The sequence below is a fragment of the Hymenobacter latericoloratus genome (genome assembly GCF_014199535.1).
Lineage (GTDB): Bacteria > Bacteroidota > Bacteroidia > Cytophagales > Hymenobacteraceae > Hymenobacter > Hymenobacter latericoloratus.
Map to the genome: position 1 here is coordinate 172,521 of NZ_JACHNV010000003.1, position 57,671 is coordinate 230,191.

The following is a 57,671-nucleotide window of genomic DNA, read 5'->3' on the forward strand; positions in this document are numbered from 1 at the left end:
TTCATGCTGAAAAAGGGAGAAAGCCGCACGCTCACCTTCCGCCTCACGCCCGAGGACCTGAAATTCTATAACGCCGACCTCAAGTTTGTGGCCGAGCCCGGCGACTTCCAGGTGTTTGTGGGTGGCAACTCCCGCGACGTGCAGACGGCCGCCTTCAAGCTGGCTGCTCAGTAAGAGCCAGAACTACCTGCGCCTTGTTGTGGGACGAGCGCGCGGGGGCTTCCGGAAGCTAACCCGCTGATAGGGGAGTGGGTTAGCACGCCGGAAGCCATTTTCAACAGCAGCGCGAAGTTTCCTCGAAGGAAGCTTCGCGCTGCTGTTTTCAAGGCACTGTCATTCCGAGCGGAGCGAGGAATCTGGGTTGCTCTCAGGAAGCTGACTCATATTCCTCACTCCGCTCAGGGTGCTATTGGCTGAGTGAACCGTGTGGCGTAAACAGCCCCCAACAGAACGTCATTCCGAGCCCCGCGAGGAATGACCGGTTTTCTTTGCTATCCACATGGCCTGGAATCAGGTTGATGCTTACGATGGACCGACTAACTGTCATTTAGTCAATAGCGCACGGAAAGCTGGCAACCCCGACGTAGCAGATTGCCCGCAGGAGCTGCAACTTGCTGCTGCGTATCTTCCCCGAGCTTTCTTGCCCGGCAAGACATGCCGAACTCTCTTTTCCTTCCCACCATGCTGATTGACCGCATTAGCCGGCCGGCTTCCCTCGGGGAGCAGCCTCAGGCTCAGGTACTACCCCCCGCCTTGCCTTCAACCCTCCGCCGCTTCCGCCGTGGCGCGCTGCTGCTTTGTGGCCTGCTGCTACTGGGAGGCGCGGCGGAGGCCGAGGATATTCAGTCGCCGAACAAGCAGTTTACGCTCAGCGTGAACGTGCAGGAGGGCGGCGTGCCTACCTATAGTCTCACCTACAAAGGCCGGCCCGTGCTGAAAACCAGCCGCCTGGGCCTCGACCTGAAAAACACCACCGCCCTAACTAGCGGCTTCACCCAAACCAGCGCCGAGCGCCGGACCTTCGACGAAACCTGGCAGCCGGTGTGGGGCGAAAGCAAGAACATCCGCAACCACTACAACGAGCTGGCCGTGACCCTCACCCAGGCGCAAACCAACCGCGTAATGCGGGTGCGTTTCCGGGTGTTTGATGATGGTCTGGGCTTCCGCTACGAGTTTCCCCAGCAGAAAGGCCTCGACTACTTCACTATTAAAGAGGAGCGCACGCAGTTTGCCCTGGCCGGCGACCACAAAGCCTTCTGGCTGCCCGGCGACTACGACACGCAGGAGTACAGCACCGTTACCTCCAGGCTCTCGGAGGTGCGCGGGCTGATGAAGGCGGCTACTACCCCCAACGCCTCTCAAACCCCGTTTTCGCCCACCGGCGTGCAAACGCCCCTGATGCTCAAGAGCCAAGATGGCCTCTACATCAACATCCACGAGGCGGCCCTGATTGATTACTCGGCCATGCACCTGGAGCTGGACGACAAGAACATGGTGCTGGAAAGCCACCTCACGCCCGACGCGGTAGGGGACAAAGGCCTGCTCCAAACGCCAGCCAACTCGCCCTGGCGCACGGTAATCGTGAGCGACAAAGCCGGCGACATTCTGCTCTCCAAGCTGGTGCTGAACCTCAACGAGCCCACCAAGTTCAAGGACGTTTCCTGGATTAAGCCCGTGAAGTACGTGGGCGTGTGGTGGGAGATGATTACGGGCAAGAGCACGTGGTCGTACACCAACCAAGACAACATCAAGCTCGATTCCATCGACTACCGCAAGGTGAAGCCCAACGGCACCCACGCCGCCAACACGGCCCACGTAAAGGAGTACATTGACTTTGCGGCCAAGCACGGGCTGGATGGCGTGCTGGTGGAAGGCTGGAATACCGGCTGGGAAGATTGGTTCGGCAAGCACAAAGACTACGTGTTCGACTTCGTGACGCCCTACCCCGACTTCGACGTGCAGGAGCTGAGCCGCTACGCTGCCAGCAAAAACATGAAGCTTATCATGCACCACGAAACGTCGGGCTCGGTGCGCAACTATGAGCGCCACCTCGACACGGCTTTCCAGTTCATGAACAAGTACGGCTACAACGCCGTGAAAACCGGCTACGTGGGCGACATCGTGCCCCTGGGCCACAAGCACTACGACCAGTGGATGATCAACCACTACAACTACGTGCTGGAAAAGGCGGCCAAGTATAACATCATGGTGAACGGCCACGAAGCCGTGCGCCCCACCGGCCTTTCGCGCACCTACCCCAACCTGATCGGTAACGAGGCCGCCCGCGGCACCGAGTACGAGTCGTTCGGGGGCAACAACGCCGACCACACCACCATTCTGCCCTTCACCCGCCTCATTGGCGGCCCCATGGACTACACGCCCGGCATCTTCCAGACGCGCATCAGCACCTTCAACCCGCAGAACAACTCCTTTGTGCACAGCACCCTGGCCCGGCAGCTGGCCCTGTACGTGACCATGTACAGCCCCCTGCAGATGGCGGCCGACATGATTGAGCACTACAACCAGCACCTCGACGCCTTCCAGTTCATCAAGGACGTAGCCGTGGACTGGGACGACACCCGCGTGCTGGAAGCCGAGCCCGGCGACTACATCACCTACGCCCGCAAAGCCAAGGGCAGCCCCAACTGGTTTGTCGGGAGCACCTGCGACGAGCGGGGCCGCACCTCGAAAATCGACCTGAGCTTCCTGGAGCCCGGCAAAAAGTACGTGGCCACCATCTACGCCGATAAGAAGGATGCCCACTACGAGAAAAACCCCCAAGCCTACCAGATCCGCAAGCAGAACGTCACTAGCAAAACCAAGCTGAGCCAGTACTGCGCCCCCGGCGGCGGCTACGCTATCAGCCTGATGGAGGCAAAGTAACTCTTTGCTAACAAGTAGATTGAGTAAGAAAAGGCCCGGCTGGAATCCATGGATTTCAGCCGGGCCTTTTCAGTTTGACTTGGTGTATAGATGTAACAGCTTGGGGTAGTAAACCAGATAGTCAGGGAAGTTAGCCACAAGCCGTTTGTCATGCAGAGCCGGAGGCGAAGCATCTGTACCGCTTCGTTCCCATACAAGGAGTTAGCCAGAGGTAGAGATGCTTCGACTGCGCTCAGCATGACGTTCTAATTACTTGAGCAGTTAAGCAGCTTAGTTCACCAATAGGGTCATGATGGAGCGGGGGCGGCTAGTGGCCTGGGCGGCCTGGCCCTTGATCCAGAGCTGAAAGGGCTGCTCCTTATCGGTTTGGTTCATGACCACCACGGCTACCTTGCCATCGGTGTTCAGGAAGGCCGTGGTTTGCAGCACGTCGCGGCTGGAGGCGGTGGCGATGCGCCGGGCGCCGGGCCGCACAAACTTGCTGAAATGGCCAATGTAGTAGTAGGCGTTGGTATAAATCAGCTGCCCGCTGCGGGTGTCGCCGATGACGGGGGCGTAGCAGAAGTTGCCCACGTGGTTAGGCCCGCCGGTTTCATCGAGCAGGATGTTCCAGTCGGTCCAGGCCACGGTGCCGGCGTTGAAGTCGTTGATCATCGAGTTGCCGTACCGCTCGCCCAGCTTCCAGTCCTGCACGTTGCCCAGCTGGAAGTTCTCCACGCAGCCTTCCGTGAAGATGAGGTGCTTGTCGGGGTAGGTTTCGTGTACGCGGCGCAGGTTGTCGAACTGCATGGCGCTGCCGGTCCAGGTTTCGTACCAGTGGTAGCCCAGGCCCCAGAAGTACTTGCTGGCTTCGGGGTCATCGAAGAGGGTAGCGGCCCGCTGAAACGCCAGGTCGCGGTTGTGGTCCCAGCCGATGAGCTTCTTGTCCTGGAGGCCGCTTTTGTGCAGGGTAGGGCCCAGGTAGTTTTTCACGAAGTCGCGCTCCTCCTCAGCTGTGAAAATGCACGACTCCCACCGCTGCTTGGCCATGGGCTCGTTCTGCACCGTGAGACCCCAGATGGGGATGCCGGCCTTCTCGTAGGCCTTGATGAACTTCACGTAGTAGTTGGCCCAGCTCTGGCGGAACTCGGGCAGCAGCTTGCCGCCCTGCAGCATGTTTTTGGTGTCCTTCATCCAGGCCGGCGGGCTCCAGGGGCTCACGTAGAACGTGAGCTTGCCGCCCGCCGCGGCCGTGGCCTGCTTAATGAACGGCATCTTGTACTGCTCATCGTGCTTCAAGTCGAAGGTTTTCAGCTCCTTGTCGCCGTCCTGCACGTAGGTGTACGTGTCGCTGGAGAAGTCGCAGCTGTTGATGTTGGTGCGGCCCAGGGTGTAGCCAATGCCCTGGCTGGGGCTGAAGTAAGCCTGCAGAAACTCTTGCTGCCGGGCCTTGGGCAGCCTGGCAAACGTTTCGGCTGAGGCGTCGGTGAGAGCCGCGCCTATGCCCACCATGGTCTGGAACGTATGGGTAGGGTCCACGAACACCGTGGGCTGGGTTTCCAGGGGCTGACCCACCTCCTGGAAGCTAAGTTTGTCGGTGGCCGAAAGGCGCAGGTCGGTTTGGTTGGCGGTGGTGTACACCTGCACCTGGCGGCCGGCCGCGGAGTAGGCTTTGGGTGAGGGGGCGGATTTCTGGGCGAAAGCTGCCGTACTCAACCCAGAGGCCAGCAGCACGGCTACAACAGTTTTTTGCATATAGGAAGCGGAGATGTGCAAGTGAGAACCACGCGGGCGCGGCCGGTTTGAGCTGCCCCCCCGGCGCGGCCGGCCCTTACCAGACGTACGTCCCGACGGCTCCCCCGTCGAGCCGGGTAGTAACTACCTGGCCGCGGTACCGGATGTCGAACGTTTGGGAAGCGCCCGTGTTAAGCACGATGAGCACTTTCTGGCCGGAAGGAGTTTTGAAGGCCACATTCGGCAGGGTGCCGGGCAGGTTGGTGGCAATGCGCACCGAGCCCGGCCGCGCGAACTTGGCCGCGTGGGCCACCGTGTAGTAGGCCGAGTTGCGCGTGACGGCGTTGCCGCTGATGGTGAGGGCGCCCAGGCAGGTACTGCACCCACCAGTGGTGTGCGGGCCGTAGTTCTGGTCGGCGGCCAGGTTCCACTCCAGCACGTTGCGGCTCCAGTTGCGGGTAGCCCCGATGATGAGGTTGTCCAGGTGCCAGCTCAGGTCGGCGGCGAAGTTGCCGGGGCCGCCGGTCCACTGCTCCGTGAAATACACGTGCTTGTCGGGGTAGGCATTATGCACCTGGCTCATGGTCGAAATAGACCCCCCGTAAAGGTGAAAGGCCGAGCCATCGACGTACTGCCGGGCCTCAGGGTCCAGCAGAATGCTCAGGGGGTAGTCGGGCCGGTCGAGGTTGTGGTCGTAGAGAATGATTTTGGTACTCAGGCCCGCCGCCCGCAGCGCCGGCCCCACATGGTCGCGGATGAAGGTGGCCTGCTCGGCGGCCGTCATCAGCATGCTGGGGTTGTTGCCCCCGTGCAGGGGCTCGTTCTGCAGCGTAATGGCATCCAGCCGGATGCCCTCGGCCTGCATGCCCCGCAGGTACTGCACAAAATACTGGGCGTAGACAGCATAGTACTCGGGCCGCAGCGAGCCGCCAATGTAGCTGCCGTTGGTTTTCATCCAGGGCGGGGCCGTCCAGGGCGAGCCCAGCAGCTTAAGGCTGGGATTGATAGCCAGAATTTCCTTGAGCACCGGAAGCAGGTGCTGCCGGTCGGGGGCCAGGCTGAAGCGGGCCAGGGTGGGGTCGGTCTGCCCGGTGGGCAGGTCGTTGTAGGTGAAGGGGCGCTCATCCAAATCCGAAGCCCCGATGCTCAGGCGCAGGTAGCTGGTCCCGATGTGGCCTTCATCGGTGGCAAACAGCTCTTTCAGCAGGGCGGCGCGGTTGGGGGCGCTCATCTGGTTGAGCAGCTGGGCACTGCCCCCCGTCAGGGAGTAGCCGAAGCCGTCTATGGTCTGGTAGGTGCGGGTAGTGTCCACGTCAATGGTGGGGTTGCTGCCCGTGCCGGCCTTGAAGTTCAGGGTTACTGCCTGCTTGCTGAACAGGGCCGTTTTATCCGGCGTGGTAAGCCACAGCGCCACCTGCGAGGGCCCGGCCGTAGTAGGTGGGGGCGGTGCCGTGGGGGGCTGGGGGGTAGGGTCGGAGCCGGCGTTGCCGCCGCAGCCCCCCAGAAGCAGGGCACCACCCAGCAGGGCCGCGGCAGCGCCCGGGTAAACGCGCGTGAGTAGCTGCATACAATAACAAAGTGACGGAGCCACCGGGCTGCCTACCATACATAGGTGCCCGCCGCGCCTGGGTTGAGCGTAGTCGTAAGGGTTTTGCCCTGGTGGCGTAGGCTGAAAGCCCGGGACGCTGGCGTGTTGTTCTGCACCAGCACTACCCGCTGCCCGGTCGGGGTTTTGAAGGCCACGTTGGGCAGGGTCTCGGAGGCAGTGGAGGCAATGCGCACCGAGCCGGGGCGCACAAATTTGCTGGCGTGGGCAATGATGTAGTAGGCATCTTCGCGCCGGACGGTGTTGCCGTCCAGGGTGAGGGCTCCGCGGCACTCGGTGCAGCCGCCGGGCGTGTGCGGGTTCTGCTGCGGGTCGGCGGCCAGGTTCCACTCCAGCACGGTGCGGGCCCAGTTGCGGGTGGCCCCAATCATCAGGGTGCGGATGTGCCAGGGAAAGTTGTCCTCAAACTTGCTTTTCGAGCCCACCCACTGCTCCGTGAAGTACACGTGCTTGTCGGGGTGGGCGTCGTGCACCTGGCTCAGGGCCTCAACGGGGCCGGCGTAGAGGTGAAAGGCCGAGCCATCGACGTACTGCCGGGCCTCGGGGTCCTGCAGAATGCTCAGGGGGTAGTCGGGCCGGTCGGCGTTGTGGTCGTACACGATGATTTTCGTGTCGATTTTCTCCTGCCGGAACGCGGGTCCCAGGTGGCGCTTCACAAATTCGGCCTGCTGCTCGGGCAGCATGAGCAGACTGGGGTTGTTGCCGGGGTGCAGGGGCTCGTTCTGCACCGTAATGGCATCAATCCGGACGCCCTCCGCCTGCATGCCCTGAATGTATTTCACGAAGTAGCGGGCGTAGGCGTCGTAGAACTCCGGCTTCAGAGAGCCGCCTTTGGAGTCCCCGTTGGTTTTCATCCAGGTGGGCGGCGACCAGGGCGAACCCAGCAGCTTGAGGCTGGGATTAATGGCCAGAATTTCCTTCAGTACCGGAAGCAGGTGCTGCTGGTCGGGGGCCAGGCTGAAGCGGGCCAGGGTGGGGTCGGTCTGCCCGGCGGGCAGGTCGTCGTAGCTGAACACGCGGGCGTCCAGGTCGGAGGCGCCAATACTCAGGCGCAGGTAGCTGACCCCGATGTTGTTTCCATCCGTAGCAAACAGCTCCCGCAGAATAGCCCGGCGCGCCTCCGGGCTCATGGCATGCAGCGGCTCGGCGCTGCCGCCCGTCAGGCAGTACCCAAACCCATCCATGGTCTGGAAGGTCTGCTTTTCGTCGATTTCAATCACAGGTGTGCCGGCCGCCGGAGCCGCCAAGTTCCAGCGCAAGGCCGTTTGGGGCTGAAACAGCACCGATTTGTCGGGATTGGTCAGCCAGAAGGCGGCGGTGCCTTTCGCGGGAGTGGCGCCCGTTTGGATCGGGCGTTGGCAGCCGGCGCCTACCCCCAGCGCAAGCAGGAAAGCCAGAGAGCGGGCGGCGTAAGGAAGGGTAAACATGCGGGGCAACAGGGAGAGGAAGGACAGATGCCAGGCTACCGGATAGTTTGGTCCGTAGGGTGGCCAAGGCGTTGGGAAGATGCACGGGGGTAGGGAGCGGGCATATGGTGGAGCCCAAGCCGCCGGGCAGGAAACTGGCAGCTCGCCGCACCGCACAGAAGCGGCATCAGCCAAATATATTGGCCTTCCAGTGGAGAATACAAGCCTTGAAAACTGTGTTTCCACCGCTTAGCGGTTGCTTTATACGCTTACCGCACACGCCCCCGGCAGGCTTTTTTGGTGGGTTGAGGCCTGAAAGAAGGTACAGGCAGCCCAGCCTCGCCGGATAAGAAACAATAAAGTCGGGGGTACTTTTTGGCGGCCGTTTCCAAGCAGCAACCCTGATTTCATCCTCGTGGGCCGGCACCACCAGAGCAAAAACAAACCGGGGCCGCAGCAACAGCTGCGGCCCCGGTGGGCAATCTGAGAGAAGAGGTGCTGAGGCAGGGGCTACTCGACCACCGATACCCGCACCTTTTTGCCTTTCACTTTGGCTCCGGCCAAGCGCTCGGCCACTTCCTTGGCCTGCTGGCGCGGCACGGCCACGTAGCTGTAGTAGTCAAACACCTCAATGCGGCCCACTTCCTCGCGGGCTACCCTCCCTACGTTCACAAAGGCCCCCACCAAATCGTGGGCGCTAACCTTGTCCTTCTTACCCGCCGAAACGTGCAGGGTTACGTTTTCGGGGCGCGGGGCCTTGGAGGCGGCTGGGGGCAGCTTGGGGGCGTGCATGGCTTTCCACTGAATGGACGCCGCCACCGGCCACTTCTTCACGTGGGCCTGTTCTTTGTCGGTTACCAGCAGGTGGGCGGTGCCCTCGGCGCCGGCGCGGGCCGTGCGGCCGGCCCGGTGCTGGAAAGCATCGGCCTTGTCGGGGGCGTCGTACTGCACCACCGTATCGAGCTGGGTTACGTCGATGCCGCGGGCGGCTACGTCGGTGGCTACCAGCACCTGGCTGGAGCCGTTGCGCAGCTTCAGCAGGGCTTTGTCGCGCTCGGGCTGGGGCATTTTGCCGTGCAGCACCTCGGCCGCTACCCCCCGGCCCACCAAGAAGCGCGTCAGCTCCATGCACCGCTCGCGGGTGTTGCAGAACACCAGGGCCCGGCCGGTTTCGGGCTGGTGCAGCAGGTGGAGCAGGGCGGCGGGCTTCTTTTCCACGGTGCCCACGTGGCCCAGCAGGGTCAGGTTTTCGGGCAGCTCATCGGTGTCCTCGCCCGCGTTTACCACGCGGGGGCGGGTCAGGTTCTTGCGGATCAGCTCTACTACTTTGTCCGACATGGTGGCCGAGAACAGCAGGGTCTGGCGGCGGCGCGGGAGGCGTTTCACAATTTCCACCAGCTCATCCTGAAAGCCCAGCTCCAGCAGCTTGTCGGCCTCATCCAGAATCAGGGTTTTCAGCTGGTTGGGAATGATGCTGCGGCGCTCGAAGTGGTCGAGCAGGCGGCCCGGCGTGGCTACCACAATGTGCGGGGCCTGGGTCAGGGAGGCGGTTTCTTCGCGGAAGGCGTGGCCGCCGTAGAAGGCTGCTACCCGCAGGTTGGGCATGAACTTGCCCAGCTTTTTGAGGGCGTCGCGCACCTGCAGGGCCAGCTCGCGGGCGGGCACCAGCACAATTACCTGCACGGCATCCAGCTTCAGATCCAGCAGCTGCAGCACCGAGAGGCCATAGGCGGCCGTTTTACCCGAGCCCGTGGGGGCCTGTCCGGCCACGTCCTGCCCGGCCAGGGCCATGGGCACTACCTGCTCCTGCACGGGGGTAGGCGCCTGGAATTGCAGTTCTTCCAGGGCTTGCAGCAGCTCAGGGGTGAGGCCCAGGTCGGCGAAGGAGGGGGTAGTCGAAGTCATAAGCGGGTTGTTCGTCCTGCAAAGGTAGCCGGATTTGGGCTGGAAACCGGAGCCGTTGACTTCCCGCCCGGCCCGTGCCGCCCTACCCCCCTTCAGGCGCCAAAGCCCCCAGGGTAGAATAGAGGAAGATTACTGGGCCGAAAACCGGAAGGCGGCGGGCGTTTGGCCGGTTTTGCTTTTGAACAGGCGGGTGAAGTACTGCGGGTACTCGAAGCCCAGCTGAAAGGCGGTTTCGTTGATGGAGAGGGAGGTAGTGAGCAGCAGGCGCTTGGCTTTCTCAATCAGGTGGTGATGAATGTGCTGCTGGGTATTCTGGCCGGTGAGGCTGCGCAGCATGTCGCTGAGGTAGGCCGGCGACACGTGCAGGCTGTCAGCAAAATACTGCACCGAGGGCAGGGGCTGCTCGGCTTCCCGGGCAAAATACCCGGTCAGCAGCGCCTCGAAGCGGGTGAGCAGGTCGTGCCCGGCCGTGCGGCGCGTCAGGAACTGGCGGTGGTAGAAGCGGTTGGCGTAGCTCAGCAGCACGTCGAGCTGGGCTACCAGCACATCCTGGCTAAAGGCATCAATCGGCAACTCGTACTCGGCCCGAATGCCCTGCAGCAGGTTTTTCAGCAAGTCTTCTTCTTTAGCCGAGAGGTGCAGGGCCTCGTTGGCCTGGTAGGAGAAAAAGCCGAAGCTGCCAATTTTCTTCCCCAGCGGATGCTTCAGCAGCAAGTCGGGGTGAAAGACCAGCATCAGCCCTTCAATCTGCGAAACGTCCAGGGTTTCATCGGCCGCAAATACCTGCCCCGGCCCTAAAAAGAACAGCACGCCCTCCCGGAAGTCGTACGACTGCCGGCCGTAGTAGATGGTGCCGCCCTTCAGGCCGCGCTTCAGGGCCACGGTGTAGAGCTGCTGCACTACGGGCGTAGCTACCCGCGGCAGGCAGCGGGCATAGTCCAGGTCGATGACGGTAAGCAGGGGGTGGGCCGGCGCCGGTAGCCCGTAGAAGCGGGCATAGTCCGTTACGGTGTTGAGGACCTGAAATTCTTTGGCGGGATGTTTCATGGGAAAGTCAGCGTAAAGGAGGCGCTATTCCTACCCCGGCCGACAGTGGAAAGCCTGCGCGGTTTTCCGCTGTCGGCCGGGGTAGGCACTGGCTTACAGCCCGGCGGGGTAGGCGGCCCCCACGGCACTACCAACCGGCATGATGGCATCAAGTTCAGCTAGCTCCTGGGCCGATAGGGTAAGGCTAGCCGCCGCTACGTTCTGCTCCAGGTACTTGCGGCGCTTGGTGCCCGGAATGGCTACTACCCCCTGCATGAGCACCCAGGCCAGGGCCAGCTGGGCGGTTGTCACGCCTTTGGCCTGGGCCAGGGCCTGCAGTTTCTCGACCAGGGCAACGTTCTTGTAGAAGTTTTCGCCTTGGTAGCGCGGGAAAATGCGGCGCGAGTCGTTGGGCTCCAGGTCGTCCGGGGTTTTGATTTCGCCCGACAGAAACCCCCGCCCCAGGGGCGAGTAGGCCACGAAGCCAATGCCCATTTCCTGGGTGGCCTGCAGAATACCTTCTTCCTCTACGTGCCGGTCGAAGAGCGAATACTCGGTTTGCAGGGCCGTGATGGGGTGCACGGCGTGGCCCCGGCGCAACACCTCCACCGATACCTCCGAGAGGCCCAGGTAGCGCACCTTGCCTTCCTCTACCAGCCGGCTCATGGCCCCCACAGTTTCCTCAATGGGCACGTTGGGGTCCACGCGGTGCAGGTAGTACAGGTCCACGTAGTCGGTGCCCAGGTTGCGCAGGGAGCGTTCAATGGATTTGCGCACGTAGGCGGGCTGGCCGTTGTAGCCGCCGGTCCAGTTTTCCTGGTCGTCTACTTCAAAGCCGAATTTGGTGGCCAGGGTGAACTGCTGGCGCCGGCCGGCAATGGCCCGGCCCACCAGCCGCTCGTTCAGCATGGGGCCGTAGAGGTCGGCCGTGTCCAGCAGGGTCACGCCCAGCTCCAGGGCCCGGTCAAGGGTAGCCAGGCTTTCGGCTTCGTCGGCCTCGCCGTACACGCTCATGCCGTTTACGCCGGCTGTCATGCCCATGCAGCCCAGCCCCTCTACCGATACGTGCAGGCCCTGGCTGCCCAAGGCTACTTGTTTGATGGTGCTCATACTCAAGTTTGTGTAGTAAGATGGTGAATAGATTACTGCACAAAGGTCTGGCCGCCACCAGGGGTAGGAGCTATACAAACCGAGGCTTCTGCAACACAAAACGCCGCACAAAAAAGGCCGACTACCCGGCGAGGGTAGGCGGCCTTGGTGGGTAGGGCAGCAGCCAGTTAGCGGCCGAAGTCGTCCTGCACGCGCACGATGTCGTCCTCGTCGGAAGGCTCATCGGCGTTGGTGTGCTGCCAGATTTCGGCTACGGTGCCCCAGCCGTCGAGGCCGATGAGGCGGTGCCGCTCGCCCTGCTGCAGGGTAATCTGCTCGCCGGGGCTGTACGTTTTCAGTTTGCCTTCCTCGTCGGTAGGGCTGGTGATGATGCCCACGGTGCCGCTCACCACGCGCCAGATTTCGGCGCGGCGGTGGTGGTACTGCCACGAAAGGCGCTGGTGCGGCGCTACCAGCAGCACCTTGGGGCTCAGCTTGCCCGCGATGCGCAGGCTATCCACCGAAAGACCATCGAAATAGGTGTCAGCGAACGGCTGGGCCTGGTTTTCGTCAATCACGAAGAAGCCGCCCCAGGGCCGCGTCTGGTCCTGGCGCTCAATGCCGAAGCCCTGCTGCCGGAGCTGCTGCTCAACTTGCTGAAATATCTCTGGTTTGGTCGATTCTGAACGCATAGGCAGGGAAAACAAGTCAAAAATAAACCTGGCAAGGCCGGGGAAACCCGTCTCAAACTCGCTCATACCGGCAACGAGCCCAGCAAAGCACTACAAGCTACCAGGACCCGGTTGAGGCCGGAAAGCTAGAAAAGAACCTGTAATTCCCTCAAGAAGACGAAGCCTGCGCCTTGGCCGTAGCGCCGAAAGCTGAATTTGGCACTCAAGATAAGAGCGTTTCAAAAACAGCTGGCGAAATATGTTGCTTTTGACAAGATTAAATTGTCTTGAATAAAGCAAACGAAGAGAATACTCAAGCCGTAAGCTGCCCTGCAATGCCCATTGCCGCGTCAGCCGGCAGACAGTTCAGCCCAGCGCAAGCAGATATCCGGCAGCATCGACTATTTGCTTGCGCTGGGTTGGCAAGACCGAAGGGGGTAGGGTGGCAGCCGGCAGGCAGCCTATAGCTTACGCACCCAGATGTTGCGGAAGCTAATGGGGGCGCTAGGGTCGCCGTGGGCCTGCAGCTTGATGGGCGAGGGGCCGTGGGCCTGCTGGTAGCTGGGCTTGCCAATGTACTGGGTGGGGCCGGCCAGCACGGTGTTGTTTTGCACTACCACCCCATTAAACCACACTGTCACGCGGGCCGGCGTTTGCAGAGAGCCATCGGCCTTGAACACGGGGGCGGTCCAGAGCACGTCGTAGGACTGCCACTCGCCGGGCTTGCGGGCCGGGTTGGCCAGCGGAATGTGCTGCTTGTAAATGCTGCCCGCCATACCATTTACATAGGTTTTGTTCTGGTAGGAGTCCAGAATCTGCAGCTCGTAGCCCAGGTCGCCTTTGCCGATGGAGGCCAGAAACACGCCGCTGTTGCCCCGGCTCTGCCCCGTTTCCCGCATGCCCGTTGGGATGCGCCACTCCAGGTGCAGCTGGTAATTGGTGAAGACCTGCCGGGTTTCGATGTTGCCGGCCTTTTTGTCCACGGTCAGCAGGCCGCCCGCCACCTGCCACTTAGCCGGCGCGGCGCGGTTATCGGTGCTTACCCACTGGCTCAGGTTCTGGCCATTGAAGAGCACCACCGCGTCGGAGGGCGGGGGGGCCAGGTTGGGGCTGGCCGTTACCGTTTTCGGGGCGGGTTCCCATACTTCGGTGTCTTCGGGTTTGCCGGTTTGCTGGGCCTGGGCCATCAGGGAAAAGCTGAGCAGTGATGCGGAAACGAGTACGGCAACCTTCATGGTAAGCAGAGAGAATCGCGGATTAAATGGATTAATCGGACTGCGCGGATTTTGGTGAAGTTTGGACTGATTCGCTTGGGGTTTGCTTCCGCCTGAGGGGTAGGGCGCCCGGCAAAGGCAGGTAGTCGGGCCCAAGCTTTGTGCGCTTATACGTCGCAGAGCTGCACGGCCTGGCGCAGGGAAGCCAATTTATCGGTTTGCTGGGGCATAAATTCCTGGGCCACGTACCCCTGAAAGCCGGTGGCTTTAATGGCGCGCATAATGGCCGGGTAGTTCAGCTCCTGCGCATCCCCGATTTCGTGGCGACCGGGCACGCCGGCCGTGTGGTAGTGGGCAATGTAGGGGTGGTACTCGGTGAGGGTCCGGATAACGTCGCCCTCATTGATTTGCATGTGGTAGATGTCGTAGAGCAGCTTGAAGTTCTCGGAACCCATTTTTTTGGCCAGGGCCACGCCCCAGCTGGTCCGGTCGCACTGGTAGTCTTTGTGGTCGATTTTGCTGTTGAGCAGCTCCATCACCAGCACCACCTTGTGTTGGGCGGCCAGCTTTAGCAGGGGCTCCAGGCCCCGGGCGCAGTTTTCCAGCCCCGCCGCATCCGAAAGACCCCGCCGGCTGCCGCTAAAGCAAATCAGGTTGCGGTAGCCGGCCTGGGCCACTTGCGGAATCATCGCGGCGTACTGCTTCTGCAGCTGGGCATGAAAGCGCGGGTCGTTGAAGCCGTCGGTCAGGTTGATTTCGGCCCCATTGCACATCGACGACTCCAGCCCGTGCCGTTGAAGCGTAGGCCAGTCTTTGGGTCCTACCAGGTCGATGCCCCGCAGGCCCATTTCCTTGGCAGCCGCGCAGAGCTTTTCCAGGGGCACATCCTGAAAGCACCAGCGGCACACGGCCTGTTTCAGGTTGTCTTTCAGCCCCATTGCTTCGGTGCTTTGTTTCTCTTCAGCCGGTGAGCAGGCGCTTGCCAGCCCCAGCGCACCCACGGTGGCGGCGCTGGTGAGCAGGCCCTGCAACGCAGCCCGACGGTTCCAGGTAGCCATAGGGGTAGGGTTAGTTGGTGGCCGACGCCAGGGTAGGAGCCGCATCGGTCGCGCCATCGTACGCAGCGGTTTCCGTGGGCTGAGCCTGCGGCCGGTCGCGGAACAGGAGCAGGAACAGCACCACTACTGCCCCCGCAATGCCGGCCGGAATCAGCCAGATCATGCGCCAGTCGTGGGAGGTGGGGGAAAGCTGGTAAGCATCGAAGATGCGGCCCGAGAGCAGGGTGCCGATGAGCATGCCCACCCCGTAGGTTGCCAGCGTGATAAAGCCCTGGGCCGAGCTTTTGAACCGCTCACCCGCGAGGTTGTCGGTGTAAATCTGGCCCGTCACGAAGAAAAAGTCGTAGCAGATGCCATGCAGCACAATGCCGGCAATCAGCATCCAGTAGCCGCTTTCCCCGTTGCCGTAGGCAAAGAACACGTAGCGCAGCACCCAGGCCACCATGCCAATGGCCAGCATTTTCTTTACGCCCAGGCGGCTGAAGAATACCGGAATCAGGAGCATAAACAGCAGCTCCGATACCTGCCCCAGGCTTTGCACGCCGGCCGCTTTCTTCATGCCCACCTCATTGAGGAAGGGGTTAGTGAAGCCGTAGTAAAAAGCCAGCGGAATGCAGATGGCAATGGAAGAGAGGAAGAAGATGAGGTAGGAGCGGTTCTTGAGCAGGCCAATGGCATCGAGGCCCAGCATGTCGCCCAGGGACGTGGACTGCCCGCGCTTTACCGGCGGAGTAGCGGGCAGCGTGAAGCTAAATACGCCCAGCAGGGCCGAGGCGCCCGCCGCCATCAGGAAGGTGTTCCGTAGGCTGCCGCTTTGCTCCCAGTTCAGCCAGCCAATGGTCAGGCCGGCCACAATCCAGCCCAGCGTGCCCAGCACCCGAATGGTGGCAAACTCCTTTTGGGGGTTCTGCATCTGCCGGAAGGCAATGGAGTTCACCAAGGCCAACGTGGGCATGTACAGCACCATGTAGGTGAGGATGTTGGGGTAGAAGGAGCTGAAATCAGCCGCCGTAGAGGCCCGCCACAGCAGCGCAGCTCCGGCCAGATGCAACACCCCCAGAATTTTCTGGGCCGAAAAAAACCGGTCGGCAATGAGCCCGATGATAAACGGGGCCACAATGGCGCCAATCGACTGGGTCAGAAACGCTACCCCCACCTGGGTGCCCGAAGCGCTGAGGTTGCGCAGCAGATAAGTGCCCAGCGTCACGAACCACGCCCCCCAGATAAAAAACTCCAGGAACATCATGATAGACAGCTTAATCCGGGTCGTGGCATTCATACGCGGTGGGTTTAGGGAGGGAAAGGGGGTAGGGAGGGGCAGTTATGCAGTGAGGCCGCTACCCCGTCAGAGGTGAAAAAAGCCCTGTCATCCTGAGCGCAGCGAAGGACCTTACCACGTCCGCAGTAAGCGGAGAAACGGCCTGTTCAGATGTGACAAGGTCCTTCGCTCCCGCTCAGGATGACAGACGCGGGGTAGCGGAAGCTTCTATTTCAGGCTCAGGATATAGCGGGTCATTTCCTGGGCGTCGGCTTCGGAGAGGCCGGGGTGGGGCGTCATGGCTATGTCGCCCCAGTTGCCTTTGCCGCCCTGTATTACTTTCTGGGCCAGCATCTTCACGTTGGCGGGCGTGTTGGGGTACTTCGCCGCTACGGCCTTGTAGGCCGGGCCGAGCAGCTTGTCGTTTTCGCGGTGGCAGCCGGTGCAGTCGGAGCTTTCAATCAGCTGGGCCCCCCGGGCCACTGCGCCGCCGGTAGGCGCGGTGCCGATTTTGGTGGAGTTGGTATCGATCTGGGGCTGATGGGCTACGGCCGTAACGTTGGAGCCCGTAGTGCTGTCGGTATTCAGCGTTTCTTCGGAGTCGGCGAGGGTGTATTCTTCTTTGCCTTTACCAGCCGTTTTATCCGATTCGGAACCACAGGAGGCCAGGACGGCGCAAAAACTCAGAAGCAAAAAGGCGTTTTTCATAGGAGAAGAAGCAGGAGAGAAGAAAGTTACAGACCAAGCAGCTGGCGGTTGCGGGCATCGTCGGTGCCGGCCGCCGCGAAGTCATCAAAAGCCTTGTCGGTCACGCGGATGATATGGTTTTGGATGAAGGCCGCCCCTTCACGAGCCCCGTCTTCGGGGTGCTTGAGGGCGCACTCCCACTCCAGCACGGCCCAGCCAGGGAAGTCGTATTGCGCCAGTTTGCTGAAAACGGCTTTGAAATCAACTTGTCCGTCGCCGAGGGAGCGGAAGCGGCCGGCGCGGTCCACCCAGTTTTGGTAACCCCCGTACACGCCCTGGCGGCCGGTGGGGTTAAACTCCGCATCCTTGATATGGCAGGCCCGAATTCGCTCGTGGTAGATGTCAAGGTACTCCAGGTAGTCAAGGCACTGAAGCACAAAGTGAGAGGGGTCGTAGAGCAGGCAGGCACGGGGGTGCTGCTGTACCTTGTCGAGGAACATCTCGTAGCTGATGCCATCGTGCAGGTCCTCGCCGGCGTGCACCTCGTAGCATACATCTACCCCGCACTCATCAAAGGTATTCAGGATGGGCAGCCAGCGCCGGGCCAGTTCCGTGAAGCCGGTTTCCACAATGCCTGCCGGGCGCTGGGGCCAGGGGTACACCATGGGCCAGAGCAGGGCTCCGCTGAAGGTGGCGTGGGCTGTGAGCCCCAGATTTTGGGAGGCTTTGGCCGCGTACTTAAGCTGCTGCACGGCCCACTGCTGGCGGGCCTGCGGGTTGCCGCGCAGGGCCTCGGGCGCGAAACCATCGAAGAGCTGGTCGTAGGCCGGGTTCACGGCCACCAGCTGGCCCTGCAGGTGGGTAGAAAGCTCCGTGATTTCGAGGCCGGCAGCCTGCACTTTGCCTTTCAACTCGTCGGCGTAGGTTTTGCTTTCGGCGGCCAGCTGCAGGTCGATAAAGCGCTTGTCGAGGGTAGGCAGCTGCACACCCTTGAAGCCCAGCGAGCTGGCCCACTGGCAAATAGACTGCAGGCTGTTAAACGGCGGCTCGTCGGAAATGAACTGCGCCAGAAAAATGGCGGGTCCCTTGATGGTTTTCATGCTTTAGCTGTTAATGAACAGCTGTTAGCTGCTAGCTGATGGCTGTTAGCGCCCGTTCTGGCGAAGAGCTAACAGCTATCAGCTAGCAGCTAACAGCTAAACGAAGTCCACTTCTGGTCGGAGCGGCCCGAGGCAATAACGTTTTCAATAAAGGCCATGCCCCGCACTCCTTCCGCAATGCCGGGGTAGTCGAGGGCCTCGGGCGGGGCGGTGGTGCCGCTGAGGTCGGCCTGCAGGCTGAGGGCGAAGTTGCGGTAGAGGTTGGCAAAGGCTTCGAGGTAGCCCTCGGGGTGGCCGGCCGGGGCGCGGGTGTTGTGGCGGGCGTAGGAGCTGGTGTAGCCCGCACCCGTCCGGCGGATTTCCGTGGGGCGGTCCAGCCACTTCACCTGCAGGGTATTGGCATCGGCCTGCTGCCATTCCAGCCCGCCTTTTTCGCCGTACACCCGCAGGCGCAGGTTGTTTTCTTCGCCGGCCGCTACCTGGGTAGCCACCAGCACCCCGCTGGCCCCACCCGACAGGCGCAGCAGCACGGCCCCGTCATCATCGAGCTGGCGGCCGGGGACTACCGTGTTAATGTCGGCGCAGAGCTGGGTGACCGTCAGGCCGGTTACGTACTCCAGGAGGTTGAACGCGTGGGTGCCAATGTCGCCCATGGCGCCGGCCACGCCGCTGCGGGCGGGGTCGGTGCGCCAGGAGGCCTGCTTGTTGGCGCCGCCCTCCTCGAAGGTGCTGAGCCAGCCCTGTGGGTACTCCACGTAGGCCTTCCGAATGGTGCCCAACTTGCCGGAAGCTACCAGCTGCCGGGCTTCTTTTACCATGGGGTAGCCCGTATAGGTGTGCGTCAGGCAGAAGCGGCAGCCGCTGGCGGCGGCTATCTGCTCCAGCTCCTTGGCCTCAGCCAGGGAAAACGTCATGGGTTTATCCAGCATGACGTGGAAGCCGTTTTCCAGGGCCAGCCTGGCCGGCGCGAAGTGCAGGTGGTTGGGGGTTACAATGGATATCACTTGCACCCGCTCGGCCTCGGGCCGCTGTTTTTCCTGCTGAATCAGCTCCTGGTAGGAGGTATAGACCCGTTCGGGGGGAAGGCCCAGCAGGTGCCCGCTGGCTTTAGAGGTGTCGGGGTTGCTGCTGAACGCGCCGGCTACCAGCTCATATAGGCCATCGAGGGCGGCGGCGTGGCGGTGTACGGCCCCGATAAAGGCCCCTTGCCCGCCGCCAATCATTCCTAATCGTATCATGGAGTTGTGAGTTATCGGCTGTCAGTTGCCGGTTGTGAGTTGTCAGTTATCAGGTCGCCAAAACCTTCTACTGACAACTCACAACCGGCAACTCACAACTGATTTATGTAGTAGCCCAGGCCCGGTCGCCTTTTTTGTAAGGCACGCAGCCGTCGTACCGGCCCGGTACGGGCACATAGCGCAGGGCCTGGGTGCTGCCGACCTTGGAGGTGAAGTAGCCCAGCAAGGTCAGCTCCTTCATCATGCGGAAGTAGTGGTTGGGGGCTTCCAGGGCTTTGGTTTTGCTGTAGTTCTTCTGCTCGGCATCGAGGGCCGTAAGCAGGGCCATGCGCTGGGCCGGAGTGCTTTCCAGGAAGCCTTTGCCGTTTTTCTGCTGGCTGGCCTGCTCCAGCTGGGTCAGACCTTTCAGGAAAATCTGCTGATCGGCGGGCTTGTAGCAGTCCTTTACCATTACAGCCATAAAAGAACCCACATCGGCAGCTTTGGCACCGGGCGTTTTAGTGGCGGGCAACATGGTTTCGCCCACTTCGTTGAGGTAGGAAACCTGCTCCTGGCTAAGGAAGGGCTTTTCCTGCTTCTTGGCTTTGGCGGAGCCGTTCTTTTCCTTCTCGGCCTCCGGCGAGGAGCAGCTGGTCAGGAAATAGTCGCCGCCAATGAGGGCGCCACCCATGATGAGGGCTACGCGGGCAACTGCGTCTCTTCTGTTCATAGGGGTAGGAAATTATACGTTTTGCTTTTTCAGCTCGCTCACGGCGTGGTCCACGGCGCGGGCCGTGAGGGCCATGTACGTGAGGGAGGGGTTCTGGCAGGCCGCCGACGTCATGGCGGCGCCATCGGTTACGTACACGTTGGGGGCGTCCCAGACCTGGTTATGCTTGTTGAGCACCGAGGTTTTCGGGTCGCGGCCCATGCGGGCGGTGCCCATCTCGTGAATGCCGCCGCCCATGTTGTAGCCGTTGTTGTAGGTTCTTACATTTTTAAGACCCGCTTTTTCCAGCATCTCCTGGGCGTCCTGCATCATATCGATGCGCATTTTCTGCTCGTTTTCGCGGATGCTGGCGTCCATGGCCAACACGGGCAGCCCCCACTTGTCCTTCTTGGTTTTGTCGAGAAAGACGCGGTTATCGTGGTAGGGCAGAGTTTCACCAAAGCCCGTCAGGCCCATGGTCCACTGGCCCGGCTCGGTGAGGGCATCCTTGAAATCACCACCGAAGTTCATTTCGGCAATTTCCCGGCTCCAACCCTCGCGGCCGGCTCCGCCCTGGTAGCCAAAGCCCCGGATATAGTCGCGCTTGTCGCCGAAAAGGTTGCGGTAGCGGGGCACGTAAATGCCGTTGGCCCGCCGCCCGTACACGTATTTGTCTTCGTAGCCGGGCATTTCGCCGTGGGCGCCCGCCCGGAAGTGGTGGTCCATTACGTTGTGGCCCAGCTCGCCGCTGCTGCTACCCAGCCCCTCGGGCCACACGTCGGTAGCGGAGTTCATCAGCACCCACGCCGAGTTCAGGGCCGAGGCGTTGAGGAAGATGATTTTGGCGTAGTACTCGTAGGTCTGGTTGGTTTCGGCGTCGAGCACCTCTACCCCCTTGGCCCGCTTGGTATCCTTATCGTAGAGGATTTTGGTGACGATGGAAAATGGGCGCAGGGTGAGGTTGCCGGTAGCCACCGCGGCCGGCAAACTGGCCGACTGCGTGCTGAAGTAAGCCCCGAAAGGGCAGCCCAGCCAGCACTTGTTGCGGTACTGGCAGTTGGTGCGGTTGTTATGGGCTTTGGTGATGTTGGCCGTGCGGCCAATGACCATGTGGCGGTCTTTGTAGTTCTTCTTAATGCGGGCCGCCACGTCTTTTTCCACGCAGTTCATCTCCATGGGCGGCATAAACTCGCCGTCGGGGAGCTGGGGCAGGCCGTCGCGGTTGCCACTGATGCCGGCAAACTTCTCTACGCGGCTGTACCAGGGGGCCAGGTCCTGGTAGCGGATGGGCCAGTCCACGGCAATGCCATCCTTGGCGTTGGCTTCAAAGTCGTAATCGCTCCAGCGGTACGACTGGCGCCCCCACATCAGGGAGCGGCCGCCCACCTGGTAACCCCGGAACCAGTCGAAGGGCTTTACCTCCACGTAGGGGCTTTCCTTCTCATTCACCCAAAACTCCAGGTTGCTCTCGTTCAGGGTGTAGTCGCGGCCCAGCACGGGGTAGTCGGCTATCATCTGCTGGGTTCGGCCACCGCGGTGGGGTAGCTCCCAGGGGTCTTTGTTGGCGTTCACGTAGTCCTTGATGTGCTCTACGTTACGGCCCCGCTCCAGCATAATCGTCTTGAGGCCTTTCTCCGTCAGCTCCTTGGCGGCCAGGCCGCCCGAAATGCCGGACCCAATGACGATGGCATCGTAGGTATTTTTCTCCATAAAATGGGTGGGATTGTTGTGAGTTGCCGGTTGTCAGTTGCTAAGTATCAGTTGAGAGTTGCTGGTTGTCAGTTGCCCGTTGTGAGCTATAGAGTACAAGGTCTAAGCGACCTGATAACTGGCAACTGGCAACTCTCAACCGGCAACTGATACCTAAACCAGAGTGCGCTTGATGTGCGTGATGCTTTTCTGGATGCTGTCGAAGGGAGAGCCAGGCGTCTGGTCCTGCTCCACGAAGAAGTACTTCATGCCCGCCGTATTGGCCTGAGCGAAGATGCGTTTGAAGTCAATGACCCCGTTGCCTACTTCCGTAAAGTCGCGCTTGGGCGTATTGTCCATGTCCTTCACGTGCCAGAGCGGGAAGCGACCGGAGTGCTTCTGGAACAACGCCACAGGGTCCTGCCCGGCCTTGGTGGCCCAGTACAGGTCCAGCTCTATCTTCAGCAGGTCTTTGTCAGTGGCGCTCAACAGCACGTCAAAAGGCATCTGGCCTTCCAGGGGCATGAACTCGAAGTCGTGGTTGTGGTAGCAGAGCTGGATACCGGCTTTTTTGCACCGCTCCCCGGCCTTATTAAGGCGGTCGGCCAGTAGCTTGTAGTGGTCGAGGTTGCCCCGCTCCGCTTCCGAGAGGTAAGCGCACACCATGTACTTCACGCCGGCCTGAGCGGCATCGTCCACGGCTTTGTCCCAGCCGTGCAACATAGTACCCTGCACGGGCTGGCCTTTCTCCTGCTCCTCGCCGAGGCGGTAGTGGCTGCTGGGCATAATCAGGCCGGCCTGCTTGAGCTGCTTGGCAAAGGCCGCCGGTTCCAGGCCATAAAACTTCTGGCTACCCGTATAGGTAGCGCCCTCCACGGAGGTGTAGCCTAGCTTTGCAATACGGGCCAGGGTGCCGCTGGGGTCCTTCTGCATGGCCTCACGCACGGTGTACAGCTGCAGGCCGATGTAGGATTTGGGAGCAGGGTTGGGGGCGGCCAGCAGGGTAGGCGACACCAAGGCCCCGGCCGAGAGCAGGGCAGCCGACTTCAGAAAGTCGCGGCGGGAGGTTGACATGATGGAAGGGGGTAGGGTAGGAGAAACAGCGGCGGCGGTTGAGGAAGCCAAGCCACTAAAAAGCAGCAATCAGGCTTCGTGGCCCACTAAAATGAGGGCTAGCTGCTGCCAATGTATCGTTCCTTTTTCCCAGAATCAAAGCTCCGGCAACCGCTGGATTATCAGGCAAATGAACTTGGTTTGCCCACTTATACACTTACGGCACACGCAGCCACCTGCGTGTGCCTGGCAGTAGGCTGAAATCGGGCTTTTCAAGAAAACTATCTTGTCATGTAAAAAACACTGAGTTATCTGACGCTATTTACTGCCGGACTCAACAGGGGCGCCTCCGCTCGGGGTAAAAATCTTTATGCTATATCATGGGTAAGTAAAAGGTCACTTACTTATTTCAACTAAGCAGTGGTTATTGCCAGACTATTCTTGTGAGCGACTTGTAAACACAAACCCCCTGCTTTCGACCAAACCAGGTCAAAAACAGGGGGTGCTTAGGGCACTCGCGAAGGAGGCTACTGTTGAGCCTGGCGCTTTTTCAGCTCATCGTAGGTTTTCTGCGACTGAGCGTACTGGCGCTCTACTTCCTGGCGCAGCTCGCCGGTCAGGCTCTGGCTGCTCAGGGCGTCCTCGTAGGCTTTCAGGGCCCACTCCTCGCCGTAGATATTAGCGCCAAGAATGGCTTTTTCATCGGAGCCGGTAATAGCGGCTTTGGCGTCCATCCAGCGGCGGTAGAGCTTGCCTTTCACGGTAGTGCTGGTCTGGCGGCCGCCGCCCAGCTCGCGCAGGTGGGCGTTGAGCTCGTTGGCAAAGCGCTGGCTCTGGCTCACCAGCTGCTTGTAGTAACCGCGCTGCTGCGGGTCCTGGCTTTCGTCCACGGCGCGCTGGTAGCCCTCAATCCGGTCGTTAACAAAGTACAGCAGCTCGTTCAGGGTCGAGGCTTCATCGGGCTGGCTGCTGCCGGCGGCCTGCTTGTTGCGGGTGGAAAGGTAAACGGCGCCGGCCGCGAGCAGGGCCCCGCCCACAATTTTCTGGGTAGTGCTGAGCTTGGAGAAGCTCTTGCCGACCTGGCCGAGCAGGCTGGCTACGTTGTCTTTGCCCAGCAGCTGCTGCGCCTGGCCAAGTAGCGAGTTGTCGGAGTTTGAAGAAGAGGAAGCGGAGTTGGTTTGCGACTGGTCCATGCAGGGGAAAGGAAATAGTGAAACTGTTGGTGCCGTTACGGCTACCAAAAGCAGTTCGTTACCTCCGTGTTATTTTTTTCCTGCTTTTCTGCTATCATATTAGGTGGTTGCCTTGCCGTTTCAGCGCACCCTAGCAAGACGCGGGGTAACTTAGCCAACGGTAGAAAGCACGAGCGGCATCCCGATCAGGATGCCGCTCGTTGCTGGTCAGATTAACTTGTCCGGGGTAATGGGCAACTCCCGAATCCGTTTGCCGGTGGCATTGAACACGGCGTTGGCAATGGCCGGGGCCACCCCAATAATGGCAATTTCCCCGATGCCTTTGGTACCCAGGGCATTTACGTGCGGGTCGGGCTGGTTCACGAAGGCCACTTCCACGGCCGGTGAGTCGGCGTGCACGGGTACGTGGTAGTCGGCCAGGTCCTTGGTGACGTAGCGCCCGAACCGGTCGTCGAGGAGGGCGTGCTCCATCAGGGCCATGCCGATGCCGCCCACGGCCCCACCTTTCATCTGGTTGCCAGCGGTTTTCTCGTTGACAATGGTACCGGCATCGGCGCAGGAAACCAGCTTGCTCACCCGCACCTCGCCCGTGAGCTGGTGCACGCGCACCTCGGCAAAATGCACCGAGAAGGAGTACATGGAGTATTTCTGGCCTTCGCCGCCGGGCTTGGCTTCCACCATCACGGTAGTACCGCCAGCCTGCTTGAGCACATCGGCGTAGGAAACGCGGGTGTCTTTGTTGCCGCCCACTGTAAGGTAGCCGTCCTGCATGGTCACGTCTTCCTTGCGGGCCGACGTAAAGGCCGGGTTGCTGGCAGCGGCCAGGGTGCGCAGCTTGTCTTTCAGGGCCAGGCAGGCTTCCTGGGTAGCCGGACCCACGCTGTTCACGGTAGAAGAGCCACCCTGGGTGCCCGCCTTGGGGAAGGACGAGTTGCCCAGCTCAAACCGGATCTTATCAGGTGAAATGCCCAGGGTATCGGCGGCAATCTGGGTCATGGCCGTGCCGGTACCCGGGCCGATATCGGTGGTAGCGCATTGCAGCAGCACGGTACCGTTAGGCAGCAGCTGGGCGCTTACGGTGGCCGCGCCGCGGTGGGCCCCGAAGGTTCCTACCCCCATGCCGTAGCCAATCAGCCAGTCCCCGTCGCGGAGGGCGCCGGGCTTGAGCTGGCGCTTGCTCCAGCCAATGCGGTCGGCGCCCAGCTGGTAGCACTCCTTCAGAAACTTGGTACTCCAGGGCTTGTTCTTCTCCGGGTCCTGCTCGGTGTAGTTGCGTAAGCGGAATTCCAGCGGATCGATGTTCAGTAAGTAGGCCATTTCATCCATGGCCGACTCCAGAGCAAACGCGCCGGTGGCTTCGCCGGGGCCGCGCATCCAGATGGGCGAGCCGATATCCAGGGCAGCCAGGCGGTAGCGCGTCGTCACGTTCGGCGACTGGTACATCATGCGCGTCTGGGCCAGGGTAGCTTCGGTAAACTCCTCGTAGGTAGAGGTTTGGCCGATGCTCTCGTGGGTGATACCCGTGATTTTGCCGTCGGGGGTGGCACTCATGCCCAGCTTCTGCCAGGTGTAGGGCCGGTAGCCCACCATGGTAAACATCTGTTCCCGGGTCAGCATGAGCTTGACGGGCCGGTTTACCACTTTGGCCGCCAACACGGCCGCCGCCTCGTGGGGCCAGCTGTGCAGGGCGTTACCGAAAGCGCCGCCCACGTAGGTGGCAATAACTTTCACGTTTTCCTCGGGCAGGCCCCACTGCTTGGCAAAGTCGCGGCGGGTGGCCATCGTGCCCTGGGTTTTGTCGTAGAGCGTGAGCCGGTCGGGGGCTTCCCAATGCGCCGTAATGGCCTGCAGCTCCATGGGATGGTGCACCTCGGTGGGAATAACGTACTCCGCTTCCAGCTTCACGGCGCCCGTTTTATACGCATCCACCTGACCGCGCTGGTAGTCGTTCATGGGGTGCTTGGGGTTTTTCTTGGCCGCGGTGGGTAGAAAAGCCTTGTCGGCGTTGGCCTCCAGGTTGGTTTCGTGCTTTTCCTTGGCGTACTGCGCCTTCACGAGCCCAGCGGCGTAGCGGGCCCGGGCCCAGCTATCGGCTACCACCACGGCAATGGGCTGGTCGTTAAAGCGGATCTTATCGTCGTTGAACACCTGCAGGGGGTTGCCCTGGGTTTGGGGCTGCGAAGGGTCCTTGCCCTCGGGCTTGGGGCCGGGGGGCTTGGGCGCGTTGAGGTGGCTGATGACCGCCAGCACCCCCGGGGCGCGCTCGGCGGCCTTGGTGTCGAGGCCAGTGAGGCGGCCTTTCGTGACGGTGCTACCCACCAGCACGGCGTAAGCCATGTTGGGCAGCTGGTATTCGGCCGAGTAGGTAGCCGCGCCCGTCACTTTCTGGTGGCCGTCCACCCGGTTCAGCGGCGCCCCGATTTGCTTTTTCGGCTTGGGTTGTTCGTTCATGAGTTCGGGGCTTAGGCTACGCTGGCGGCGGTTTTCAGCGCCTGAATAATGGTATTGGGGCCTAGCTTGAGCTTATAGGCATTGTGCTGGAAGGCCTTGGCGCCCTGCATGGCAATGGCGGCCGCCTGCCGGAAGCTTTCCTCTGTAGCGGGCTTACCGACCAGGGCTTGCTCAGCAGCAGTCAAGCGCCAGGGCTTGTGGGCCACGCCGCCCATGGCCAGCCGCGCGGCTTTGATGTTGTTGTTGCTGTCGAGGTCCAGCGCTGCCGCTACCGAAAGCAGGGCAAAGGCGTAGGAAGCCCGCTCGCGCACTTTTTGGTAATGCACATGTTTGGTGAAAGGGCCATCCGGTACGTCCACGGCCGTAATCAGCTCGCCGGGTTCCAGGGTCGTGTCCTTTTGGGGCATGTCGCCGGGTAGGCGGTGCAGCTCGGCGAAGGGGATGCTGCGGTTACCTTTCGGGCCGCTCACCTGCACGGTAGCATCCAGGGCCACCAGGGCCACGCTCATATCAGAAGGGTGCACGGCTATGCACTTATCCGAGAAGCCGAAAATGGCGTGCATGCGGTTGATACCCTCCAGGGCCCCGCAACCCGTGCCCGGCTCGCGCTTGTTGCAGGGCATGGTGGTATCATAAAAGTAGGAGCAGCGGGTACGCTGGAGCATGTTGCCGCCCACGGTGGCCATGTTGCGCAGCTGAGCCGAGGCGCCGGCGTTCAGGGCCAGGGCCAACAGGGGCTGCCGCTCGCGCACTTGCTTGTCGTCGGCTACCGTGGAGTTTAGGGCCAGGGCCCCGATGCGCAGCTTGCCAGGGTCGGCATCAATGCGGGTTAGGGGCAAGCGGTTGATATCCACCAGCTTCTGCGGAGTCATCACCCCGCGCTTCATCAGGTCAACGAGGTTGGTACCGCCGGCAATGAAGGTAGCGGTGGCATCTTTCGCCACGGCGTCAATGGCGGCCTGCTGCTTGGTGGGGCGGACGTATTGGAACTGATTCATAGGGGGTCGTTATACTTTTTGTCCGCCGCCTTTAACCTCCTGAATAGCGGCCACAATGTTGGAGTAAGCGCCGCAGCGGCAGATGTTGCCGCTCATATACTCCCGGATTTCGCCCTCCGAGTCGGCCTTGCCCTCCCGGATGCAAGCCACCGCCGACATAATCTGGCCGGGGGTACAGTAGCCGCACTGGAAGCCGTCGTGCTTCACAAAGGCCTCCTGCATGGGGTGGAGCTTGTCGCCCTGGGCTAGGCCCTCAATGGTGGTGATTTTCTTTCCCTCGTGCATCACGGCGAAGCTCAGGCAGCTGTTCACGCGCTGCCCATCTACGTGCACCGTGCAGGCCCCGCACTGCCCGTAGTCGCAGCCTTTTTTGGTGCCCGTCAGGTTCAGGTTTTCGCGCAGGAAGTCGAGCAGGGTCGTGCGGGGCTCAATGGAAACCTTGTGCTTAACACCGTTTACTTCCAGCTTGAGCGGGATTTTCTCGAAAACGGCGGCCACTTTTTCGTCGAGCTCGGCGGCGGCGGCCTGCACCAGGGGCCCCGGCACCAGGGCCATGGCCGTTAGCAGCGACGATTGTTTCAGGAAGCTGCGGCGGGCTTCGTCGGGGCCGGTGCCGGGCGTATCGTGTTCAGAATTCATAGCCATGGTTGAAAAGGGCAAAACAAAGGGTGGCCCAAGTGGGCCAAAGACCCGATACTGCCGCTGTAGTTGCGGCCAGGGTGGGTCAGTAACCGGCGTTCTGCACTTAAGTTAAGGACAAGCGCAGGAAATTCATCCAATAAATCCCCGAAAAAAGACTGCTTATTTGACCAAGCAGAACCGTTTCAGCCGGTGGGTTTAGCAGCAAGCAGGAGGTAGCAGAACAGGGCCCCATCATATCAGGTTGCTAGTGAAGTTGCTACCCCTCGGCCAGAGCCCGGCACTCGGCGTGACGAGGACAGGTGGTGAGGTGGTCGTTGACGAGGCCGGCCGTTTGCATAATATTATAACACGCTACCGGGCCGGTCATCACAAATCCGCGTCGTTTCAGCTCCTGGCTCAGGGCCAGGCTGGCCGGGGTGGAGGGCGGAGGCGGGTTGTCGGGGGTGCGCTGGGTGTCAAGTGGGCTGCCCCCGACAAAGTTGTAGAAGAAGGGTAGGAGCCCAGCAGGGCCGCCTACCTCTTCGCGCAGCCGCAACCAGGCGCGGGCGTTCTGGAGGGTAGCTTCCAGCTTGCGTCGGTTGCGGATAATGCGCGGGTTTTGCATCAGCTCCGCTACCTCGGCCTCCCCAAACCGGGCCAGCCGCTCCGGCTCGAAACCGGCCAGCAGCTCCCGAAACGCCTCGCGCCGCCGCAGCACCACCGGAAAGTCAAAGCCCAGCTGGAAGGTGTGGAGCACTAGATACTCAAACAGAATATCCGGGTCGGCAACCGGCTCGCCCCATTCGTGGTCGTGGAAACTTTGGAGCAGTTCGTTCTGCTGCATCCAGACGCAGGGTGGAGGAGGGTTCATGATGAAACAGGGGGTAGGGAACAGACAGGGTAACGCAGAACGTGTTTCAGTGGATGCCAGGCGGGTTGAGCCCCTGCGGCAGTTTCAGCAGAAAGCGGGGGTAGGAACCCATTGTTCCTACCCCCGCTTTTTATTCGAGGCCTGCCGTATCCCGCTCGGAATGACAACGAACTTTTACTTACCTACCGTCACTTCCTTCGGCTGGCGCGACACCAGATCTACGTCGGTGATTTGCTGGGGAAACCACACCACCATTTCGCCTTTGCCACGGTTGGCCCAGGCGTAGTACGGAATGGCCCTCATGATGTAGCGAGTGGTGCTGATGGAGGCGTTGGCGGTATCAATTTGTACGGCGGGTACCATAGCCTGCAGCTGCATGATGCCGTTGAGTTCCTCGGGCTGGTAGCTGGTAGTAAAACGGGTAGTGGCCGGCACGATGAGGTTGCTGGCTTTGCCGTTGTTGTCCTTCCACTCGGCGCAGTACACCACGGGGCCGCGCTGCAGGGCCACCCGGCCGAGGTTGTCCTGCACTTTGGGGTTAGCCACTACCTGGCGCACTTCCATGGGCAGCTTCACCTCTACCACATCGCCGCGGTGCCACTTGCGGGGCAGGACGGCGTAGCCCTGGCGGGTGGTATACTGCACAGGCTTGCCATTCACCGTGATGCTGATTTTCTCTTGAGAGGGGGTAGCAAAGCGGTATAAATCGGAGGGAATGGCCTCGTTGCGGGCCCAGCCGGGCAGGCGCACCAACATGTTGAAATCGGTAGCAGCAGCGGGGCTGACGGTGAACTTCAGGTCGCCCTGCCAGGGGTAGTTGTGTTGCTGGGTAATGCGCACGGCCTTGTTGTTCACCTTCAGGTCAGTAGTGCCGCTGATGAACAGGTTGGCGTACACGTCGTTGCCTTTCTGGGCGTACACGTAGCCGGGCAAGGAAGGCATCAGGCGGGCCATGTTGGTGGGGCAGCAGCTGCAGTCGAACCAGCCGGCGCGCTGGGGCTCGGTCTGCGGAAAGCTCATGCTGTTCTTGATCTGCATGGCGTTGGAGTAGAAGAACGACTTGCCATCCAGCCCCACGCCCGAAATCAGCCCATTGTAGAGCACTTTCTCCATCACGTCCACGTACTTGGCCTCGCCGTGGAGCTGGAACATGCGCTGGTTCCAGTACACGTTGGCTACCGAGGCGCAGGTTTCGTTGTAGGCCGTGGTGTTGGGCAGCTCGTAGTTGCCCCCGAACCTTTCGCCACCGGGCACGGCGCCGGTGCCGCCCGTTACGTAGAGTTTTTTGCTGACCATGTTCTGCCAGATGCTGTCCACGGCCGCCAGCATCCGCTGGTCGCCGGTGAGAGCCGCTACGTCGGCCATGGCGGAGTACAGGTATTCGGCGCGCACGGCGTGGCCCTCGGCCTCGCGCTGCTCTACCACTGGCTTGTGGTCCTGCCAGTACGAGCCGTTGCGCCAGGCATCCGGGCTTTTGGGGTCGTAGCCCTGGTACTTGCCGCGCTCTTCCAGGAAAAACCTGGCTGTGCTCAGGTATTCGGGCTTGCCCGTAACGCGGTAGAGCTTCACCAGGCCCATTTCCACAATCTCGTGGCCGGGGGCTACTCCGCGCTTGCCCGGCCCGAACACCGAGCACACCAGGTCGGCGTTCTTGAGGGCAACGCTGAGCAGGTTTTTCTTGCCGGTGGCCTCGTAGTGCGCCACGGCGGCCTCGTATAAGTGGCCCGAGTTGTAGAGCTCGTGGCTTAGCTCCCGCTCCTTCACCCAGCGCTCCGGCCCGGCCCACGCGTGGGGGTGGGCCGGGTCAATGGTGCGGGCCGTGTAGAGGTAGCCGTCGGGCTCCTGGGCGGCCGCTACTTTCTTGATCAGGGCATCCATGTACTCGTCCAGCTTTTCGTCGGGGTAGAGCCTGAGCGAATACGAGGCGCCTTCGAGGGTCTTGTAGATGTCCGTGTCGTCGAAGGGGAAGATGGTGGCGAACTTGCCCGACTTGGCCGCCGCCATTTCAAAATTTTTCACCCGGTTAGTGGCCTCGCAGCGCTGAAACGAGGCTGGAATGGTGACGTGGGTGTTGGTTTTGAGCCGGGGCAGCCAGAAGTTATCGGCCAACTTCACCTGCGTAAACGAAACGGCTTGGATAGGGTAGTCAGACCGCTTAACTGATTGCGCGAAGCCCGTGGTGGAAAAGAAGCCGGCAAAAGCTAGGAAGGGAAGAGAACGGTTCATGGGAAGGACGGGGGTAGGAGGTTCAGAGCGAAGGTGATTTTGCGGAGTCAGCCCGCCGGCAACTAATTGGGCATCAATATAACTACTGCTGCACAAACGATTGTGTTGCTTGTTAAAACAAAAGGGCGGTAACCACACCACCCTTCTGTTTTACTACGCCTTGATAAAGGCTAAGCAATGATGACCAACGGAGCCTACCAATAAATGGTGTAAAGAACCGTGAGCAGCGCGATAATTACAGTGGAGCCAATAACGAAGCCGCGGTGAGGGCGGAACATGCTGGCATCTACCTCAAGGCCTTTGGTTTTCACGCCCCGGCCGGTTTCAATCAGGCTGATTACCACCATGGCCAGCACGCAAAGCACGAACACAATGCCCATCCGGTCTAGGAAAGGAATTTCGTAGGGAGCGCCCGGGCTGGGCTGCACGGCAAAGCCAATGGATGACAGGCCCGATAGGTCCGTCAGGTTCGGCAGGGCCTTCAGAATAACCGAGAGCACAAAGCCGCCCACAGTAGCAAACAGAGCCGCCGAAGAGGTAGTGCGCTTCCAGAAGAAGCCCAAGATGAACATAGCAAAAATGCCCGGCGACACGAAACCAGTGTACTCCTGAATGAACTCGAAGCCACCCTTCTTATCGATACCCAGATGGGGGGCAATCAGCACGCCCAGCAGCATGGCTACTACCACCGTAATCTTACCCACCGATACCAGCTTCTTTTCCGAAGCCTCGCGGTTGAACACCTTCTGGTACACGTCGAGGGTGAAGATGGTAGCAATAGAGTTGGCTTTACCGGCCAGCGAGGCTACTACGGCCGCCGTGAGAGCGGCGAAGGACAGACCCTTCAGTCCTACCGGCAGAATGTTCAGCAGCACGGGGTAGGCGCGGTCGGGGTTCAACTCCCCGTTCTGCATCATCTCCGTGCCGAACACGTTTTCCTTGTACAGCACGTAAGCGGCGATACCCGGCAGCACCACGATAATGGGCATCAGCAACTTCAGGAAAGCAGCGAACAAGAGGCCGTTACGAGCCGTGGGCAGGTCGGCGCCGAGGGCGCGCTGGGTGATGTACTGGTTGCAGCCCCAGTAGTTCAGGTTCACAATCCACATACCGCCGAGTAGCACCGTCAGGCCGGGCAGGGCGCTGTAGTTGGGATTTTCCCGCTCCAGAATCATGTGGAAGTGGTCGTTGGCCTGGGAGGTCATTTGCGAGAAGCCCGCCAGCACGCCCGACTGGCCGTAGTGCTCAGCTACCAGGTTCAGGGCCAGGTAGGTGGTAGCCAAACCGCCCAGAATCAGGAAGAACACCTGAATTACGTCGGTAAAGCCGATAACCTTCATGCCCCCCAGGGTGATGATGATGGCAAAGGCCGCCAGCGCGTACATGCAGAACGTCAGGTTCAGGCCCGAGATGCTGCTTACGGCAATAGCGCCGAGGTAGAGAATGGAGGTCAGGTTTACCACCACGTAGAGCGCCAGCCAGAAAATGGCCATAATCATGGCTACGGTGCCGTTGTAGCGCTGGCTCAGGAACTGGGGCATCGTGAAGATCTTATTCTTCAGATACACCGGAATGAAGAACACGGCCACAATAATGAGCGTGAGAGCGGCCATCCACTCGTAGGTAGCAATGGCCAGACCCATCTTGAAGCCGGAGCCCGACATGCCCACAAACTGCTCAGCCGAGATGTTGGAGGCAATGAGCGAGGAGCCGATGGCCCACCACGTCAGGGAGCCTTCGGCCAGAAAGTAATCTTTAGAATCCCCCTCCATGGTACCGTCATGACCAGTTTTCCGACGGTAAATCCAGATGCCGTAGCCGGCAACTATGGTGAAATAGACAAAGAAAACGATGTAATCAATCGTAGCGAGTTGGTTCATTGGGGAGGAAACAGTAGGGCTTTAAGGTGCGGATGCGGATGAAGATTTCAGAAAAGTAGTGAAATTATCGTCCGCTAAAAGCCACTTCGTTGTAACGAAGCTCATTTTTAAAGGTCCGCAGCTTGGTTTCCTCGTCGATGATGACATACTCGATGCCGGCCATTTCGGCAAAATCTTCCAGATACTCAGCGGTCAGGTTCTGGCTGTAGCCGGTGTGGTGGGCGCCACCGGCGTAAATCCAGGCGGCCGCGCCTACGCTCAGGCTGGGCTTCACTTTCCAGAGCACGCGGGCCACGGGCAGCTTGGGCAAATCCTGCTCCGGGGCTACGGCTTCCACTTCGTTTACCACCAGGCGGAAGCGGTGGCCCAAATCCACGATGGTGGCGTTCAGGGCCGGGCCGGCGGGGCAGTTGAACACCAGGCGGGCGGGGTCAGCTTTGCCGCCAATGCCCAGGGGATGTACTTCCACCTTTGGCTTGCCCTCGGCAATAGAGGGGCAGATTTCCAGCATGTGGGAGCCGAGCACCTGCTCGTTGCCGGGCTGGAAATGGTAGGTGTAGTCTTCCATGAAGGAGTTGCCGCCGGGCAGGCCGGCGCCCATCACTTTCATGGCGCGCACCAGGGCCGAGGTTTTCCAGTCACCTTCGCCGCCGAAGCCGTAGCCCTCGGCCATCAGGCGCTGGGTAGCAATACCGGGCAGCTGGGCCATGCCGTGCAAATCCTCGAAGGTATCCGTGAAGCCAATGGCCTTGGTGTCCTGCAGAAACTGGCGCATGCCCACTTCAATCCGGGCCGCCTCGCGCAAACTCTCGCGCTGGGCGCCGCCTTCTTTGAGGTCAGCGGCCAGTTCATACTCCTGCTCGTAGGTTGCCAGCAGGGCGTTTACCTGCTCGTCGCTTACCTCCTTGATAACGGCTACCAGGTCGCCGATGCCGTAGGTGTTCACGGAGTAGCCAAACTTCAGCTCGGCTTCTACTTTGTCGCCTTCCGTTACGGCCACGTAGCGCATGTTGTCGCCGAAGCGCACGATGCGGGCGCCCTGCCAGTCGGCCCAGGCCGAGGCGGCGCGGGCCCAGATGCTGAGGCGCTCATGCACCTCCGGGCTCTGCCAATGGCCTACCACCACTTTGCGCTTCAGCTTCAGGCGGGCCCCAATAAAGCCAAACTCCCGGTCGCCGTGCGCCGATTGGTTGGTGTTCATGAAGTCCATGTCAATGTCCTGCCACGGAATGTCGCGGTTGAACTGGGTGTGCAGGTGGGCCAGGGGTTTCTGCAGAATCTTCAGGCCGTTGATCCACATTTTGGCCGGCGAGAAGGTGTGCATCCAGGCAATCAGGCCCACGCAGTTCTGGGTGGTGTTGGCCTCCTGCACCAGCTGGTAAATCTCGTCGGGGCCCGTCAGCACGGGCTTGTACACGATTTTGATGGGTAGGGCCGAGCCGAGGGCCTCGGCAATCTGCTGGGAGTGCTGGGCTACCTGCTCCAGGGTTTCGGGGCCGTAGAGGTGCTGGCTGCCGGTGATAAACCAGGCTTCGTAGTGCGAAATGTCAATCATGAGGAAAGGCGGTAGGGGCGGGGCTGGTCCCCGCCCATCGTTGAACGATGTAGGTGGTCGGCGCAAGGGGTAGGCCGGCAGCGTACGATGAGGTTGCCCTGGCGCGGATAGTGAAGAATAGTAAGCTTTCGATGGTGCCGCCGGTGTGGGCGGGGGCAAGCCCCGCACCCTACCGGACGAACCCTGAATAGTGCGAGTGCATGGGCGGGGGCGAGCCCCGCACCCTACTGCCCGTAGTACGAATGCAGGCCGTGCTTGCGCTCGTAGTGCTTCTTGATGAGGGAGTCCTTGAGACGGGGCACGTCGGGGCGGAGGGTGCAGCTGAGGTAAGCCATGCGGGCTACTTCTTCCAGCACGGCGCTGTGGTACACGGCTTTTTCCACCGTTTTGCCCCAGGTGAAGGGCGCGTGGTTGCTCAGGAGTACCATTTCCACCTCCTCCGGCGAGAGGCCGCGGCGCTGGAATTCATTGATGATCTGCCAGCCGGTCTGGTGCTCGTAGTCGCCGGCAATCATGTCGTCGCTCATCGGCGGGGCGCAGGGGATGTCGGCCGTGAGGTGGTCGGCGTGGGTAGTGCCCAGGATGGGAATGTCGAGCTGGGCCTGGGCCCAGGCAGTAGCGTAGGTGGAGTGCGTGTGCACGATGCCCCCGATGTGCTCCCAGTGCGAGTACAGCACGGCGTGCGTTTTCGTATCCGACGACGGCCGCTTCGTGCCTTCCACTATCTCATTAGCAAAGCTCACGATGACAATGTCCTCGGGCCGGAGGGTAGCGTAGGGCACGCCGCTGGGCTTGATGGCAAACACGCGGTTCTCGCGGTCCACTACGCTGGCGTTGCCGAAGGTGAAGAGCACCAGCCCGAGCTGGGGCAGCTGCATATTGGCCTCGTAGCAGGCCTGCTTTAAGTCTTGGTACTGGCTCATGCGTGGTCAACCAGCTCGGTTTCGGCCACTTCGCCGGCCGGCAGCTGGGTAGCTTGTTCAACATACTGCCCGAAGGCCTGGTACTGCTCGTAGCGGCGCTGGTGGTCGGCTACGCGGGCGGGGTTGGGCGAGTAGGTTTCGGCGAAGCCATTGCCCATGGCCTGCTGGGCCGCTACCACGCTGGGGTGAATGCCGGCGGCTACGGCCGCGTACATGGCCGCGCCCAGGGCCGGAGCCTGGTCCGATTCGGCCACTTTGATGGGGCGGTTGAGCACGTCGGCCAGGGTCTGCATCATAAAGCCCGATTTCTTTGCTACCCCGCCCAGGCCAATCACCTGCTTAATAGGAATGCCTTCCTGCTCGAAGCGCTCCACAATTTGCTTGGAGCCGTAGCAGATGGATTCCACCAGAGCCCGGAAAATCTGGGGCGCCGAGGTACCCATGGTCAGGTTCATGATAGCGCCTTTCAGGGCCTGGTTGGCGTCGGGCGTGCGGCGGCCGTTCACCCAGTCCAGGGCCAGTACCTGCGACTCGTCGGGGTGTACGGCGGCAGCGGCTTTGTTCAGCTCGGCCATCATCCTGTCGCTCAGCTCCTCGCGCAGGGCGGCTTGCTGCTCCGAGGTTAAAGCCGCTGACTGGGGTAGGAGGGCGCGCAGGGGCCACTCAATTACCCCCCGGAACCAGGCCAGCAGGTCGCCCACGGCCGATTGGCCGGCTTCCAGCCCCAGCATGCCGGGAATCACGGAGCCATCCACCTGCCCGCAGATGCCGGGTACCAGCTTGCCGCCGACTTCGTTCATGGGGGCCACCACAATGTCGCAGGTGGAAGTGCCCATCACCTTTACCATGGAATAGGCCTCAATTTCGCCCGCTACGGCGCCGGCGTGGGCATCGAAGGAGCCCACGGCTACCACCGTGCTGGTGGTTAGGCCCAGGCGCTGGGCCCACTCCTCTGACAGCGTGCCGGCTACTTCATCGGCGGTGTAGGTTTGCTCGAACAGCCGCTCGCGCAGACCGCCCAGCTTGGGTTCGAGCAGGGTCAGGAACTCCTCGGAGGGTAGGCCGCCCCAGCTTTCGTGCCACATGGCCTTGTGGCCGGCGGCGCAGCGGCTGCGCTTAAAGGTTTTCAGCTCGCCGCCCGTGAGCAGCAGGGTCAGCCAGTCGCAGTGCTCCATCCAGGAGTAGGCGGCCTGGGCCACGGCCTCGTCCTCGCGCACCACGTGGGCTATCTTGGCCCAGAACCACTCCGAGGAGTAGATGCCGCCCTCGAACTGGGTATAATCAGGGCCGCCCCAGGTGCGGGCTTTGTGGTTGATTTCGGCGGCTTCGGGCAGGGCCGTGTGGTCCTTCCAAAGCACGAACATGGCGTTCGGGTTGTCCTCGAAGCCCGGCTTGAGGGCCAGGGCTACCCCGTGCTCGTCCACCGGACCCGGCGTGGAGCCCGTGGTATCCACGGCCAGGCCTACAATCTGCTCAGCCGACACGTGCTGGGCCACCCGGCGCACGGTAGCTTCCAGACCCTCAATGTGGTCCAAGGGATGCTGGCGGAACTGGTTTTTGGTGGCGTTGCAGTAGCGCTGCTCTTTCCAGCGGGCGTAGGGGTGCACGGCCTGGGCTATTTCCTGGCCGGTATGGGCATTCACCAGCACGGCCCGCACGGAATCGGAGCCGTAGTCGATGCCGATAACGTAGGCTTCGGAGGAGGTTGGGTTTTCCACAGGGAAAGGTAATGGGGTGATGAGGTGAATCGTAGTGAGGGAAGGTGGTGGGCGATGAGGTGAATCGTAAGGAGGTAAGGAAGAATAGAGCGTGATAAGTCAACCGAAGCAACCTCTCCCGCAGATCTTTGGGTATCGTCTGGTATCTTCATCACCTCCTTACGATTCACCTCATCACCTTATCACCTCCTCACTGTTTAACGCCAAACGTGTAGATGGTCGTGGACTGCAGCGTTTGGCCGGGCTTGAGGATGGTAGTCGGGAACTTGGGCTGGTTGGGTGAATCGGGGAAGTGCTGGGTTTCCATGCAGAAGCCCGCGTGCTTGCCGTACACGGTGCCGCCCTTGCCCTTCAGGGTGCCATCGAGGAAGTTGCCGGTGTAGAACTGGAGGCCGGGCTCGGTGGTCTGCACCGTCATGGTGCGGCCGGTGGTGGGCTCGTGCACCGTGGCGGCGGTATGCAGGCCGCTGGCTTGGTTGAGAATCCAGTTGTGGTCGTAGCCGCCGGGCACCTGCCCAATCCGCTCCCCAATGGGGTGGGGGGTAGTAAAATCGAAGGGTGTGCCTTTCACGGGGCGCAGCTCGCCGGTAGGGATGAGGCCGGCATCCACCACGTTGTAGCGGTCGGCGGCAATGGTTACCTCGTGACCCAGCACGTCCTTGGTCTGGCCCAGGCCCAGGTTGAAGTAGGCGTGGTTGGTGAGGTTGACGGGGGTAGCCTTGTCGGTGGTGGCCGAGTAGCTGATTTTCAGGGCGTCGTCAGCGGTGAGCGTGTACACCACTGTCACGTTGAGGTTGCCGGGGTAGCCTTCCTCGCCGTCTTTGCTCAGGTAGGTAAGCGTAAGGGTCTGGCCCTCGGCCGAACTGCCAGGCTGGGCCTGCCATACTACCTTGTCGAATCCTTTTTTACCGCCGTGCAGGGTGTTTTCGCCGTTGTTTTTGGCCAGGGTGTACTCCTTGCCCTCCAGGGTGAACTTGCCACCCCGGATGCGGTTGCCGTAGCGCCCGATCAGCGCCCCAAAGTAGGGGCCCGACTTCAGGAATTCCGGGCTCTGGTAGCCGCTCACATTGTCGAAGCCCAGCACTACGTCGCCTAGCTTACCGCTGTTGTCGGGCACCATGAGGCTGGTGATGGTGCCGCCGTAGTTGGTGATGCTCACCTTCAGACCGTGGGCGTTGGTGAGGGTGTAAAGCTGCACCTCGGCGCCGTCCTGGGTTTTGCCGAACGAGGCCGAGGTAGGAGCGCCCGCCGGGGCCGCCTGGGTCGCGTCGGAGGTGGCTGCTGGCGTGCTGCCCGTTGCGGTCTGGTCCGTTGGGGCCGACTGCTGGCAGCCGGCAAAAGTCAGTAGGCCTGCCACACTCGTTGTTACCAGGGCAACGCGGTTAAATTTTGTCATGGGGAAAGGGAATTGGGAAGGAGTAGGCCGAGGATGGAGAAGAGCAGAGTGCCTCGAGGCTGTGCGGTTGCAGCAAATAATGGATTGTGTGCTACTTGAGCTGATGTATGGGGCTGATAGAAAGAGGTTTACTAAATGGATTGTCTATGCCATCCGCTTCATCCTCCTGCTGCCTAACCCTTATCGACGTGTAAAGTAGAAAATCCTTTCTGATATGCACAATCGTTTGTGTTGTTTTGTTAGTACAAACGCTGCCCTAATAGCCAAAAATCAACGACCACTCCTCCTGCATGCTAGAGCACAGAAACCTTTTGCGTGAAGGAGCCGTCGGGCCGCCGAACCTGAACCAGGTATAGCCCCGGCCGCAGATTGGCTTCAACGCGCAGGGTAGTCAGTTGCTGGCTAAACTCGCGCCGGTACACCACGGCCCCTGCCTGGTTTACGACCTCCACGAGGGTGGCCTGCTGGGGCAGTCGGGAGTCTAAATCAATGGTGAAACCTTCCGCAGCGGCCGGCACGGGATACACGCGTACTCCCTGCAGCCGGGCCGCGGAGGCGGATAGTGGCCCACTCGCGGCCGGGGTCAGGGTCCAGTGCTGGCAGTTGCAGCCGTTGTAGTCCCAGAGGCCCAGCTGCTGTCCGGCCACCTGGGAGGCGTTGGGGACTTCCACTACCCGGTTGCCATTGGCCGAGGCCAGCACCAGGCTGCCATCGGCGGTGCGGTCAATGCGGTAGCGCTGGCAGGGCGCGCCGCTGTAGGCAAAGAGCTGCAGCTTGGCGCCGGCATCGGGGGAGCAGCCCGCTACATCGGCGGCCAGTCCGCCCAGGGCGTTGGTGATTTTGTACTCACCGTTGCCTAGTGGCGTAACATCCCAGCGCTGGCAGTCCAGGCCGGCGGGCGTGCCCTGGGCAATCATCTGGCCCGAGGCGCCGGTGCAGCCCCAGGCGTCCCACACCAAGTTGCTGTTGCGGCTCTTGATTTCGTAGCGGCCCGCGGCCACCCAGTCGCGGCTGACGGTGGGCCAGCCGGCGGTGCTCCAGGTCAGCTTGGCCAGGCTAAGCTTGGGGGCCCCGTTCTGCTCCCCATCGTAATAGTGGTGGGAAAAGTAACTGGTGCCGCTCTCCTCAAAAATGCCCGTGTGCCCCGGGCCAATGTAGCGGCCGCCGCTGCCCAGCACCAGGGTGCCGCCTCCGGTGTTCAGATCAACGCCGTCCTGGTCGAGAAACGGCCCGCTCGGGGAAGCGGAGCGGCCCACCAGAATGTGGTACGTGCTATTGATGCCGTTGCAGCAGCTGCCCCGGTTGATAAACAGGTAGTAAAAGCTGCCGCGCTTGGTCAGGTAGGCCGCCTCCACGTTGCCGTTGGCCACGGTAAACTGCTGGGTTGAAGCGCCATTCAGGGGCTTGCCGGTGGTGGGGTTCAGCTGCAGCACCCGGATGCCCCCGAAAAAGGAGCCGTAGGTAAACCAAACGTCACCGTTGGTATCCCGGAACACGGCCGGGTCAATGGCGTTGGCGCTGCTGCTGGCGTTGGAGGAAACTACCTCGCCCTGATCTTCCCACTTGTAGTTGGGGCTGGTGGGGTCCAGGGTAACGTTGGTGGCTACTCCCATGGCCGACACCTTGGAGCCGAAGGTGGAGCAGGAGTAGTACAGGTAGTACTTGCCGTTCATGTAAATGCACTCGGGCGCCCAGAAATTACCCTGGAAGCCCGGCACCTTGGTATTGATCCAGGCGGGGTAGGCATTGTTGACAAATACGGCCCGCGGCCCCGGCGTCCAGTTTACCAGGTCCGTGGAATACATGCTGTAGATGCCCTGACCGGTAGCAAAAATCCAGTACTTGTTGCCTTCCTTCATAATGGTGGAAGGGTCGTGCACGCCAGTCAGGCCCTGCAGGGCGTAGGCGTGGGGCCGGGCCGGGCCCAGCAGTAGCAACAGCAGCGCACCTAGCCGCAGCAGGTAGCGCATCCGGGTAGAGAGTAGGGGGGCAAACATAGTAGGTGGGGGTAGTAGAAGGGGATAAAGCAGCCTGACCGAAGGGCTATTCGCCGCCGGGCCGGGGTAGGGCCGTGTTGATGGCTACGGGCGTCCCGAAGTTGGGCGTCCCGTCGGGGTTCCAGGTGAATTGCTGCATGCGCGGGTTGCGCTTCTCCACGCAGCCCTCGTTGGGGTTAGAGTTGGCGTGGTAGAGAATCCAGCTTTCCTGCCCGTCTTTCGAGGTGAAAAACGAGTTGTGGCCCGTGGCATACGCCCGGTTCGCGGGGCTTTGGGAAAACACTGGCCGCGTCGATTTAGTCCAGGAAGAAGGCAGCATGGGGTCGGCGGTGCTGGCGGCCGTGAGCATGCCCAGGGCGTACTGATCGGTGCCGCAGAAGCTGGCCGAATACACCAGGAAGGTTTTGTCGCCGCGCTTCAGAATCTCGGGACCTTCATTGACATAGGGCGGCCCCACGTTTTCCCAGATGTACTCCGGGTGCGAGAGCTCCACCCGCGCCCCGGTCAGGGTCCAGGGATTGCTCATGCGGGAAATGTAGAGGCGCTGAATGCCATCCTGCCCATTGTGCCCCGACCAGATAAAGTAGCGCTGGCCGTTTTGCTCCAGTATGGTGCCATCAATGGCCCAGAAATCGGCGGCGGGGCTGAACAGGCGGCCCTTATCCACCCAGGTGCCGGTGGTGGGGTCGGGGCTGGCGTTTTCCAGCACCCAGGTGCGCTGCTGGCCCAGGTTGGTACCCGCCGGCCCGGCCGAGTAGTAGATGTACCACTTGCCATCCAGGAAGTACAGCTCCGGCGCCCAGAGGTTGCCCGAGGCCGGCCCGGCGGGTGGGGGCGTCCAGGCCACCACGCTGGAGGTAGAGCCCAACTCCGACATCTTGGCGGTTTTCCAGATGCGCAGATTGGTGTTGGTGGTGTGCATGTAGTAATAGAAGCCGTCCTTCTGGTACACCCACGGGTCGGGCCCGGAAGCCAGTAAGGGGTTGGTGAAGGTGGCACCCGCCGGCGGCGTAACCACGGGCGGCGCGGGTGCCACGGTGGCTTTGCCGCCGTCCTGGCAGCTCAGCAGCGCCAGCAGTCCCAGGGCCGGCAAATAGCGGCGGCATGCGCCAGCGTAGTGGTTTATCACGGTATCAGACAAGAAGTGGAGGAAAACTCACCGACCCTCAGAAGCCAACAGCCGCTCCAAGCAGGGGCCAGAGCGGCTGTTTATGGTTGCGGGCAAAAGCGGCCTTAGTAGCCGGGGTTTTGCTTGATGTTCGGGTCGATGGCCAGGTCGCGGCGCGGAATCGGCAGCAGCTTCGAAACGCCCAGGCGGAAGTTGGTAAAGTCAGGGTCCCGGGCTTTCAGCTCATCAATGCCGGCCTGGTTGTCCAGCAGCTGCCAGCGCAAAATGTCAAACCAGCGGGTGCCTTCCCCGGCCAGCTCCTTGGCCCGCTCGCTGCGGATGAGCAGGCGCATGGCGTTCTGGGTGAAGGTGCCCATGAGCGGGGCCAGGCCCACGCGGGCCCGTACCCGGTTTACCAGGGGTAGGGCCGTGCCCATCTGGCCCAGCTCGGTCAGGGCTTCGGCCTGCATCAGCAGCACGTCGGCGTAGCGGATCACGCGGTGGTTGATGCCGGAGGAGAAGTTTTCATCCACGCGCGTGCGGTCATTGAGGTACTTGCGCCAGTACTGCTGGTTGGGGTTCCAGTTCCACTGGGCAAAGGTGCGGCCGTAGAACCGGTCAGGGTTGCCGGCGTGAATGATGCTGATGTCGCGGCGGGGGTCGATGAGGTGGCGCGTGGTGCTGCCGGGAGCAAAGGCCACCGTCGAGTCTTTGTACTCATCCAGCAGCCAGCGGCGGGGCTGCACGTCAGCGAAGGTAGGACCGGGAGGACCGAAGAAGTTAGGCCGGTCGTGGCTTTCCGAGGACGAAGCATTGTCCTGGCCCTGACCTACTTCCAGCACCGCGCCGGTGAACTGCACCTCAAACACCGACTCGCGGTTGTTTTCGTTCACGTCGGTGAAGTTGTCGAGGTAGTTCGGCACCAGGTCGTACTGGTTGCTGGCGGCCATCTGGGTGAACAGGGCCGAGGCCTCCGACCACTTGCGCTGCTGCATGTACACCTTCGCCAGCAGGGCCTGGGCGGCGCCCTTGGTTACGCGGCCCTTGTCGGCGTCTCCGTAGGAGAGGGGCAGGTCCGGAATGGCCGCCTGCAGCTCCGTAATGATGAACTCTTCCGTCTGGGTCTGCGTGGCCTGGGGCGCCCGCGTGGCCACGGTGGGCTCCACGGTAATCAGGGGCACGTTGCCGAAAAAGTAGGCCAGGTCGAAGTACGACAGCGCCCGCACAAACCGGGCTTCGGCTACCAGGCGCTTTTTCAGCGTTTCATCCATCTGAATGTTCGGCACGTGGGTTACTACCTGGTTGGTGCGGTAGATGGTGCGGTAGTAGTCATTCCAGGCAAACGAGGAGATGAAAAAGTCCACGTCGGGCTGAATGAAACGCGTGAAGTCGGCCAGGGCCACGAAGGGGCTTTGGCTGAACGACTCGTCGGAGCGGTGAGCCATGAAATGCCAGCTACGGTAGTAGCAGGCAAACTGCTGCAGGCCCGAGTAGCAGGCATATACCCCCTTAACGGCGTCGCTTTCCGTTTTCCAGAACTGGTCGGTGGTGGGGGCGTTGGGGTTTGCTTGATCCAGCAGGTCCTTCTCGCAGGCCGTGGTCAGGAACAGACCGCCCGCCAGTAGAAGGGTAGCTAATTTATTGGTTTTCATTTAGGTAGGAAAAACGGTGGGAAGAGGGGCGCGGCCGGGAAGCCCGCACCCGGCACGAGTTAGAAGTTCACCTGAATGCCGCCCGTGAAGCTGCGCACGTTGGGGTAGGCGCTGAAATCAACCCCGCGGCTGAAGAAGCCGGTGCCCGTTACTTCCGGGTCGTAGCCCGTATAGTCGGTGATGGTGAAAACGTTGCGGCCCGTTACGTACACCCGCACGCTGCCCAAGCTGGGCACCTTGCTGGTGAAGGTTTTAGGGAAAGTGTAGCCCAGCTGAATGTTGCGCAGGCGGATGTAGGAGCCGTCTTCGAGCCAGCGGGTGGTGTTGAACAGGGAGTTGGAAGAAGCGGCCAGGCCCAGGTTGCCCAGCCCCCCGCCCTGCAGCAGGCGCGGGGTAGTGGTGGAGGGGTTTTCGGCCGTCCAGGGCTCCACGTCGGCGTTGTAGTTGTTCGGGCCCACGTAGCTTTCCAGGTCGCGGCGGGCCGTGTTGTAGATTTTGTTGCCGCTCGAGGAGTTAAAGAACACCGACAGGTCGAAGCCCTTGTAGGCTGCCGTCAGGTTCAGGCCCATCACCAGGTTCGGAATGGATTTGCCCGCGTACACGGCGTCGCTATTGCTGATCACGCCGTCGTCGTTCGTGTCCTTGTAGCGCACGTCGCCGGCCGAAGCGTAGGGCTGGATAATCTGCCCCTTGGAGTTCTTGTAGTTGGCTACCTCGTCGTTCGACTGGAAGATGCCATCGAACGGAATCAGGAAGAACTCGCCCAGGGAAGTGCCCAGGGCCGAGCGGGTCAGCAGCTCGCCGCCCTCAAACACCTGGCCTTCCACCGGCACTGCCGTAATCTTATTTTTCACGGTGGTCAGCGTGAAATCGGCCCCGTAGGTAAAGGCGCTGCGGGTGTCGTGGTAGCCCAGGGCCAGCTCGATGCCGCGGTTTTCAATGTCGCCGGCGTTCTGGTACAGGGCCTGGCCGAAGTGGCCCAGGTAGGTGAGTACCTGCACGGGGGCCAGGGCATTCCGGGTTTGCGAAACGTAGTAGTCGGTGGCCAGCGTGAGGCGGTTATCCAGCACGCTCAGGTCCAGGCCAATGTTTTTCGTGTAGCGGTCTTCCCACCGGATGTCGGGGCTGGGCAGGGCCAGCTGCGAGGCGCCGTTCACGATGGTTTGGCCGGTCCCGATGACGTAGTTTACGTTCTGACCCACAACGGGATAGGGTAGGTAAGAGCCGCCGTAGATGCCGGCCAGGGCATCGTTGCCGTTGGAGCCGTAGCTGGCCCGCAGCTTCAGGTTATTGACAGCGGGCAAGGAGTTCTTAAAGAAATCTTCTTCGCTGATGCGCCAGCCGATGGAAGCCGCCCCGAAGTTACCCCAGCGGTTGGCCGGGGTAAAGCGCGAGGAGCCGTCGCGGCGCCCGCTCACCGACAGCAGGTAGCGGTTCTTGAAGTCGTAGGTGGCCTGGGCGAAGAAGGAGCGCTTGGTGTACTTAAAGGAGCTACCCCCGATAACCCCCTTTTCCGGGCCGGCGCTCAGCTCGAAATAGTATTGGGGCGAGCTGGTAAAGCCCTGGGCGCCCGCCTGCACATTGTGCTGGCGGTAGCTTTGCTCGGAGTAGCCGCCCACCACGTTAATGCTGTGGTCCCCGAACTGCTTGTTGAAGTTCAGCGTGTTTTCACCCAGCAAAAACAGGTCGTAGCCCAGAAACTCGTTCAGGGATGAGGTGTTGATGCGGGTGTTCTGCCGCAGGATGCCCACCTTCTGCGCGTCGGCGTTGCTGTAGGTGTGCCCGTCCATGGCCACGTTCAGCCGGTAGGTCAGGAAGTCGAAAATGGTCAGGTCGGTGCTGATGTTGCCGGCCAGGCGGTTATCCGACTGGGTGCGCCGCAACAGCTGCTGGGCCCCGATGGGGTTGGTAGCGAAGGTGTTGAGAATGGGCGAACCAGTACCGAAGCCCCCTTCATTGGCCGGGTCATACACCGGAATGCTGGGGATAATCGTCAGGATGTCAATGAAAGGTGCCCCGTTCAGCAGCGTCACATCGAGGTGGGTCAGCTGCACGTTTTCCTGAAACTTCAGGCGCCCGCGGGTCAGGCCCGAGTTCAGGCGCAGGCTGTAGCGCTTGAAGTCCGGACCTTTGGCAATGCCTTCCTGGTGGAAGTACTCGCCCGAAATTAGGAAGTTGGTGGCCGTTTTCTCGCCGGCGCTACCCCCGGAAAAGGTGAGGTTGTAGTCTTCCGTGGTGCCGGTCTGGAAAAACTCATCCTGCCAGTCGGTGTCAATATTGGGGTTGAAAGCGCCCCCTGGTCCTTTCACGGCCCCGGCCAGGCTATTCTGCCCGTTGTTGAGCGGGTCCAGCCCGGCGTTCCGGTACGCCGTAACGGCGCGGTCGGCCCACTGGCTGGCGTTGGTGAGGTTGTAGCGCTTGTACACCTGGTCCACGCCGCGGTAGCCGTTGAAGCTGATGGCCGGCGTGCCGGCCCGCCCTTTTTTGGTGGTAATCTGCACTACCCCGTTGGCGCCCCGCGACCCGTACACGGCCGTGGAAGAGGCGTCCTTCAGAATGTTCAGGGTTTCGATGTCGTTGGGGTTCAGGTCGCGGATGTTGTCCGTCCACAACCCATCAATCACGTACAGCGGGCCGCTGCCGGCATTACCCAGCGTGCCAATGCCCCGGATGTTCACGATGGGCGCATCACCGGGGCCCCCTGAGCCCGTAACCACCACGCCCGGCAGGCGGCCCTGCAGGGCTTGGGTGGCCGTAGCAACGGGCGCTTTCGTGGCTTCTTTTACATCCAGGCTGCTGACGGCGCTGGTTACGTTCTGGCGGTTTTCAGTGAGGTAGCCCACTACCACCACCTCCGAGAGGGCACGGTTGTCGGGGGCCAGGGAAATGCTAATGGACGTGCGGCCACTAACCGGCACTTCCTGCGACGTATAGCCCACAAAGGAGATTTGCAACGTGCCATTATCCGGGGCGGTAAGGCTGAAACGCCCATCCGCATCGGTCTGGGTGCCGGTGGTGGTGCCTTTCACAATCACGTTGACGCCGGGTAAGCCCGCGCCTTTTTCATCAACCACCCGCCCCGACACGGTGATGTCGGCGAGGGTGGCGGGGGCAAAGCGCGCCGTAGCGGGGGAGGCAGCAGAGGCCCCCGCCAGCACAGGCTGCAGGGGAAGGCAGCAAAGAAGCGCCGGAATGGTTACCCGGCTCATTTTGGGTAAAGGCTTTTTCATGTACGAGGGTGTGGGAATTGAGGTAAGATTAACACAAACGATTGTGTTACGTGGTTTTCACAATCGTTTGTGTAGTAAGTCACAAAAAAAGGCTCGGTGGGAAATACGGACCTGGGAGGGAAAGCTACCGCGAAAACTGCTTCGCGTCGGCACCTGAAGAATGAGTGAGTAAGGTTACTGATTTCATAACAAATTACCAATAAAATATTGCAACTCTTTTTTAGAAGTAACTACTCACTTAATGCCAGTACTCTGCGCTGCCTCCCAAACCCCGGGGTCCCCCGTTATAACAATTCACCCAGGTGAAGCAAGGCAGGCCCGGCCGGGCAGCCTGCCAGGAACAAGGAAACCTCTACGCCAGGTTAGTGCGCGGAGGCCGCTCCTACGTCTTGCATAGGCAGGGGCTGAGAAGACGTAGGAGCGGGAGTAGCACGCGCGGCCAGTACACCAATGGCGGCCCCAAGTCCGGCTACTAACCCGAATGATACCCGCAGGCTGGAAACTTCGGCTACTAATCCAATGAGCGGCGGACCCAGCAAAAAGCCAAGGTAGCCGATGGAAGAAACCATAGCCAGTGCCACTCCCGGCGAAACCGTAGCCGATTGCCCCGCCGCACTGTACGCCAGCGGTGTCACGGAGGCAATGCCAAAACCTACCAGCAGAAACCCCGTAACCGAAGGCCCAAAAGCCGGCCATACCACGGCCGTCAGCAACCCCGCCGCAATCAGGGCGCTGCTGATCTGCAGCATCCGGGCGGTGCCGAACCGGTGGGTAAAGAAATCGGAGATGAAGCGGCCCAGGGCCATAGTGCTCATGCAAGCCACGTAGCCCGCCGTGACCAGGGTAGCATCCGGGCGCACTACCTTCTGGAAATACACCCCGCTCCAATCGAACATGCACCCCTCGCAGAGCATGCCGCAGAACGCAATCAGGCCAACGCGGAGCAGATAGGGCTCGGGACGGCGCAGACCAGAGCTGCCGCCCGCGGCCCCGACATCCTGGGGCAGGGTGCGCTGATGAGCCAGCACGGCCAGAACCAGGCCTACCCCCATCACCAGCAGAAAGTGCCGAAACGGAGTTTGCTGCCACCGGATGAGCAGCGTGCCCAGGGCGCCGCCCAAAAAGCCGGCCAGGCTCCAGAGCCCATGGAAACTGGCCATAATAGGCTGACCGTAGGCGGCCTGCACGCCAATGGCCTGGGTATTGACGGAGATGTTGAGCAGGTTGCCGGCAAAGCCAAACAGCACCAGGCTGCCGGCCAAGGTCCAGAAGCCGGTTGCCCAGCCCAGCAGGGGTAGGAAACCCGCGTACAGGCAGGTAGCCAATAGCACCACCTGGCGGCTGCCATAGGTGTGCACCAGCCAGCCGGCCACGGGCAGGGCCAGCATAGAGCCGACCGGTAACGCCAGCAGCAACTGCCCCAGCTCACCCTCACTCAGGCCCAGCTTCAGCCCGATATCCGGAATGCGCGAGGCCCAGGAGGCAAAACACAGCCCCGCCACAAAAAACAAGGTACTCACGGCCACCCGGCGCTGAGTCGGCGTGCTTTCCGCCATACTGGAGTAGGTAAAAAAGCGGGGAGCCACATGGTGGCTCCCCGCGGGTAAGTGTTATTCTCGGCAGCGCCAGTACCTCGACAATAGGTTAAGCCGATTTAAGCCGTAGCACCGGCCAGGGCCTCCTGGCGCTTCTGCTCCAGCACGTCCATCAGCTTGCCGAAGGGCTCGGTGAACTTCTTGGCGCCTTCCTGCTCCAGCTGGTTGGTGAGGGCCTCCAAGTCGAGGCCCAGCTCGGGCAGGCGGTCCAGCACGGGTACTTCCTGCTTGTCGGCCAGGCGGTTGGCGGGCTGGCCCTTGGCCCGGTAGAAGTCCAGGGTTTCCACCGGAATGGTGTTCACGGTGTTCGGGCCGATGAGGGCTTCGACGTACTTCAGGTCGTCGTACTTGGGGTTTTTGTTGCCGGTGCTGGCCCACAGCAGGCGCTGGGGCTGGGCGCCCTGGGCCTTGAGGGCTTCCCAGCGCGGACCCGCGAAAATTTCCTCAAATACCTCGTAGGCGCGTTTGGCGCTGGCAATGGCTACCTCGCCCACCAGGCTCTGGGCCAGCTTGCCCTTCTCGCCGCCTTCGGCCGCCAGCTTTTCCAGCAGGGGGTCAATCAGCACATCAATCCGCGAGAGGAAGAAGCTAGCTACCGAATCGAGGCGCTTTACCGAACCTCCGGCTTTTACCCGGTCTTCCAGGCCGGCCAGGTAGGCTTCGGCCACCAAACGGTAGCGCTCCACGCTGAAAATCAGGGTCACGTTTACGTTCACGCCGGCCGCAATCAGCTGCCGGATGGCGGGCAGGCCTTCCAGCGTGGCGGGCACCTTAATCATGACGTTAGGGCGGTTTACTTCCTTCCAGAAGTGCAACCCCTCGGCTACCGTGCCGGCCGTGTCGTTCACCAGCTCCGGCGATACTTCCAGGCTCACGTAGCCATCGCCGCCGTTGTCGGGGTGGTCGTAGAGGGGGCGAAGCAGGTCGCAGGCCTGCTGCACGTCGGCCACGGCCAGGCGGGCATAGATTTCATCGGCCGAAAGGCCTTCCTTGGCAAATTGTTGAATGTCGGCGGCGTAGTCGTCGGAGCCGGCAATGGCTTTCTCGAAGATGGCCGGGTTGGAGGTTACGCCCCGCAGGCCGTCCTCGGTAATCAGGCGCTGCAGCTCCCCGTTGTGCAGGATGTTGCGGCGGATATAGTCCAGCCAGATGCTCTGGCCGAAGTCGTGAATGGCAACAAGAGGGTTCATATAGGTGGGGTGGTTTACTTCAGAGTAAGTGAAAAAGAACGTCAGGCTGAGCTGGTCGAAGCATCTCTACCTCTGGCTAACTCCTGCTACTTGCTCGTGCGAAGCGGTAGAGACGCTTCGACCAGCTCAGCCTGACGTTCGTGGCAAATCAACAACTGGAAAGCTCTTACGACAGCACTTCCTTCTTTTCAATTTCAGCGGGCTGGCCCTGCAGCACCCAGGTGGCTTGCTTCACCACGTTTTCCACGGAGAAGCCAAACAGCTCCATTACGGCCTCGCCGGGGCCCGATTCGCCGAAGCGGTTCAGGGCAATGACGGTGCCTTCGTCGGTGACGTACTTGTGCCAGCCCATCGGTGAGCCGGCCTCGATGGCTACGCGCTTGCGCACGGCCGGGGGCAGCACCTGCTGCTGATAGGCCTTGTCCTGCTTCTCAAACAGCTCCCACGACGGCATGCTTACTACGCGGGTTGCCACGCCCTGTTGCTGCAGCGCTTCCTGGGCCTGCAAAGCCAGGGCTACTTCGGAGCCCGTGGCCAGCAGTAGCAGCTGGGGCTGGCCGCCTTCGGCTTCGCGGAGAATGTAGGCGCCGCGGGCTACTCCCTCGCGGGCCGAGCCATACTGCCCCTGGTCCAGCACCGGTAGCTTCTGGCGCGACAAAATCAGAACCACCGGCGACTTGGGCGTGGTCAGGGCCACGCGCCACGATTCTACGGTTTCGTTGGCGTCGGCGGGGCGCAGCACCACAATGTTCGGGATGGTGCGCAGGGCCGCTACCTGCTCTACGGGCTGGTGGGTGGGGCCGTCCTCGCCCAGGCCAATGCTGTCGTGGGTGAACACGAAGGTAGCGCCCGACTCGGCCAGGGCCGTGAGGCGGATGGCCCCGCGCATGTAGTCGGAAAAGGTCAGGAAGGTGCCGCCGTAGGGGCGCACGCCGCCGTGGTGGGCCATGCCGTTCATGGCGCCACCCATGGCGTGCTCGCGCACCCCAAACCAGATGTTGTTATGCTCATACGAGCCGGGTTGGAAGCTCACGGCGCCGCTGGTGGGCATTTCGTTGGAGCTGGCCAGGTCGGCGGAGCCTCCGAACAGGAAAGGCACCGTCTGCTTGAGCGCATTCAGGGCTTTGCCCGAGGCCTGGCGGGTAGCCAGGGCGCCGTCGGCGGCGGTAAAGACGGGCAGCGAGGCATCCCAGCCTGCAGGAAGCTCTCCCGCAAACGAAGTCCGGAACAGTTCCCACTCTGCTGGGTACTCCTGCTGGAACGCCTCTGTTTTCTGCTGCCATTCAGCCTGAAGCTGAGCGCCGCGCTGGCCGGCTTCGGCCAGGTGGGCACGCACTTCTTCAGGCACTATAAAGGTGGCTTCGGGGTCGAAGCCGAAGAATTTCTTAGCTTTTTTCAGGTTATCGGGGCCCAGGGGCGAGCCGTGCACTTTGCTGGTGCCTTCCTGGGGGCTGCCGTAGCCGATGATGGTTTTCACCGAAATGATAGAAGGCCGCTCGGTTTCCTGCTGGGCCGCCTTGATGGCGGCCTCGATGGCGTCGAGGTCGTTGCCATCCGTCACGCGCTGGGTGTGCCAGCCGTAGGCCTCAAAGCGGGCCAGGGCATCCTCGGTGTAGGAGAGGTTGGTGGGCCCGTCGAGGCAGATGTCGTTGTCGTCGTAGAGGTAGATGAGCTTGCCCAGCTTCAGGTGGCCGGCCAGGGAGGCCGCTTCGGCCGCAATGCCTTCCATCAGGTCCCCGTCCGAGACAATGGCGTAGGTATAGTGGTCCTGCAGGGTGTGGCCGGGCTTGTTGTACACGGCGGCCAGGTGGGCTTCGGCCATGGCCATGCCTACCCCATTGGCGAAGCCCTGGCCCAGGGGCCCCGTGGTTACCTCCACACCGGGCGTCAGGTTCGACTCGGGGTGGCCGGGCGTTTTGGAGTGCAGCTGCCGGAAGGCTTTCAGATCATCCAAGGACAAATCGTAGCCGTACAGGTGCAGCAGGCTGTAAAGCAGCGCCGAGCCGTGGCCGGCCGACAGCACAAACCGGTCCCGGTTCGGCCACGTGGGGTCCTGGGGGTTGAAGCGCAGAAAGCGCGAGAACAGCACGTAGGCCATGGGGGCCGCGCCCAGGGGGAGGCCCGGGTGGCCGGAGTTGGCCGCCTGCACCATATCCACCGACAGCAGGCGGATGGTGTTTACACTGAGGTCAGCAAGGGGGTTGGTCGGCTTAGTCACGAAACGATAATAAAAAAAGAAGGGAAAGATGCTAAGCTACGGCTTCAACGCCCCGGAAGACAGCCTTCCGAGAAGTGTAAGGCCAGAAAAAGGACCGGTATCGATACCGAAATCGGTGCCGGTAGCTACCCTTGCTGCGGGCAGGGGAAAAGTAGTGGATTACCCCATTATACACAAACGATTGTGCACACTGGCCAAGCCCCGGAGCAGTCAGGGCTGCACTTGGGGCCAGCCGGCTGCGTCCCAGGCAAGCTTTTCCAGGCGCAGCTTCGAGCGGCCCTGGTCAGCGGCATCATACCCATGAAAAACCAGGTAGTCGGTGTTGTCGAAGGTGTAAACGGAGTTGTGGCCCAGCCCAAACCAGTTCTTGTCGCCGGCCAGCACCTCGGTGCCGCCGCCCTGGTCGAGGGGTTTACCGGCTTGGTCCAGGTAGGGGCCCGTTACGCTTTTCGCGCGGCCTACCATAATCTTGTACGTGCTTTGGGGCCCACGGCAGCAGTAATCGAAGGAAGTGAAAAGGTAGTAATACTCACCCTTCCGAAAGATGAACGGGGCCTCAATGGCGCCGTCGCCGGGGAGGGAGTCGTTGAGCTGGGGGCTGCGGGGGCGCCGGGCCAAGGTGCGCCACTGCTCGGGCTGGGCCGGGGCCGTCAGGTCGGGGCGGAGCTTCACCAGCTTGATGCCCTCCCAAAAGGAACCAAATGACAACCAGGGGGTTCCGGCTTCGTCGCGGATTAGGTTGGGGTCAATGGCGTTCCACATGTCGCGCCCCGGCACCGACTGCACCACGCGGCCGTGGTCAACCCACTTGAAATCTTTGGAGGTAGGGTCCAGGGTTTTGTTGGTGGCCAGCCCGATGCAGGACGTGTTTTTTCCGAACGCGGAAATGGAGTAGAACAGCGAGTACACGCCGTTATGGTAGGAAATATCGGGCGCCCAGATGTGGTTGTTGCGGAAGCCCGGCACCGCCTGAGTGGCCCAGGTCGGGGGGGTAGCAAACACCGGCTTCTCCCGCGTCCAGTTCCGGCGGTCTTTTGATGACCACACCGCAATGCCCGGCCCCGTGCAGAACATGTAGTACGTGCCGTTCTGCCGGATCATCACCGGGTCGTGGGCCGGAATAAGCGGAGGAGCCGTCTGAGCCTGCGCCCACGTTTCAAGCCTTGCCAGCAGCAGAGTCAACAGGGCTAGTCGTATTATCAGCTTGAAATACATAAACGATTGTGTGGGGGTTTGGAAGGATAGAGGGGGTAGGGGGGCGAAGCGGTTCAGGGCACCGGGCAGCCCCGCTTACTTAGCCGGTTTTACGCCCTCCGTGGTCATCTGCACCCGCTTCATCGTGCCGTCCTTATTGTAGTAGAGGTAGTCGATGCAAACGGAGCGACGGAAAGAGCCTCCATCGGTGGGAATGCTGCCGTTGTGGTAAATAAAGTACGACTGCCCCTTGAAGTCGATGATGGCCTGGTGGTTGGTGTTGGAATTACCCGCCACTTCGTTCAGCAGGCCCTTGAACTCCCAGGGGCCTTCCGGGCTGCGGCTCATGGCGTAGGCAATCTTCTCGGGGAACTGGTAGGCGTAGCTGAGGTAGTACCAGCCGTTGCGCTTGTGCAGCCAGGGGGCTTCCGTGAACTTAGGGAGGGTAGTAACCTTGTTGATGGGGCCATCCAGCTCCGTCATGTTGGGCTTGAGCTTGGCCCAGTAGCAGTTGGTGTTGCCCCAGTAGAGGTAGGCCTGGCCCTTGTCATCTACAAACACCGTCGGGTCGATGTCGTCCCACATAATGGGGCTGTCGGTCATATTGTTGGTGATGAGGGCCGAGCCCCGGGCATCTTTGAACGGGCCGGTGGGGCTGTCGGACACGGCTACTCCAATGGCTTTGCCCGGCACGGAGCCGTGCTCCACCGCCGCGTACCAGTAGAACTTGCCGTTGCGTTCAATTACCTGCGAGGCCCAGGCATCGGCCTTGGCCCAGGCAAACGCCTTCACATTCAGGGGCGAGGGGTGCTCTTTCCAGGTCACCATGTCCTGAGAGGAGTAGCACAGCCATTCGTTCATCACGTAGCGTTCCTGCCGGGCCGGGGCTTCGTCGTGGCCGGCGTAGAGGTACACGGTGCCTTTGTGCACCAGGGCAGCCGGGTCGGCGGTGTATTTGTCTTTGATGATGGGGTTGCCGGCCGCCGGCTCGGGCGCGGCCTGCCCCAGCGCCGCGGTGGGCGCCAGGGTAGGAACAGATGCGGCCAGCAGAACACCCGTTAGCAGAGAGAGAGTCTTCGTCATGTCAGCTGCCAGATTAACGCTTGCCGGGAATGCGCAGCACCGTGAAGGAATTCGGGGCCAGCGTGTAGGTTACATTCGACGATGATACCTTAAACGAAGCCTCCTGCGGGGCAATGTTCAGGGGCTGGTCCAGGCTGTTCACGGCGTTCAGGTCGGGGCTGGACAGTACGGTGGCTTTGCCGGTTTTGCCCAGCTTCTTCACGCCCTGCAGGGCCACCGTCACGGGGCGGGCCTCGGCGGAGTAGTTCACCAGCTTCACCACGATGTCGCCGGTTTTGTCGTCGGCCACGGCGCTGCTGAACAGGTTGTCCTGGCCATTGCGGGCGCCGGCGCTCAGCTGTACGGGCAGCATGGTGGTGCCTTTGTTAAGCGAGAACAGCTTCTGCACGTAGTAATTGGGGGTGCCGTAGGAGCGCAGGTTATCAAACCAGATCATGTTTGGGGTCCACTGCCAGGCATCTACGTGGGCCAGCATAGGGGCGTACGAGGCCATGGTTACCTTATCGGCGTTGCGTTCCAGGCCGGTCATAAAAGCGGCTTCCGAAATAGCGGTGTCCCAGCTGTTCTTGTTGTCGGGGCTGCCGATGGCAACCGTCTGGGCGGCGTACTCGCCGGCGAAGATTTTGGAGCCGGTGGTGGGGTAGTTGTCGTAGCGGCCGGCGTTCTTCCGGAACCACTCGGGGCTGGCGTAGTAGTGCTCGTCAATCACCTCGGCCTTCAGCTCCCGCAGGCGCTTGGTGGCTTTATCGAACAGGTCGCCATCGGGGGCCGGGCCCGCGCTGGATACGATGTTGATGTTAGGGTACTTGGCCTTCACCGCCTTCATAAACGGCTCGTAGCGCTCCAGGTACTGGGGGCCCCACTGCTCGTTGCCAATACCAATGTACTTGAGGTTGAACGGGGCCGGGTGGCCCATGGCCACGCGCTTGGCGCCCCAGGGGCTGCTGGCCGGGCCGTTGGCAAACTCCACCAGATCCAGCGCGTCCTGAATGAAGGTTTCCAGGGTCGGGTCGTCGTCGTGGCTGTGCGCTTCGGGGGCGCTGGGCCCGGCGGCGGCGGTGCTGGTAACCGGGGCCAGCTCCGAGGAGTTGAACTGGCAGGCCATGCCCACGTTCAGAATCGGTACGGGCTCGGCCCCAATGTCCTCGGAAAGCTGGAAGTATTCAAAGAAGCCCAGCCCGAAGGACTGGTAGTAGTCGGGGGTAGAGCGGTGCTTGAACTCCATGTTCCAGCGGTTAATCAGCGGCACGCGCGCGGCTACGTCGCCGATGGTTTCCTTCCACTGGTAGCGCTCCGAGAGCGTGCGGCCCTCCACAATGCAGCCACCGGGGAAGCGCAGGAAGCCCGGCTGCATGTCTTTGAACAGCTGCACCAGATCGGGGCGCAGGCCGTTTTCGCGCTTGTTCCAGGTGTCCTTCGGGAACAGGGATACCACGTCCAGGTCGAGGGTACCGGCGCCTTCCATGGTAAGTTTCAGCTGGGCTTTGGCCGCCGTAGCCGTGGGCTTCAGCACCACGGTGTACTTTTTCCACTCCGGGGTAAGCCCCCCGATTTGGGCCTGCGCGAGCACCCGGCCCGCGGTAGCCGCTACGGGGCCGGAGCCCGGCCGGCCTTGCTCTTCCAGCGTCACGTTCAGGCCGCTCACATTGCCCGGGCCCCGGCGCAGGTACACCGAGAAGGTGTACTCCGCCCCCTGCTTGACCCCCATGCCGCGGAAGCCTTCGTTCACAATGCCGGCGTTAGGACTGGCCTGGGCGGCCGTGAGGCGGGCAAAATGGTTGTTGGTGGCGCTGAGGGGCCGGTCGGTGGTGACGGTGTAGGTTTGTAGGGCGGCGGCCCCCAGCAGGGCATTCCAGCCAATAAAATGCTGCCCCTGAATTTCAAACGACTTGTTTTTAACCAGTTCGGGGTAGAGCCCGCCGTCGGCGGCGAAGTTGATGTCCTCGAAGAACAACCCGTACATAATAGGCGAAACTGGCGCCCCAGGCTTGTTCACCTGCACGGTAATGGCGGTTGCGGGCTTGGTCTGGCCCAGGGCGGCTGTCAGGCCAAGAGTACTGCACAGCGCCAGGCCGCTGGCAAGCTGCAGGAGTCGGGTGGGAGAAGAGGTAGGCATGGAGTAAATGAAGTGGGCAGAGGATGGAAGAGGCGGAGTGGAACCCCCAGCCAGGGGGCAAGTAGTGCGGAGCAAGCATTCCGCCGGGCCGGCAGACCACGGGAAACCCGGTACGCAACAGGCACAATCGATTGTGTAAAGTAATAAGAAAAACTTAATAGGTAGGTAGCCTTAGCCGAAATGTATTTTGCCAGCCGGACCAAAGGGTAACAAAGAATGCGGGCCAATTCCTGTCTGATTCCTACGTTGCAAGGCGTAAAACCCGGTAATTGGCCCTGTGCTACCCGTCAAATCCTAAAACGTTCTATCTTTACACAAAGCATTGTGTAGCGCTTCTCCTCTATGGCTCCCCGAAAAAAACAAGTCGCCGACGTAAATAATACCAGCCCCGTTTCGATGGCTGATCTGGCCCGGGAGCTGGGCGTGTCGATGACGACGATTTCCCGGGCCCTGAGCGACCATCACAGCATTGGGCCCGCCATGAAGCAGAAGGTGCTGAAGCTGGCCAAGAAATACAACTACCAGCCCAACCGCCTGGCTTCCGCCTTGCGCAAAGGCAAAAGCCAGCTGCTGGGCATTGTGGTGCCTTACATTGAAGGCCGGTTTTTTCCGTCGGTGGTACATGGCATTGAAACGGCGGCCAGCAAGGCGGGCTACAACGTCATTATCTGCCAGTCGAACGAGGACGTGGCCCAGGAGCGGCGCAACCTCGATATTCTGCTCAGCGCCCAGGTAGCGGGCATTCTGGTGTCCCTCTCGCGCACCACCCGCGACTTTCGCCACTTCGAGAAAGTGCGCGGGCGCGGGTTGCCCCTGGTGTTTTTTGACCGCGTAGTGGAGGGCGACAATGTGAATGCCGTGGTGCTCGACGACCAGGAAGGGGGCTACCTTTCTACCCGCCACCTCATTGCCCAGGGCTGCCGCCGCATTGCCCACCTGGCCGGGCCCCAGCACCTGAACATCTACCGCAACCGCCGCCAGGGCTACCTCGATGCCCTGCGCGAAGCCGGCCTGCCCGAAGATGAAAGCCTGATTCTCTACTCCGACATGGCCCAGGACCAGGCCGCCGAAGGCCTGCACCAGCTGCTGGCCACGGCCCGCCCGCCCGACGGCGTGTTTGCCGCCGGCGACTACGCCGCCCTAGGGGCTCTGCAGGAAGCCCAGCGCCAGGGCCTGCGCGTGCCCGAAGACGTTGCCATTTCGGGCTTCAGCAACGAAACCTTCACCACCATTACCCAGCCCCCTATCACCACCGTTGACCAGCGCTGCGAGGAAATGGGGCAGGCCTCGGTGCGGCTGCTGCTGGATTTGATTGAGGCCGATGGCCGCCCCTTCACGCCCCGGCAGGTGGCCCTGCGCCCCGAGCTGCTGGTGCGCCAATCCACCGCCTACTCGGCCGATACCCAAGGCCGCTCCGTGCGCGACCCAGCCCTGAAATTTGTGGGCGACGTGGCGCCGTAGCCGTTGCGCGGCCCGCTGCACAGCAATGGCCGAACGGCTAACGTGTCAGTTCTTCCACGCCGGGCTTACGTCGGCAGCGGGGGGTAGGGGCTGTTGCATGTTTACACCGTAACTGCTGACTGTTCGGCCCTTGTTCTTAGAGTATTCTATTTTCACCGTTGCCTGATGGCGCAGGAGTATCTGCTTTTCCTGGACACCGAAACCACTGGGCTGCCGCGGCGCTGGGACCGGCCCTATGCCGAGGAAAAGGAGTGGCCCTGCATTGCTCAGCTAGCCTGGGTAGTGTACACCACGGCGGGTGAGTGGGTGAAGTCGGACCAGGACTACCTGCAGATTCCGGCCGGGCGCATGCCGGCGGCCGCCATTGCCATTCACGGCCTCACGCCGGAATTTTTGCGGGAGCACGGCCAGGAGCCGGCCGCCGTGCTGCGGCGCTTGCTCCAAGATCTGGAAACGTATCATCCGCGCGTTGTTGGGCACTTTTTGCGGTTCGATTTTCACGTGCTGGGCGCTGCTTTCAGTCGGGCCGGCCTGCCCAATCCGCTGCCCGGCCTGCCCCAGTTCTGCACCATGAAGGCTACCTGGCCCCCCTTGTCCGGAGCTCCCCACCACCGGCACCTGCGCCTCCACGAGCTGCACGAACTGCTGTTCGGTAGGCCCATGGACCGCCTCCACGATGCCTACCTTGATGCCGCCGCCACGGCCCGCTGT

41 protein-coding genes (2 of these 41 cut by a window edge) are annotated in these 57,671 nt (G+C 61.5%); 4 read left to right on the top strand and 37 right to left on the bottom strand.

Features of this window, described 5'->3' with window-relative positions; genetic code table 11:
- A protein-coding gene (bglX, locus tag GGU46_RS11200) for a beta-glucosidase BglX (RefSeq protein WP_183403636.1) crosses the window boundary here: on the top strand, nucleotides 1-174 show its 3' end. 2,151 nt of this gene lie to the left of the window's left edge; only the last 174 of its 2,325 coding nucleotides appear in the window; the start codon falls outside the window, past its left edge; the stop codon is at nucleotides 172-174.
- A 480-nt stretch (nucleotides 175-654) separates the two neighbouring features.
- Nucleotides 655-2,883 (top strand): glycoside hydrolase family 97 protein, encoded by a 2,229-nt coding sequence (locus GGU46_RS11205; RefSeq protein WP_246398996.1) that lies wholly within the window; start codon nucleotides 655-657, stop codon nucleotides 2,881-2,883.
- Nucleotides 2,884-3,153: 270 nt separating this feature from the next.
- Here GGU46_RS11205 and GGU46_RS11210 read toward each other — a convergent pair whose 3' ends face one another.
- The 37 genes from GGU46_RS11210 to GGU46_RS11390 form a co-directional block, all read right to left on the bottom strand.
- On the bottom strand, nucleotides 3,154-4,617 hold the full coding sequence (locus tag GGU46_RS11210) for a glycoside hydrolase family 30 protein (protein ID WP_183403637.1): 1,464 nt from the start codon (nucleotides 4,615-4,617) through the stop codon (nucleotides 3,154-3,156).
- Nucleotides 4,618-4,693: 76 nt separating this feature from the next.
- Nucleotides 4,694-6,163, bottom strand: coding sequence for a glycoside hydrolase family 30 protein (locus GGU46_RS11215; protein WP_183403638.1), 1,470 nt, complete (start codon nucleotides 6,161-6,163; stop codon nucleotides 4,694-4,696).
- 32 nt (nucleotides 6,164-6,195) lie between these two features.
- Nucleotides 6,196-7,629 (bottom strand): glycoside hydrolase family 30 protein, encoded by a 1,434-nt coding sequence (locus GGU46_RS11220; RefSeq protein WP_183403639.1) that lies wholly within the window; start codon nucleotides 7,627-7,629, stop codon nucleotides 6,196-6,198.
- 489 nt (nucleotides 7,630-8,118) lie between these two features.
- Nucleotides 8,119-9,513 (bottom strand): DEAD/DEAH box helicase, encoded by a 1,395-nt coding sequence (locus tag GGU46_RS11225; RefSeq protein WP_183403640.1) that lies wholly within the window; start codon nucleotides 9,511-9,513, stop codon nucleotides 8,119-8,121.
- A 129-nt stretch (nucleotides 9,514-9,642) separates the two neighbouring features.
- Nucleotides 9,643-10,560, bottom strand: coding sequence for a helix-turn-helix domain-containing protein (locus tag GGU46_RS11230; protein WP_183403641.1), 918 nt, complete (start codon nucleotides 10,558-10,560; stop codon nucleotides 9,643-9,645).
- A gap of 93 nt (nucleotides 10,561-10,653) precedes the next feature.
- Nucleotides 10,654-11,649 carry an aldo/keto reductase gene (locus GGU46_RS11235; RefSeq protein WP_183403642.1) on the bottom strand — a complete coding sequence of 332 codons (996 nt, stop codon included), beginning with the start codon at nucleotides 11,647-11,649 and terminating at the stop codon, nucleotides 10,654-10,656.
- A 167-nt stretch (nucleotides 11,650-11,816) separates the two neighbouring features.
- The gene (locus GGU46_RS11240) at nucleotides 11,817-12,320 is read right to left on the bottom strand and encodes a cupin domain-containing protein (RefSeq protein WP_183403643.1); all 504 of its coding nucleotides are present in this window, start codon (nucleotides 12,318-12,320) and stop codon (nucleotides 11,817-11,819) included.
- Between the two features lie 440 nt (nucleotides 12,321-12,760).
- Nucleotides 12,761-13,534 carry a 3-keto-disaccharide hydrolase gene (locus GGU46_RS11245; RefSeq protein ID WP_183403644.1) on the bottom strand — a complete coding sequence of 258 codons (774 nt, stop codon included), beginning with the start codon at nucleotides 13,532-13,534 and terminating at the stop codon, nucleotides 12,761-12,763.
- A 146-nt stretch (nucleotides 13,535-13,680) separates the two neighbouring features.
- Nucleotides 13,681-14,571, bottom strand: a complete 891-nt coding sequence (locus tag GGU46_RS11250; RefSeq protein WP_183403645.1) for a hydroxypyruvate isomerase family protein — start codon at nucleotides 14,569-14,571, stop codon at nucleotides 13,681-13,683.
- Nucleotides 14,572-14,581: 10 nt separating this feature from the next.
- Nucleotides 14,582-15,850 carry a nucleoside permease gene (locus GGU46_RS11255; RefSeq protein WP_183403646.1) on the bottom strand — a complete coding sequence of 423 codons (1,269 nt, stop codon included), beginning with the start codon at nucleotides 15,848-15,850 and terminating at the stop codon, nucleotides 14,582-14,584.
- A gap of 207 nt (nucleotides 15,851-16,057) precedes the next feature.
- Nucleotides 16,058-16,537: a c-type cytochrome gene (locus GGU46_RS11260; RefSeq protein WP_183403647.1), complete on the bottom strand. Its 480-nt coding sequence runs from the start codon at nucleotides 16,535-16,537 to the stop codon at nucleotides 16,058-16,060.
- 26 nt (nucleotides 16,538-16,563) lie between these two features.
- On the bottom strand, nucleotides 16,564-17,616 hold the full coding sequence (locus GGU46_RS11265) for a sugar phosphate isomerase/epimerase family protein (RefSeq protein WP_183403648.1): 1,053 nt from the start codon (nucleotides 17,614-17,616) through the stop codon (nucleotides 16,564-16,566).
- 89 nt (nucleotides 17,617-17,705) lie between these two features.
- Nucleotides 17,706-18,854, bottom strand: a complete 1,149-nt coding sequence (locus GGU46_RS11270; protein WP_215906332.1) for a Gfo/Idh/MocA family protein — start codon at nucleotides 18,852-18,854, stop codon at nucleotides 17,706-17,708.
- Nucleotides 18,855-18,957: 103 nt separating this feature from the next.
- Nucleotides 18,958-19,563: a gluconate 2-dehydrogenase subunit 3 family protein gene (locus tag GGU46_RS11275; protein ID WP_183403649.1), complete on the bottom strand. Its 606-nt coding sequence runs from the start codon at nucleotides 19,561-19,563 to the stop codon at nucleotides 18,958-18,960.
- A gap of 12 nt (nucleotides 19,564-19,575) precedes the next feature.
- Nucleotides 19,576-21,252, bottom strand: a complete 1,677-nt coding sequence (locus GGU46_RS11280) for a GMC oxidoreductase (protein WP_183403650.1) — start codon at nucleotides 21,250-21,252, stop codon at nucleotides 19,576-19,578.
- Between the two features lie 153 nt (nucleotides 21,253-21,405).
- Nucleotides 21,406-22,305: a sugar phosphate isomerase/epimerase family protein gene (locus GGU46_RS11285; protein WP_183403651.1), complete on the bottom strand. Its 900-nt coding sequence runs from the start codon at nucleotides 22,303-22,305 to the stop codon at nucleotides 21,406-21,408.
- Nucleotides 22,306-22,811: 506 nt separating this feature from the next.
- Nucleotides 22,812-23,477 carry a ferritin-like domain-containing protein gene (locus tag GGU46_RS11290; protein ID WP_183403652.1) on the bottom strand — a complete coding sequence of 222 codons (666 nt, stop codon included), beginning with the start codon at nucleotides 23,475-23,477 and terminating at the stop codon, nucleotides 22,812-22,814.
- 207 nt (nucleotides 23,478-23,684) lie between these two features.
- Nucleotides 23,685-25,928, bottom strand: coding sequence for a xanthine dehydrogenase family protein molybdopterin-binding subunit (locus GGU46_RS11295; protein ID WP_183403653.1), 2,244 nt, complete (start codon nucleotides 25,926-25,928; stop codon nucleotides 23,685-23,687).
- Nucleotides 25,929-25,939: 11 nt separating this feature from the next.
- A complete protein-coding gene (locus tag GGU46_RS11300) occupies nucleotides 25,940-26,926 on the bottom strand; it encodes an FAD binding domain-containing protein (protein ID WP_183403654.1) in 987 nt (328 codons plus the stop codon).
- A gap of 9 nt (nucleotides 26,927-26,935) precedes the next feature.
- A complete protein-coding gene (locus tag GGU46_RS11305) occupies nucleotides 26,936-27,565 on the bottom strand; it encodes a (2Fe-2S)-binding protein (protein ID WP_183403655.1) in 630 nt (209 codons plus the stop codon).
- A gap of 259 nt (nucleotides 27,566-27,824) precedes the next feature.
- Nucleotides 27,825-28,418 carry a DNA-3-methyladenine glycosylase I gene (locus tag GGU46_RS11310; RefSeq protein WP_215906333.1) on the bottom strand — a complete coding sequence of 198 codons (594 nt, stop codon included), beginning with the start codon at nucleotides 28,416-28,418 and terminating at the stop codon, nucleotides 27,825-27,827.
- Between the two features lie 174 nt (nucleotides 28,419-28,592).
- Nucleotides 28,593-30,644 (bottom strand): glycoside hydrolase family 127 protein, encoded by a 2,052-nt coding sequence (locus GGU46_RS11315; protein ID WP_183403656.1) that lies wholly within the window; start codon nucleotides 30,642-30,644, stop codon nucleotides 28,593-28,595.
- 194 nt (nucleotides 30,645-30,838) lie between these two features.
- A complete protein-coding gene (locus GGU46_RS11320; RefSeq protein ID WP_183403657.1) occupies nucleotides 30,839-32,524 on the bottom strand; it encodes a sodium/sugar symporter in 1,686 nt (561 codons plus the stop codon).
- A 64-nt stretch (nucleotides 32,525-32,588) separates the two neighbouring features.
- Nucleotides 32,589-34,079, bottom strand: coding sequence for an L-arabinose isomerase (gene araA / locus GGU46_RS11325; RefSeq protein WP_183403658.1), 1,491 nt, complete (start codon nucleotides 34,077-34,079; stop codon nucleotides 32,589-32,591).
- A 224-nt stretch (nucleotides 34,080-34,303) separates the two neighbouring features.
- Nucleotides 34,304-35,002: an L-ribulose-5-phosphate 4-epimerase gene (locus GGU46_RS11330; RefSeq protein WP_183403659.1), complete on the bottom strand. Its 699-nt coding sequence runs from the start codon at nucleotides 35,000-35,002 to the stop codon at nucleotides 34,304-34,306.
- The gene (locus tag GGU46_RS11335; RefSeq protein ID WP_183403660.1) at nucleotides 34,999-36,720 is read right to left on the bottom strand and encodes a ribulokinase; all 1,722 of its coding nucleotides are present in this window, start codon (nucleotides 36,718-36,720) and stop codon (nucleotides 34,999-35,001) included. The genes GGU46_RS11330 and GGU46_RS11335 overlap by 4 nt, the downstream gene beginning before the upstream one ends.
- Before the next feature lie 190 nt (nucleotides 36,721-36,910).
- Nucleotides 36,911-38,116: an aldose epimerase family protein gene (locus GGU46_RS11340; protein WP_183403661.1), complete on the bottom strand. Its 1,206-nt coding sequence runs from the start codon at nucleotides 38,114-38,116 to the stop codon at nucleotides 36,911-36,913.
- 293 nt (nucleotides 38,117-38,409) lie between these two features.
- Nucleotides 38,410-40,113: a family 43 glycosylhydrolase gene (locus GGU46_RS11345; RefSeq protein ID WP_183403662.1), complete on the bottom strand. Its 1,704-nt coding sequence runs from the start codon at nucleotides 40,111-40,113 to the stop codon at nucleotides 38,410-38,412.
- Between the two features lie 46 nt (nucleotides 40,114-40,159).
- Nucleotides 40,160-41,254, bottom strand: coding sequence for a glycoside hydrolase family 43 protein (locus GGU46_RS11350; RefSeq protein WP_215906334.1), 1,095 nt, complete (start codon nucleotides 41,252-41,254; stop codon nucleotides 40,160-40,162).
- Nucleotides 41,255-41,346: 92 nt separating this feature from the next.
- Nucleotides 41,347-42,873: a RagB/SusD family nutrient uptake outer membrane protein gene (locus GGU46_RS11355; protein ID WP_183403663.1), complete on the bottom strand. Its 1,527-nt coding sequence runs from the start codon at nucleotides 42,871-42,873 to the stop codon at nucleotides 41,347-41,349.
- 59 nt (nucleotides 42,874-42,932) lie between these two features.
- A complete protein-coding gene (locus GGU46_RS11360; protein WP_183403664.1) occupies nucleotides 42,933-46,103 on the bottom strand; it encodes a SusC/RagA family TonB-linked outer membrane protein in 3,171 nt (1,056 codons plus the stop codon).
- Nucleotides 46,104-46,465: 362 nt separating this feature from the next.
- Entirely contained in the window at nucleotides 46,466-47,659 is a 1,194-nt protein-coding gene (locus GGU46_RS11365) for an MFS transporter (protein ID WP_183403665.1), read from the bottom strand.
- A 98-nt stretch (nucleotides 47,660-47,757) separates the two neighbouring features.
- Entirely contained in the window at nucleotides 47,758-48,888 is a 1,131-nt protein-coding gene (gene tal, locus GGU46_RS11370; RefSeq protein WP_183403666.1) for a transaldolase, read from the bottom strand.
- A gap of 166 nt (nucleotides 48,889-49,054) precedes the next feature.
- Nucleotides 49,055-51,106 (bottom strand): transketolase, encoded by a 2,052-nt coding sequence (gene tkt, locus GGU46_RS11375; protein WP_183403667.1) that lies wholly within the window; start codon nucleotides 51,104-51,106, stop codon nucleotides 49,055-49,057.
- Nucleotides 51,107-51,316: 210 nt separating this feature from the next.
- Nucleotides 51,317-52,321, bottom strand: coding sequence for an arabinan endo-1,5-alpha-L-arabinosidase (locus tag GGU46_RS11380; protein WP_183403668.1), 1,005 nt, complete (start codon nucleotides 52,319-52,321; stop codon nucleotides 51,317-51,319).
- Between the two features lie 75 nt (nucleotides 52,322-52,396).
- The gene (locus GGU46_RS11385; protein ID WP_183403669.1) at nucleotides 52,397-53,383 is read right to left on the bottom strand and encodes a glycoside hydrolase family 43 protein; all 987 of its coding nucleotides are present in this window, start codon (nucleotides 53,381-53,383) and stop codon (nucleotides 52,397-52,399) included.
- 13 nt (nucleotides 53,384-53,396) lie between these two features.
- Entirely contained in the window at nucleotides 53,397-55,499 is a 2,103-nt protein-coding gene (locus GGU46_RS11390; RefSeq protein ID WP_183403670.1) for an alpha-L-arabinofuranosidase C-terminal domain-containing protein, read from the bottom strand.
- Between the two features lie 342 nt (nucleotides 55,500-55,841).
- On the opposite strand from GGU46_RS11390, the gene GGU46_RS11395 reads away from it, so the two are divergent.
- Nucleotides 55,842-56,960 carry a LacI family DNA-binding transcriptional regulator gene (locus tag GGU46_RS11395; protein WP_183403671.1) on the top strand — a complete coding sequence of 373 codons (1,119 nt, stop codon included), beginning with the start codon at nucleotides 55,842-55,844 and terminating at the stop codon, nucleotides 56,958-56,960.
- Nucleotides 56,961-57,125: 165 nt separating this feature from the next.
- Nucleotides 57,126-57,671, top strand: partial view of a 3'-5' exonuclease gene (locus GGU46_RS11400; protein WP_183403672.1) — the 5' portion only. It continues 165 nt past the right edge of the window; only the first 546 of its 711 coding nucleotides appear in the window; the start codon lies at nucleotides 57,126-57,128; its stop codon lies off the right edge, out of view.

Coding starts and splice junctions, on each gene's coding strand:
- GGU46_RS11205 (WP_246398996.1), top strand. CDS start 655: ATGCCGAACTCTCTTTTCCTTCCCACCATGCTGATTGACCGCATTAGC.
- GGU46_RS11210 (WP_183403637.1), bottom strand. CDS start 4,617: ATGCAAAAAACTGTTGTAGCCGTGCTGCTGGCCTCTGGGTTGAGTACG.
- GGU46_RS11215 (WP_183403638.1), bottom strand. CDS start 6,163: ATGCAGCTACTCACGCGCGTTTACCCGGGCGCTGCCGCGGCCCTGCTG.
- GGU46_RS11220 (WP_183403639.1), bottom strand. CDS start 7,629: ATGTTTACCCTTCCTTACGCCGCCCGCTCTCTGGCTTTCCTGCTTGCG.
- GGU46_RS11225 (WP_183403640.1), bottom strand. CDS start 9,513: ATGACTTCGACTACCCCCTCCTTCGCCGACCTGGGCCTCACCCCTGAG.
- GGU46_RS11230 (WP_183403641.1), bottom strand. CDS start 10,560: ATGAAACATCCCGCCAAAGAATTTCAGGTCCTCAACACCGTAACGGAC.
- GGU46_RS11235 (WP_183403642.1), bottom strand. CDS start 11,649: ATGAGCACCATCAAACAAGTAGCCTTGGGCAGCCAGGGCCTGCACGTA.
- GGU46_RS11240 (WP_183403643.1), bottom strand. CDS start 12,320: ATGCGTTCAGAATCGACCAAACCAGAGATATTTCAGCAAGTTGAGCAG.
- GGU46_RS11245 (WP_183403644.1), bottom strand. CDS start 13,534: ATGAAGGTTGCCGTACTCGTTTCCGCATCACTGCTCAGCTTTTCCCTG.
- GGU46_RS11250 (WP_183403645.1), bottom strand. CDS start 14,571: ATGGCTACCTGGAACCGTCGGGCTGCGTTGCAGGGCCTGCTCACCAGC.
- GGU46_RS11255 (WP_183403646.1), bottom strand. CDS start 15,850: ATGAATGCCACGACCCGGATTAAGCTGTCTATCATGATGTTCCTGGAG.
- GGU46_RS11260 (WP_183403647.1), bottom strand. CDS start 16,537: ATGAAAAACGCCTTTTTGCTTCTGAGTTTTTGCGCCGTCCTGGCCTCC.
- GGU46_RS11265 (WP_183403648.1), bottom strand. CDS start 17,616: ATGAAAACCATCAAGGGACCCGCCATTTTTCTGGCGCAGTTCATTTCC.
- GGU46_RS11270 (WP_215906332.1), bottom strand. CDS start 18,854: ATGATACGATTAGGAATGATTGGCGGCGGGCAAGGGGCCTTTATCGGG.
- GGU46_RS11275 (WP_183403649.1), bottom strand. CDS start 19,563: ATGAACAGAAGAGACGCAGTTGCCCGCGTAGCCCTCATCATGGGTGGC.
- GGU46_RS11280 (WP_183403650.1), bottom strand. CDS start 21,252: ATGGAGAAAAATACCTACGATGCCATCGTCATTGGGTCCGGCATTTCG.
- GGU46_RS11285 (WP_183403651.1), bottom strand. CDS start 22,305: ATGTCAACCTCCCGCCGCGACTTTCTGAAGTCGGCTGCCCTGCTCTCG.
- GGU46_RS11290 (WP_183403652.1), bottom strand. CDS start 23,477: ATGGACCAGTCGCAAACCAACTCCGCTTCCTCTTCTTCAAACTCCGAC.
- GGU46_RS11295 (WP_183403653.1), bottom strand. CDS start 25,928: ATGAACGAACAACCCAAGCCGAAAAAGCAAATCGGGGCGCCGCTGAAC.
- GGU46_RS11300 (WP_183403654.1), bottom strand. CDS start 26,926: ATGAATCAGTTCCAATACGTCCGCCCCACCAAGCAGCAGGCCGCCATT.
- GGU46_RS11305 (WP_183403655.1), bottom strand. CDS start 27,565: ATGAATTCTGAACACGATACGCCCGGCACCGGCCCCGACGAAGCCCGC.
- GGU46_RS11310 (WP_215906333.1), bottom strand. CDS start 28,418: ATGAACCCTCCTCCACCCTGCGTCTGGATGCAGCAGAACGAACTGCTC.
- GGU46_RS11315 (WP_183403656.1), bottom strand. CDS start 30,644: ATGAACCGTTCTCTTCCCTTCCTAGCTTTTGCCGGCTTCTTTTCCACC.
- GGU46_RS11320 (WP_183403657.1), bottom strand. CDS start 32,524: ATGAACCAACTCGCTACGATTGATTACATCGTTTTCTTTGTCTATTTC.
- araA (WP_183403658.1), bottom strand. CDS start 34,079: ATGATTGACATTTCGCACTACGAAGCCTGGTTTATCACCGGCAGCCAG.
- GGU46_RS11330 (WP_183403659.1), bottom strand. CDS start 35,002: ATGAGCCAGTACCAAGACTTAAAGCAGGCCTGCTACGAGGCCAATATG.
- GGU46_RS11340 (WP_183403661.1), bottom strand. CDS start 38,116: ATGACAAAATTTAACCGCGTTGCCCTGGTAACAACGAGTGTGGCAGGC.
- GGU46_RS11345 (WP_183403662.1), bottom strand. CDS start 40,113: ATGTTTGCCCCCCTACTCTCTACCCGGATGCGCTACCTGCTGCGGCTA.
- GGU46_RS11355 (WP_183403663.1), bottom strand. CDS start 42,873: ATGAAAACCAATAAATTAGCTACCCTTCTACTGGCGGGCGGTCTGTTC.
- GGU46_RS11360 (WP_183403664.1), bottom strand. CDS start 46,103: ATGAAAAAGCCTTTACCCAAAATGAGCCGGGTAACCATTCCGGCGCTT.
- GGU46_RS11365 (WP_183403665.1), bottom strand. CDS start 47,659: ATGGCGGAAAGCACGCCGACTCAGCGCCGGGTGGCCGTGAGTACCTTG.
- tal (WP_183403666.1), bottom strand. CDS start 48,888: ATGAACCCTCTTGTTGCCATTCACGACTTCGGCCAGAGCATCTGGCTG.
- GGU46_RS11380 (WP_183403668.1), bottom strand. CDS start 52,321: ATGTATTTCAAGCTGATAATACGACTAGCCCTGTTGACTCTGCTGCTG.
- GGU46_RS11385 (WP_183403669.1), bottom strand. CDS start 53,383: ATGACGAAGACTCTCTCTCTGCTAACGGGTGTTCTGCTGGCCGCATCT.
- GGU46_RS11390 (WP_183403670.1), bottom strand. CDS start 55,499: ATGCCTACCTCTTCTCCCACCCGACTCCTGCAGCTTGCCAGCGGCCTG.
- GGU46_RS11395 (WP_183403671.1), top strand. CDS start 55,842: ATGGCTCCCCGAAAAAAACAAGTCGCCGACGTAAATAATACCAGCCCC.